Source organism: Nocardioides ferulae (assembly GCF_003660455.1).
Taxonomy (GTDB): Bacteria; Actinomycetota; Actinomycetes; order Propionibacteriales; family Nocardioidaceae; genus Nocardioides; species Nocardioides ferulae.
This window is the reverse complement of sequence record NZ_QZVR01000020.1, coordinates 57,672-112,650: the sequence shown is the minus strand read 5'-3', so window position 1 is coordinate 112,650 and position 54,979 is coordinate 57,672. Positions and strand designations below refer to the sequence as shown.

At 71.9% G+C, this 54,979-nt stretch carries 54 protein-coding genes (2 of these 54 only partly in view); 32 read left to right on the top strand and 22 right to left on the bottom strand.

All coding sequences use genetic code 11. The features are described 5' to 3' along the window. Together D6B71_RS18425 and D6B71_RS18420 are read left to right on the top strand one after the other, a co-directional pair. Window positions 1-1,912, top strand: partial view of a DEAD/DEAH box helicase gene (locus D6B71_RS18425; RefSeq protein WP_121257779.1) — the 3' portion only. 125 nt of this gene lie to the left of the window's left edge; the window shows 1,912 of its 2,037 coding nt (coding positions 126-2,037); its start codon lies beyond the left edge, outside the window; its stop codon occupies window positions 1,910-1,912. After that, on the top strand, window positions 1,909-2,583 hold the full coding sequence (locus tag D6B71_RS18420; protein WP_121257777.1) for a hypothetical protein: 675 nt from the start codon (window positions 1,909-1,911) through the stop codon (window positions 2,581-2,583). Before D6B71_RS18425 ends, D6B71_RS18420 begins: the two co-directional genes overlap by 4 nt. A gap of 106 nt (window positions 2,584-2,689) precedes the next feature. On the opposite strand, the gene D6B71_RS18415 is transcribed toward D6B71_RS18420, so the two are convergent. Then, a complete protein-coding gene (locus D6B71_RS18415) occupies window positions 2,690-3,253 on the bottom strand; it encodes a hypothetical protein (RefSeq protein WP_121257775.1) in 564 nt (187 codons plus the stop codon). Window positions 3,254-3,820: 567 nt separating this feature from the next. On the opposite strand from D6B71_RS18415, the gene D6B71_RS18410 reads away from it, so the two are divergent. From D6B71_RS18410 to D6B71_RS18390, 5 genes are all read left to right on the top strand, one after another. Further along, window positions 3,821-4,027 (top strand): helix-turn-helix transcriptional regulator, encoded by a 207-nt coding sequence (locus D6B71_RS18410; protein ID WP_121257824.1) that lies wholly within the window; start codon window positions 3,821-3,823, stop codon window positions 4,025-4,027. Continuing rightward, a complete protein-coding gene (locus D6B71_RS18405; RefSeq protein WP_121257773.1) occupies window positions 4,020-5,219 on the top strand; it encodes a tyrosine-type recombinase/integrase in 1,200 nt (399 codons plus the stop codon). The genes D6B71_RS18410 and D6B71_RS18405 overlap by 8 nt, the downstream gene beginning before the upstream one ends. Window positions 5,220-5,260: 41 nt before the next feature. Continuing rightward, window positions 5,261-5,830 (top strand): type IV toxin-antitoxin system AbiEi family antitoxin domain-containing protein, encoded by a 570-nt coding sequence (locus D6B71_RS18400; RefSeq protein WP_121257771.1) that lies wholly within the window; start codon window positions 5,261-5,263, stop codon window positions 5,828-5,830. 97 nt (window positions 5,831-5,927) lie between these two features. Beyond that, window positions 5,928-6,608: a DUF433 domain-containing protein gene (locus D6B71_RS18395; RefSeq protein WP_164519735.1), complete on the top strand. Its 681-nt coding sequence runs from the start codon at window positions 5,928-5,930 to the stop codon at window positions 6,606-6,608. A 20-nt stretch (window positions 6,609-6,628) separates the two neighbouring features. Next, window positions 6,629-7,030: a PIN-like domain-containing protein gene (locus D6B71_RS18390; protein WP_126688316.1), complete on the top strand. Its 402-nt coding sequence runs from the start codon at window positions 6,629-6,631 to the stop codon at window positions 7,028-7,030. Between the two features lie 13 nt (window positions 7,031-7,043). Here D6B71_RS18390 and D6B71_RS18385 read toward each other — a convergent pair whose 3' ends face one another. Beyond that, on the bottom strand, window positions 7,044-8,279 hold the full coding sequence (locus D6B71_RS18385) for a DUF6880 family protein (protein ID WP_121257765.1): 1,236 nt from the start codon (window positions 8,277-8,279) through the stop codon (window positions 7,044-7,046). Between the two features lie 426 nt (window positions 8,280-8,705). Between D6B71_RS18385 and D6B71_RS18380 the strand changes: the two genes are divergently transcribed. From D6B71_RS18380 to D6B71_RS18370, 3 genes are all read left to right on the top strand, one after another. Next, window positions 8,706-9,074 (top strand): DUF1801 domain-containing protein, encoded by a 369-nt coding sequence (locus tag D6B71_RS18380; RefSeq protein WP_121257763.1) that lies wholly within the window; start codon window positions 8,706-8,708, stop codon window positions 9,072-9,074. A gap of 116 nt (window positions 9,075-9,190) precedes the next feature. Next, window positions 9,191-9,829, top strand: coding sequence for a cation efflux transmembrane domain-containing protein (locus tag D6B71_RS18375; RefSeq protein WP_121257761.1), 639 nt, complete (start codon window positions 9,191-9,193; stop codon window positions 9,827-9,829). Window positions 9,830-9,917: 88 nt separating this feature from the next. Then, on the top strand, window positions 9,918-10,487 hold the full coding sequence (locus D6B71_RS18370) for an NADPH-dependent FMN reductase (RefSeq protein WP_121257759.1): 570 nt from the start codon (window positions 9,918-9,920) through the stop codon (window positions 10,485-10,487). 35 nt (window positions 10,488-10,522) lie between these two features. Here the strand turns inward: D6B71_RS18370 and D6B71_RS18365 are convergent, their stop codons facing one another. Next, on the bottom strand, window positions 10,523-10,921 hold the full coding sequence (locus D6B71_RS18365) for a hypothetical protein (RefSeq protein ID WP_121257757.1): 399 nt from the start codon (window positions 10,919-10,921) through the stop codon (window positions 10,523-10,525). 62 nt (window positions 10,922-10,983) lie between these two features. Next, a complete protein-coding gene (locus tag D6B71_RS18360; protein ID WP_121257755.1) occupies window positions 10,984-12,489 on the bottom strand; it encodes a carbohydrate-binding domain-containing protein in 1,506 nt (501 codons plus the stop codon). A gap of 236 nt (window positions 12,490-12,725) precedes the next feature. Here D6B71_RS18360 and D6B71_RS18355 point away from each other — a divergent pair, with 236 nt between their 5' ends. Genes D6B71_RS18355 through D6B71_RS18345 form a run of 3 tightly spaced genes read left to right on the top strand, consistent with a single transcriptional unit; the run spans window position 12,726 to window position 15,486 of the window. Further along, window positions 12,726-13,328: a DUF4956 domain-containing protein gene (locus D6B71_RS18355; RefSeq protein ID WP_121257753.1), complete on the top strand. Its 603-nt coding sequence runs from the start codon at window positions 12,726-12,728 to the stop codon at window positions 13,326-13,328. Continuing rightward, window positions 13,325-14,125: a polyphosphate polymerase domain-containing protein gene (locus D6B71_RS18350; RefSeq protein ID WP_206051846.1), complete on the top strand. Its 801-nt coding sequence runs from the start codon at window positions 13,325-13,327 to the stop codon at window positions 14,123-14,125. The genes D6B71_RS18355 and D6B71_RS18350 overlap by 4 nt, the downstream gene beginning before the upstream one ends. Beyond that, window positions 14,122-15,486, top strand: coding sequence for a CotH kinase family protein (locus D6B71_RS18345; protein ID WP_121257751.1), 1,365 nt, complete (start codon window positions 14,122-14,124; stop codon window positions 15,484-15,486). Before D6B71_RS18350 ends, D6B71_RS18345 begins: the two co-directional genes overlap by 4 nt. On the opposite strand, the gene D6B71_RS18340 is transcribed toward D6B71_RS18345, so the two are convergent. Together D6B71_RS18340 and D6B71_RS18335 are read right to left on the bottom strand one after the other, a co-directional pair. Next, the gene (locus D6B71_RS18340; RefSeq protein ID WP_121257749.1) at window positions 15,461-16,894 is read right to left on the bottom strand and encodes a sensor histidine kinase; all 1,434 of its coding nucleotides are present in this window, start codon (window positions 16,892-16,894) and stop codon (window positions 15,461-15,463) included. The genes D6B71_RS18345 and D6B71_RS18340 overlap by 26 nt on opposite strands. Beyond that, a complete protein-coding gene (locus D6B71_RS18335) occupies window positions 16,894-17,616 on the bottom strand; it encodes a response regulator transcription factor (protein ID WP_121257747.1) in 723 nt (240 codons plus the stop codon). Before D6B71_RS18335 ends, D6B71_RS18340 begins: the two co-directional genes overlap by 1 nt. A 148-nt stretch (window positions 17,617-17,764) precedes the next feature. Between D6B71_RS18335 and D6B71_RS18330 the strand changes: the two genes are divergently transcribed. The 3 genes from D6B71_RS18330 (at window position 17,765) to D6B71_RS18320 (ending at window position 19,913) form a co-directional block, all read left to right on the top strand. Then, window positions 17,765-18,373 carry a VOC family protein gene (locus tag D6B71_RS18330; protein WP_121257820.1) on the top strand — a complete coding sequence of 203 codons (609 nt, stop codon included), beginning with the start codon at window positions 17,765-17,767 and terminating at the stop codon, window positions 18,371-18,373. A gap of 71 nt (window positions 18,374-18,444) precedes the next feature. Then, entirely contained in the window at window positions 18,445-19,029 is a 585-nt protein-coding gene (locus D6B71_RS18325) for a carboxymuconolactone decarboxylase family protein (protein WP_121257744.1), read from the top strand. A gap of 2 nt (window positions 19,030-19,031) precedes the next feature. Next, the gene (locus D6B71_RS18320) at window positions 19,032-19,913 is read left to right on the top strand and encodes an RNA polymerase sigma-70 factor (protein WP_121257818.1); all 882 of its coding nucleotides are present in this window, start codon (window positions 19,032-19,034) and stop codon (window positions 19,911-19,913) included. Here the strand turns inward: D6B71_RS18320 and D6B71_RS18315 are convergent. Further along, window positions 19,903-20,547, bottom strand: a complete 645-nt coding sequence (locus D6B71_RS18315; protein WP_121257742.1) for a hypothetical protein — start codon at window positions 20,545-20,547, stop codon at window positions 19,903-19,905. The genes D6B71_RS18320 and D6B71_RS18315 overlap by 11 nt on opposite strands. Window positions 20,548-20,659: 112 nt before the next feature. Further along, window positions 20,660-21,469, bottom strand: coding sequence for a hypothetical protein (locus D6B71_RS18310; RefSeq protein ID WP_121257741.1), 810 nt, complete (start codon window positions 21,467-21,469; stop codon window positions 20,660-20,662). A gap of 498 nt (window positions 21,470-21,967) precedes the next feature. Between D6B71_RS18310 and D6B71_RS18305 the strand changes: the two genes are divergently transcribed. Continuing rightward, window positions 21,968-22,618 (top strand): TetR/AcrR family transcriptional regulator, encoded by a 651-nt coding sequence (locus tag D6B71_RS18305; protein WP_121257739.1) that lies wholly within the window; start codon window positions 21,968-21,970, stop codon window positions 22,616-22,618. A gap of 38 nt (window positions 22,619-22,656) precedes the next feature. After that, on the top strand, window positions 22,657-24,351 hold the full coding sequence (locus tag D6B71_RS18300; RefSeq protein WP_121257737.1) for a phytoene desaturase family protein: 1,695 nt from the start codon (window positions 22,657-22,659) through the stop codon (window positions 24,349-24,351). On the opposite strand, the gene D6B71_RS18295 is transcribed toward D6B71_RS18300, so the two are convergent. Next, window positions 24,338-25,576, bottom strand: coding sequence for an aminotransferase class III-fold pyridoxal phosphate-dependent enzyme (locus tag D6B71_RS18295; RefSeq protein ID WP_121257735.1), 1,239 nt, complete (start codon window positions 25,574-25,576; stop codon window positions 24,338-24,340). The genes D6B71_RS18300 and D6B71_RS18295 overlap by 14 nt on opposite strands. 147 nt (window positions 25,577-25,723) lie before the next feature. On the opposite strand from D6B71_RS18295, the gene D6B71_RS18290 reads away from it, so the two are divergent. Further along, entirely contained in the window at window positions 25,724-26,335 is a 612-nt protein-coding gene (locus tag D6B71_RS18290) for a TetR/AcrR family transcriptional regulator (RefSeq protein WP_121257733.1), read from the top strand. A gap of 99 nt (window positions 26,336-26,434) precedes the next feature. Beyond that, entirely contained in the window at window positions 26,435-27,622 is a 1,188-nt protein-coding gene (locus tag D6B71_RS18285) for a hypothetical protein (RefSeq protein ID WP_126688315.1), read from the top strand. Window positions 27,623-27,644: 22 nt separating this feature from the next. On the opposite strand, the gene D6B71_RS18280 is transcribed toward D6B71_RS18285, so the two are convergent. Further along, window positions 27,645-29,414, bottom strand: coding sequence for an SLC13 family permease (locus D6B71_RS18280; protein ID WP_164519734.1), 1,770 nt, complete (start codon window positions 29,412-29,414; stop codon window positions 27,645-27,647). A 321-nt stretch (window positions 29,415-29,735) separates the two neighbouring features. On the opposite strand from D6B71_RS18280, the gene D6B71_RS18275 reads away from it, so the two are divergent. Beyond that, a complete protein-coding gene (locus D6B71_RS18275) occupies window positions 29,736-30,413 on the top strand; it encodes a response regulator transcription factor (protein ID WP_121257727.1) in 678 nt (225 codons plus the stop codon). Further along, on the top strand, window positions 30,406-31,806 hold the full coding sequence (locus D6B71_RS18270) for a sensor histidine kinase (protein ID WP_206051845.1): 1,401 nt from the start codon (window positions 30,406-30,408) through the stop codon (window positions 31,804-31,806). The genes D6B71_RS18275 and D6B71_RS18270 overlap by 8 nt, the downstream gene beginning before the upstream one ends. On the opposite strand, the gene D6B71_RS18265 is transcribed toward D6B71_RS18270, so the two are convergent. Next, window positions 31,754-32,539, bottom strand: coding sequence for an alpha/beta fold hydrolase (locus D6B71_RS18265; protein WP_164519733.1), 786 nt, complete (start codon window positions 32,537-32,539; stop codon window positions 31,754-31,756). The genes D6B71_RS18270 and D6B71_RS18265 overlap by 53 nt on opposite strands. Before the next feature lie 152 nt (window positions 32,540-32,691). Between D6B71_RS18265 and D6B71_RS18260 the strand changes: the two genes are divergently transcribed. Beyond that, complete coding sequence (locus tag D6B71_RS18260) at window positions 32,692-33,309, top strand: PepSY domain-containing protein (RefSeq protein WP_121257721.1); 618 nt, start codon at window positions 32,692-32,694, stop codon at window positions 33,307-33,309. Here D6B71_RS18260 and D6B71_RS18255 read toward each other — a convergent pair. The 7 genes from D6B71_RS18255 to D6B71_RS18225 form a co-directional block, all read right to left on the bottom strand. Continuing rightward, a complete protein-coding gene (locus D6B71_RS18255) occupies window positions 33,276-34,649 on the bottom strand; it encodes an FAD-dependent oxidoreductase (protein ID WP_240641545.1) in 1,374 nt (457 codons plus the stop codon). The two genes, D6B71_RS18260 and D6B71_RS18255, sit on opposite strands and share 34 nt — an antisense overlap. Next, a complete protein-coding gene (locus D6B71_RS18250) occupies window positions 34,646-35,449 on the bottom strand; it encodes an aspartate/glutamate racemase family protein (RefSeq protein ID WP_121257719.1) in 804 nt (267 codons plus the stop codon). The genes D6B71_RS18255 and D6B71_RS18250 overlap by 4 nt, the downstream gene beginning before the upstream one ends. Further along, complete coding sequence (locus D6B71_RS18245; protein WP_240641544.1) at window positions 35,446-36,930, bottom strand: FAD-dependent oxidoreductase; 1,485 nt, start codon at window positions 36,928-36,930, stop codon at window positions 35,446-35,448. The genes D6B71_RS18250 and D6B71_RS18245 overlap by 4 nt, the downstream gene beginning before the upstream one ends. Then, window positions 36,927-37,523: a cysteine hydrolase family protein gene (locus D6B71_RS18240; protein WP_121257715.1), complete on the bottom strand. Its 597-nt coding sequence runs from the start codon at window positions 37,521-37,523 to the stop codon at window positions 36,927-36,929. The genes D6B71_RS18245 and D6B71_RS18240 overlap by 4 nt, the downstream gene beginning before the upstream one ends. 64 nt (window positions 37,524-37,587) lie before the next feature. Continuing rightward, window positions 37,588-38,313: an SDR family NAD(P)-dependent oxidoreductase gene (locus D6B71_RS18235; protein ID WP_240641543.1), complete on the bottom strand. Its 726-nt coding sequence runs from the start codon at window positions 38,311-38,313 to the stop codon at window positions 37,588-37,590. Beyond that, window positions 38,310-39,719, bottom strand: coding sequence for an FAD-dependent oxidoreductase (locus D6B71_RS18230; protein ID WP_121257814.1), 1,410 nt, complete (start codon window positions 39,717-39,719; stop codon window positions 38,310-38,312). Before D6B71_RS18230 ends, D6B71_RS18235 begins: the two co-directional genes overlap by 4 nt. Next, window positions 39,716-40,696, bottom strand: a complete 981-nt coding sequence (locus D6B71_RS18225) for an isocitrate lyase/PEP mutase family protein (protein WP_121257712.1) — start codon at window positions 40,694-40,696, stop codon at window positions 39,716-39,718. Before D6B71_RS18225 ends, D6B71_RS18230 begins: the two co-directional genes overlap by 4 nt. A 200-nt stretch (window positions 40,697-40,896) precedes the next feature. Between D6B71_RS18225 and D6B71_RS18220 the strand changes: the two genes are divergently transcribed. From D6B71_RS18220 to D6B71_RS18210, 3 genes are read left to right on the top strand one after another with little or no spacing between them, the layout of a single operon-like run. Continuing rightward, window positions 40,897-41,751, top strand: a complete 855-nt coding sequence (locus D6B71_RS18220; RefSeq protein WP_121257710.1) for an alpha/beta fold hydrolase — start codon at window positions 40,897-40,899, stop codon at window positions 41,749-41,751. A gap of 13 nt (window positions 41,752-41,764) precedes the next feature. Further along, complete coding sequence (locus D6B71_RS18215; RefSeq protein WP_121257708.1) at window positions 41,765-42,943, top strand: acyl-CoA dehydrogenase family protein; 1,179 nt, start codon at window positions 41,765-41,767, stop codon at window positions 42,941-42,943. A 17-nt stretch (window positions 42,944-42,960) separates the two neighbouring features. Continuing rightward, window positions 42,961-43,689, top strand: coding sequence for an MFS transporter (locus D6B71_RS18210; protein ID WP_126688314.1), 729 nt, complete (start codon window positions 42,961-42,963; stop codon window positions 43,687-43,689). Here the strand turns inward: D6B71_RS18210 and D6B71_RS18205 are convergent. The 3 genes from D6B71_RS18205 to D6B71_RS18195 all read right to left on the bottom strand — a co-directional run bounded on the left by D6B71_RS18205 (window position 43,677) and on the right by D6B71_RS18195 (window position 47,282). Next, window positions 43,677-44,462 (bottom strand): IclR family transcriptional regulator, encoded by a 786-nt coding sequence (locus D6B71_RS18205; RefSeq protein ID WP_121257704.1) that lies wholly within the window; start codon window positions 44,460-44,462, stop codon window positions 43,677-43,679. The genes D6B71_RS18210 and D6B71_RS18205 overlap by 13 nt on opposite strands. A gap of 197 nt (window positions 44,463-44,659) precedes the next feature. Then, on the bottom strand, window positions 44,660-45,949 hold the full coding sequence (locus D6B71_RS18200) for a TetR/AcrR family transcriptional regulator (protein WP_121257703.1): 1,290 nt from the start codon (window positions 45,947-45,949) through the stop codon (window positions 44,660-44,662). Between the two features lie 46 nt (window positions 45,950-45,995). After that, window positions 45,996-47,282 carry a multidrug effflux MFS transporter gene (locus tag D6B71_RS18195; protein WP_121257701.1) on the bottom strand — a complete coding sequence of 429 codons (1,287 nt, stop codon included), beginning with the start codon at window positions 47,280-47,282 and terminating at the stop codon, window positions 45,996-45,998. 204 nt (window positions 47,283-47,486) lie between these two features. On the opposite strand from D6B71_RS18195, the gene D6B71_RS18190 reads away from it, so the two are divergent. The 5 genes from D6B71_RS18190 (at window position 47,487) to D6B71_RS18170 (ending at window position 53,561) form a co-directional block, all read left to right on the top strand. Further along, window positions 47,487-48,686, top strand: coding sequence for a sugar ABC transporter substrate-binding protein (locus D6B71_RS18190; RefSeq protein WP_121257699.1), 1,200 nt, complete (start codon window positions 47,487-47,489; stop codon window positions 48,684-48,686). Between the two features lie 2 nt (window positions 48,687-48,688). Further along, window positions 48,689-50,227 carry a sugar ABC transporter ATP-binding protein gene (locus tag D6B71_RS18185; RefSeq protein ID WP_121257697.1) on the top strand — a complete coding sequence of 513 codons (1,539 nt, stop codon included), beginning with the start codon at window positions 48,689-48,691 and terminating at the stop codon, window positions 50,225-50,227. Further along, complete coding sequence (locus tag D6B71_RS18180) at window positions 50,220-51,293, top strand: ABC transporter permease (RefSeq protein ID WP_121257695.1); 1,074 nt, start codon at window positions 50,220-50,222, stop codon at window positions 51,291-51,293. The genes D6B71_RS18185 and D6B71_RS18180 overlap by 8 nt, the downstream gene beginning before the upstream one ends. Before the next feature lie 122 nt (window positions 51,294-51,415). After that, window positions 51,416-52,597 carry an acyl-CoA dehydrogenase family protein gene (locus tag D6B71_RS18175; RefSeq protein ID WP_206051844.1) on the top strand — a complete coding sequence of 394 codons (1,182 nt, stop codon included), beginning with the start codon at window positions 51,416-51,418 and terminating at the stop codon, window positions 52,595-52,597. A gap of 55 nt (window positions 52,598-52,652) precedes the next feature. Then, window positions 52,653-53,561, top strand: coding sequence for a VOC family protein (locus D6B71_RS18170; protein ID WP_121257691.1), 909 nt, complete (start codon window positions 52,653-52,655; stop codon window positions 53,559-53,561). 102 nt (window positions 53,562-53,663) lie between these two features. On the opposite strand, the gene D6B71_RS18165 is transcribed toward D6B71_RS18170, so the two are convergent. Beyond that, the gene (locus tag D6B71_RS18165) at window positions 53,664-54,455 is read right to left on the bottom strand and encodes an SDR family NAD(P)-dependent oxidoreductase (protein WP_121257689.1); all 792 of its coding nucleotides are present in this window, start codon (window positions 54,453-54,455) and stop codon (window positions 53,664-53,666) included. 112 nt (window positions 54,456-54,567) lie between these two features. Here D6B71_RS18165 and D6B71_RS18160 point away from each other — a divergent pair, with 112 nt between their 5' ends. Continuing rightward, a protein-coding gene (locus D6B71_RS18160; protein ID WP_121257687.1) for a MarR family winged helix-turn-helix transcriptional regulator crosses the window boundary here: on the top strand, window positions 54,568-54,979 show its 5' portion. 95 nt of this gene lie beyond the right edge of the window; the window shows 412 of its 507 coding nt (coding positions 1-412); it begins with the start codon at window positions 54,568-54,570; the stop codon falls past the right edge of the window.

Genomic DNA, 54,979 nt, shown 5'->3' with positions numbered 1-54,979 from the left:
GACCCTCATCGCGCTGACCTGCATGGCCAGGGTCGCTGCGGTCGAGCCGGCGGCACGCTTCGCGATCGTCGTACCGACGCAGGCGCTCGCGCGGCAGTGGCGAGAGGTGCTCGTTGATCGGACATCGCTCCAGCGTTCCGAGATAGGGCTGCTCGGCGCTGGGCAGAAGGAGGGGCTGTTCGGCCACCGGGTGCTGATCGCCGTGCTCAACAGTGCCGCCAAGAGCCTCCCTGAGCTTGCGCGCGAGGTGAAGCCGCTGATGCTGATCGTTGATGAGTGCCACAGGGCGGGGGCGCCTGTTTTCAGCAAGGTGCTCGACACGCCCGCATCCTTCAGGCTCGGCCTCTCGGCGACGCCAGACCGCGAAGAGGTCGACGAGCACGGCGAGCCGATCGCGTTCGACGAGCAGGTTGTGGGACGCAAGCTAGGCAAGGTCGTCTTCCGGTTCGGGCTCAAGGAGGCGCGGGCGGAAGGTTGGCTGCCCGAGTACACGCTGCATCATCACGCGGTTGCTCTCACGCCCGAGGAGCAGGCCCGTTACGACAAGCTGAGCCGGGAGGTCGACGACGCAGCGGACGAGCTGCAGGGCCTCGGCGGTGATCAGAACCGTGCCCGTATCTTGAGCCGGCGCACTGACGAACTCGGATCCGCGGCCAAGCGGTGGGTCACAATCACGGGGCGGCGCAAGGATCTCCTTTACCGGGCATCAGAACGGGAACGGGTGACCGCCCGACTTGTGTCCGACCTCTTCGCCGGCAGGGCGACGCATCCTCGGGCGATCCTCTTCCATGAGCGAGTCGCCGAAGCGGCTGAGCTTCGCGACGGGCTCGCCCGCGCGCTTCCGGGCATCCGTGTCGCGCTGGAGCATTCCAAGCTGAGCGAGTCCTCTCGCCGTCGCGCATTGGCCGATTTTGCGTCCGGCGAGGCCCCAGTCCTGGTCTCCGTGAAGTCGCTCATCGAGGGGATCGACGTGCCTGCTGCCGATACGGGCATCTCGGTCGCGTCCACGGCATCCGTGCGCCAGCGTGTCCAGGCGCTCGGTCGGGTTCTCAGACGGTCGGTCGACCACGAGGGCGTCGCGAAGAGATCCGAGATGCACCTGATCTACGTCGGCGACACCGTGGATGACCTCATCTACGCAAAGACCGACTGGTCCGACCTGACCGGCGCGGACGCCAATCGCTACTACGCCTGGGAGCTCGGGTCCACCACGCCCAAGGAGCTCCCAGACCCGCCCCGAACGCCGCTTCCGACCGAGTCCCAGGCTTGGCAGCTGCTGGGCGAGCACCTCGACGGACCCGTCGAGTGGCCTGGCGCCTTCATCGGCCAGGAGTACTCCGTCTCCACCGAGGGCGTCGTCCACAATGCCTTCCGCCGTCTGATTGCGAACCCCCAAGGCGTGGGGGAGATGGTTGCCTCCGTGCGGGAGAAGCCAGGCGGGCGCTTCCGGGTGACGCCCGAGCACCGGCTCGTTCTCGTGTGGCAGACCGGCAAGGACGCACGAGGAAAGCCGTGGCTCGTCGGGCAGCTAGAGGAACCGTTCGAGGTTGCCGCCGAGGTAACAGCCGACGAGGCTCCCCGCGGTGAGGACCTTGAGCTTCGGCCCGGAGCTGCATATCTAGGTCCTTCGGACCGCGACGGCGGCACGTTCCGGTTGTCTCAGAAGGGCGGAGGTCAGATCGAACGGACGGTCAAGGGAGGCAAGGAGTTCGCGCTGATGACAGGCGGGTCGACCAAGACAGAGGCAGCGCAACGCGTCGTGGAGGAGTGGAAGCGGCTCGGGCTCCCGACTTCGCGGTTTTACGTCAACTCGCGCGGCCACGCGTGGTACGAATCCGGCGGTGAACGCCGGTTCTTGGCTGATGTCGGCCCAGGATTCGACTGGCCGACCGACGAAGGAGAACGCCCATGACCGCCGATGAGCTGCGCCGATACACCGGCAACTCGCCACTGCGTGTCAGCAAGGACGCCAAGTACACCGTCACCGTCGGGGGTGCCATCCGACTCGAGTACCAGGAAAGCCAGCGGGTCAGGTGGATGCTCACCTCCGACGACCACCCCGACCTGGCGGAGATGGTCAACGTCGTGAAGGAGCAGGTCAACGACGGACGTCGGGGCGGCGCCTTCTACATCAACGAGTTCAAGCACGTGCTGGTGCCCGATGGCAAGGGCGGAAGCTGCTACTGGGCGGGTCGTTACGACGACAAGCCGCTCGTCTTCGAAGAGGGATCGCTGACGGTCACCCCCGCCGCGCCGCCCGATCTCACCCCGGGTGACCTCTGGCCAGGTCCGCACGTGGGCATCCCCTATGTGCTGAACGCAGGTGCCACCGACATCCGATACGAGAAGGTCGACGGCCGGCGACGCGAGACGGTCTACCTCTCCGATGACGTCGGTGCTTCCGCTGCGCGAGACATCGCCGGGCGCCTCGGCAAGGTCAAGGGCACCCAGGGCGGCCGGATCTTCATCAACGAGGAGTACGAGATCTTCGCGCCGGTCGGAGTGGCCGGTGACTGGCAGTACATCTACCTCGGTCCGCTCGGGGAGAGCCCGTGGTTCCTCCCGCCGGAGGAGTTCGAGTAGCTCCGGGTCGCTGGCCCGTCAGAGGTCGTCGGTCGGCTCGGATGTCCGGACGGTGAAGCCACCGTCCGGCCAGCCCTCCCACAAGACGTCTACCTCGGCGCCGCAGTCATCGCACTCGTCGGGGTAGTCCTGGGTGCAGGAGATCGACCCGACGCCGCCCCACTCCGGGCACTACCAGTCGATCCGCGTTGAGCAGAGCGTCGTCGATGCCGATTTCCTCGTTGGAGGTCAACTCCTCGATGCGCTTGGCGATCTCGGCGAAGACCTCGTCGTCGATGTCTACGATCGTGTTGCGCTCGGTCTCGAACCGACGTCGCCTGCGCAGTTCGCCGACCGCTTCCTGCGCTCCGAGCGCCCACAGGCGCGAGACGAACTCGAGCTGCCAGTTGACGACCAGGCGCTCCCCGTCGTCGCCGGCGATTCCTCGATAGCCGATGTAGAAGGTCTCGTCATCGTCTTCGAGGTCCAGGCGGCCGAAGGCGACCGGGTCGTCCGCAGCCCCGAGCTGATCGAGCTGCGCCTGGGCGCCCTTGCGCACGCCGCGCACAGCTGCCTTCGGGCCGGCGGCGTACTTCGGTGCGTCCTTCAGTGCCTGCCGCGATCGCTCGCGCGCATCCTGCGCGATGTCAAAGTACTTCTGCTCCTCGGCGATCTCCAGCGTCCGGTCCATGCCCATACCTCTCTTGGTGCGGTTGGCGACGCTATCTGTGGCGCCCGCCACATCGCTTCAGAATGTCTGAGGATTCGAGAGATCTGCCGACTTGGAAGGTGTCGCTCCAAGGCCTCTTCGACGAAGTAGAGGCGGCGCTCGACGGAGCCGAGTGAGGCCGCGACCGGCGCGGGGCCGAGATTCGAGTCGCGTCGCGTCTAGGCACCGAAAACCGCAGCAAGAATCGCCTCGTCGGGTCACATCCCAGCAAGAGGTGCGGGCCAGCGTCAACGTCGCGAGCGGTGTTCGCGCAGGTCAGCGCTCGAATGCTCAAAGAGCAGCAAGAGCTGGGCCAACGACGCTCGCTCGCGCCGGATGTCCAGAGGTCGCAGGTTCAAATCCTGCCCCCGCTACGAAGAAAGTCCAGGTCAGCCCATGGTTGACCTGGACTTTCGCTTTGGGGGCGAGATGCGATCCCATCGTTTACCCATCACATTGACAGGTGCGCAGCGCGTCCCAGTCGGACGCCGGCGCCGTCGGTTCCGGTCGCTTCGGGCTCGCTCGGCAGCGGTCGCACACCTGATGGGCATGAACACTCAGGAACTGGGGCTGGAGCCCTTGATCGGGGTCGAGGAACTCGCTGAGTACCTCGGTGTCCCCGTGCAGACGATCTACGACTGGCGGCTGTCCGGCCGGGCGCCGCGAGCCTTCAAGCTCGGCAAGCACCTGCGATTCGCGGCCAGTGACATCGCGGAGTGGCTGGAGGAGCGGCACGAGGGTGGCTCTCATGAGTAGGCCTCGCATCCCCATCGGCGGCTACGGCGAGATCGCCTTCATCCAGAGGGAGAAGTACAAGGTCGAGGCCCGCACCCGCTTCCGCGACTGGGATGGGCAGACGCGACTCGTGCAGGCCACCGCGCCTTCGAGGCCGGCCGCCGAGGTTGCATTGAAGCGGCGATTGGCGGAGCGCAACGCGTTCCAACCGGTCGACACGACGTTGACGCCGGACAGCCCGTTCCCGGCGCTGGTGGAGTACTGGCTGGCCGACCTCGACCTGGAGAACAGGATCGCCCCGGCAACCCGGTTCAACTACGAGCGCGACATGAACCGGCTCGTGCTCCCGGCCTTCCGCGGCTACGCGCTGCGCGAGATCGGGGTCGCCCGCTGCGATGCACTGCTCAAGGAGCTCGGCAAGCAGTCGTACGCCCGCTCCAAGCGGGCCAAGACCGTGCTCCGCCTCGCGTTCGGACTCGCGGTCCGCCACGAGGTGATCCACCGCAACCCGATCGACGGCGTCGCGCGGCTACACAAGCCGAAGCGCACACCGACCGCGCTGACTGCGACCGAGGTCAATGCGATCCGTGCCGTGATCAAGGTGTGGGAGCAGTCTCGTGGCACGTCCGGTCCGAACCCGGACGGGCAGCTCGGCCAGATTGTCGAGGTCATGCTCGGCACCTCGGCCCGGATCGGCGAGGTGCTCGCGATCCGTCGCCGCGACCTGGACCTGACGACGACTCCGGCGACGCTGCGGATCTGCGGCACGGTGATCTCCGAGCGCGGTGTCGGGACCTACCGTCAGGAGCATCCGAAGACCGACCGCTCCAATCGGGTGATCGCGCTGCCTACCTTCACCGCCGAGGCGCTGCGCCGGCGAATGGCGGTCATGCGGGACCACTCGCTCGACGGGCTGGTGTTCTGCAGCCGTGAGCGAACACCGCTGACAACCGCGAACGTGCGCCGTCAGCTCCGCAAGGTTCTGGGCGACGCCGGCATCGAAGGCGTCACGCCGCACACGTTCCGCCGCACGGTCGCCACCGTGGTGAACGAACAGGCGAGCCTCAACCTCGCGTCGGAGCTGCTAGGCCACACCGACCCGAAGGTGACGATCGAGCACTACATCCGGCGCAACGAGCACGTGAACCCGCTGACCGCCGAGCTCCTGGACGCGGCCTTCGCCCGCCCGGACGACGGGAGCGCCACGCCATGACAACTGCGGCAGTAGTATCACGGTTTCGTTACACTTCTTCCATGCCCAGGAGAGCGTTGGCACGTGACGAGCTGTGGGACATCGCGACCGCGCAGCACGGATTCGTGACCGCTCAGCAGGCCACTGAGATCGGGATCGACAAGCACGCGCTCCAAATGCTCGTCCACCGAGGCACGCTCGAGCGGGCCGCCCACGGCGTCTACCGGTTCCCGCGGTATCCGCTCGCCGAGCACGACAACCTGATGCTGGCGGTCCTGTGGACCAGGGTGCCCGAAGCCGCGTTGTCGCACGAGACAGCTCTGGACGTGTACGGCATCAGCGACGTGAACCCGAACCGCATCCATGTCGCCGTCGGTAAGCAGCGTCGCTTCCGCCGAACGGGCGGCGACGACTACCTCGTGCACTACGAGGACCTTGCTCCGGCGCAGATCGGCTGGTGGCAGGAGATCCCTACCGTCACTCCGGCGACCGCCGTCGCCCAATGCCTGGCGTACGGGACGCCGACGTACCTGCTGCGCCAGGCGATCGAACGCGGCTACGCGCAGGGCTACCTCACGGCGACCGAGCGGGACGAGCTCACCAATACGCTGGAGGCACGCCATGAGCGATGAGAGCCGCGCTTCGCGGCCCGCGGCGCGGGACGTACTCCGCCTCGACACGGCAGAACGAACTCGTCGGTTGTCGCCGATCGGTGAGAGGATCCTGTGCATGGCCGACTCGATGCTCGATCGCGCGATCTACTCCTACCCGGACGTAGATCGTCTTGTCGGCCTGCACTCGGGCACCGCGAAGCGCTGGCTTGAGGGCTATGAGCGAGGTGGCAGGTTCTATGACCCCGTCCTGCGCCCCGAGCCGACCGGTGGCGACGTCGTCACCTGGGGCGAGATGGTCGAGGCTCGGCTGCTCGCCGAGTTCCGTAGCCGCTCGGTGCCAGTCCAGCGGCTCCGGCCGGCGATCGTGCAGCTCCGTCAGGAGTTCGGTCGCTATCCGCTCGCCCACGCGCGCCCGCTTCTCGACGTTGACGGCAGGGAGCTCGTCCGGGTCGTCCAGGAGCAGGTCGGTCTCGAGCGCCAGCTTCAGCTCGTAGTTGTCCGCAATGGCCAGCTCGTGCTTGCCGAGTCGGCGGAGCGCTTCAGCTCGGCAGTGGAGTACATCGACGATGTCGTCGGGCGCATCAAGCCAGACATACGAACCCCAGACGTGGTCATGGACCCAAGTCGCGCGTTCGGCCAGCCGGCCGTGCGTAACGTGCGCACTGAGTCTCTCGCCGAGGACTATCGAGCTGGCACCAGTCGTGAGGAGCTCGCGGACCTCTACGACCTCACTCCGGATCAGGTCGATGAGGCGATTCGCTTCGAGTTGATCGCCGGGAGCGAGCGCGCGGCCTGATGGCGGAGAGCCCCGGGCCGGTGTACTTCACCGACGAGAACACCCTGGGCCTCGGCAAGCTTCTCCGGCGAAGTGGCCGGGACGACGTGCTCTACCCGGGGCATGAGCATCTTCCGGAAGTGCCCCTCGGAACGCTGGACCTCGACTGGATGCCGATCGTGGCTGAGCGCGACCTGATCGTGGTCACGCGAGACAGGCGCATCCGGACGCGACCGGCCGAGCTCCGCGCCTACCGTGAGCACGGGATCCGATCGGTCTGGATCGGGGCCAAGCAGGATCTGGGGCCGCCCGCACAGGTTGAGTTGTTCCTCAAGCACGAGTCCCGGTTGCAGCGAGAGATCACCAAGCGCGGGCAGGGACCATGGGCTCTGGCGATGAGCCCTTCGGGAGTACGGCCGCTCAAGCTCCGCGGGATTTATTAGCGAGCGGCGCAGCTCAGGGCAGTCCCGCCCGGTCGAACTCCTGCTGCAACCGCGGGCGACGCCGATGGATCTCGCGCAGGTCCGCGATCAGGTCGTTGACCTCCGCCGACTTCTCGGACCCGGCACTGAGCTTCCGCATCTTGGCCAGTCTCCGCGCTGCCAGCCGGTAGTGCTGGGCGCCGGCCTCGACCAGCTCGTTCTCGACGAGCCGCTGGTGGATCGGCAGCGTGGCGATCGGGTCGATCCTCTCGTACGCCTTCACCAGCTCGCTCCACGTGTGGTCGCTGTCGAGCGCCAGCGAGTGCGCGAGGTTCCACGCGAACTCCGGCTCCTTCAAGGTGAGCAGTGCGAACAGGACCGCGTCCCGCGGACTCGCTGCGAGAGTCGCCACGACCTCGTCGCGATAGGCCGGCCAGGACTTGCCCGCCGCCTTGTGCAGCCGCGCCGCCGAGGTCGACGAGGGCCACTTGCGGAACACCGAGAGCCGCGCGTCGAGCGCCTCGGCCGGCCGATGCGCCTCCAGCAGCCCGCACCAATAGTCCGCCGCCTTGAGCGACTGGTGCCCACGGTCGAAGTCGGTCGCCTGCTTCGCCCAGTCGATGGCGAGATCGATCTCACCGATCTCCTCGAGCGCCTCGGCGGTGTCCTCCAGCCACGCCGCGACCTTCCTGTCCTTGGCATGGGTGCGGATGATGGCGTCGATGTCGTGGTCGAAGACCGCGAGCCTCTGGGCATTCCAGTCCAGGGTGAACCATTCATGGGAGTGGCCGGACTGCCACCGATCGGCGGGCCGCGGGCCGAGCTTCGCCTCGACTTCGGCCAGCCGCTTCCGGTACGACGCCATGCCGACCTCGCCGAGGGCCGGCGCGTACGCCATCGGGTCGAGCTCGAAGTAGTCGACCTCGTCGTCATCGAACTGGAACTTCATCATCCAGTCGATCAGCTTCCCGACCGGCGTCCCGGCCGCGGCAGCCGCCCGCGGGTGCAGTTCCAACAACCGACGACAGGCGTCTCCGATGATGCCCGCGGAATCGTCCGCACGCGCGATCACCTTCAGCGACGACGCGAGCGCCTTGTGAGTAACCGCGTAGATCTCGGCCGGATCTGTCGTCGGGATCGCGGCCTCCAGGATGTCGACAGCCTCGTGCATGTCTCGGCCGTGCGCGTTGGCGGCGCTGTATCGGTAGAGGTCGGACCGCGTGCGGATCAGCGGCAGTACGGCGTCGGCCAGGGTGCTCACGCCCACCATTCTCTCGTCCGCCCGTCGTCCACCCTCGCCTCCCGCATCTTCATGCTCAACCTCGTCCTGCTCGTCTCCTCCCTCATCGTCTTCTTCCTGACTCCCATGACCTCCGCCCGTCCCGTTCCCGCCGCCTCCTGATTTCCTTCCACATACAGACCGCGTAACGAGACGTGTCTCAGCCTGCTTGACATCTTCCGAGGTCCGCGGGGAGGGCCCGCGACCAACTGAGGGTGCCTTGTCGATGGCCCGATCGGGCCGACTCCGTTAGTCTGACCGCGGTGGTTCGCCACCAACGCGCTTCCACGTGGAGAGCCACGTGAATCATCGCGGAGAGGCCTGACAGCTCAGGACATGTCCGGATGGGGTGCGGCGCACCGATGCGCCGACTTCATCGCACCGGTGCACCGACATCGGCTGACGAGAGGACATGACATGTCGTCGAAGGACGAGAAGAACCTGACGCAGGTGACCGACAAGATCGCCAAGATGGACGAGCCGGCGCGCTCGACGATGCAGCGCGTGCACGAGGTCATCATGGCCGCGGCGCCTTCGCTCAAGCCACGCATCTGGTACGGGATGCCGGCCTATGCGAAGTCGGCGAGCACGCCCGCGTTGATCACGCTGCGCAACAACGAGCGGTTGAACCTGGCGATCACCGAGAAGGCCGCGTTCCGGGCCGCAGGCGGAGCGGACGGCCAGCTGATGCCGGCCGCGTGGTACTTCGAGTCGGTGGACGACGTCACCGAGAGCCGCATCGCGGAGATCGTCCGCTCGGTGGTCGACGACGCTGAACCCAGCTGACGTCCACGCGCCCCGGTCAGGGAGTGCCCGAGCGGGGGAGCCGTGCGTTGTCCAACGCGGCCTCGCCGATGCCGGGCCCCAGAGGCAGGCCCGGCACGGCCCGGCAGGATGGCCGCATGACGCGTGAGGATCTTCCGGGGAGTCTCGAGCGCGATCCGCGACGGCTGCGTCGCGTCGTCGCGATCGTCGCGCTGCTGAACTTCGGCTACTTCTTCGTGGAGTTCGCGGTCGCCCTCGTCGCCGGCTCGGTGGCCCTGCTGGCCGACAGCGTCGACTTCCTGGAGGACACCGCCGTCAACCTGTTGATCCTGGTCGCCCTGGGCTGGCCACTGGCCAAGCGGGCCATGATCGGCAAGGCGATGGCGCTGGTGATCCTGGGGCCCGCCACGTTGGCGGCCGTCGAGGCGGTGCAGCGATTCACCGACCCCACCGCCCCCGACGTAGCACCGATCGTCTGGGCCTCGCTCGGCGCGATCGCGGTCAACGGCACGAGCGCGTGGCTGCTGGTCCGGGTGCGCCACCACGGGGGATCGCTGAGCCGGGCGGCGTTCCTCTCCGCCCGCAACGACGTGCTCGTCAACGTGGCGATCATCGTCATGGCGCTGGTCACCGCGGCCACCGGATCGGGGTGGCCCGACCTGGTCCTGGGCACCCTGATCATCCTGCTCGCGCTGCACGCGGCCCGGGAGGTCTGGGAGGTGAGCGAGGAGGAGCGGCTCGCGGCCAAGGCTCTCGCCGGCGAGTCGATCGACTGAGCGCAGCCTCCCGGCGCGGGACCCGGTTCAGACTCCGGCGCATCGGGCACCGGCCAGAGACCGGAACCACGAGAGACGAGGAGCCACCATGAGCACCTATCGCGTCGGATACTTCGTCGGCAGCCTGTCGTCGACCTCCATCAACCGCACCCTCAGCAAGGCGCTGATCAAGCTCGCCCCCGACGATCTCGAGTTCACCGAGCTCCCGATCGGGAACCTGCCGCTCTACAGCCCCGACCACGACAGCGCCTACCCGCCCGAGGCGCAGGCGCTCAAGGACACGCTGGCATCCTGTGACGCGGTCCTCTTCGTCACCCCGGAGTACAACCGGTCGATCCCCGGCGCACTGAAGAACGCGATCGACTGGGCCTCACGACCGTGGGGGCAGAACTCCTTCGACCACATGCCCGCCGCGGTGATCGGTGCCTCGATCGGGCAGATCGGCACCGCCGTGGCGCAGCAGAGCCTGCGGGCGGTGCTGAGCTTCTGCAACGCGCGGCAGATGACCGCGCCCGAGGCCTACATCCACTTCCGTCCCGAGGTCTTCGCCGAGTCCGGCGACGTCACCGACGACGAGACCGCGACGTTCCTGCGCGGCTTCATGCAGGAGTTCCGCACCCACGTCGAGCGGGTGCTCACGGTCATCCCGCGCAACTGACCGGCCGAGGAGCAGGTCAGCCGGGGGCCCGCGAGTCAGCCCTGCTGGGCCGAGCTCTCTCCGGTCTCGGAGCCGGTGTCGTCGGGCTGGCCGTCGCCGTCGTAGTCGGGCGCCTGGCCCGAGGACCCGTCGTCCTCGCCCTGCCCGTCCATCTGCCCGCCCATCGGCCCACCCCGCTCGCCGGGTGCGCCGAAGCGGTCGAAGGGCGGCGTCTGCTGGGTCGGGTCCGCCTGGCCGGCGTCCCGGTCGGCGACGGCGTACCCGGCCCCGAAGCCCAGGCCGCCGATCGCCAGGCTGCCGGCCACGATGCCGGCGGCGATCGCCCGCCGCCCGCGCAGGGCCAACCGTCGCCAGCCACGCGGCCGATCGGCGGAGCTAGGGGTGGTCTCTGCGCCGGTCTCGGTGGCGGTCGTCTCGTCGTGGTGCGTGCTCATGCTCGTTCCTTCGTGGTGGAGGTTGCGGGTGGATGCAGGTACAGGCGGGTGGTGCGGCAGGGTCAGCCGCCCATCGGTCCTCGGCCGCCGGCCGGAGGCTCGCCCGCGATGACCGAGGTCTCGCTGTCGCCGACGGAGATGGTGTAGGTCTCTCCCGACTCGATGTCGGGGGAGGAGAAGACGACCGAGGCGAAGTCCTTCTCGATCGAGTACGCCGCCAGCTCGTCGCCGCCGGCGTCGGAGACGACGACCTCCGAGTCGGCCGCGGCGACCGCCGTGAGAGCGGTGGCGATCCACCCCTGGGCGGAGTCACCGGACGGAGCGACCAGCATCCCGGCGCTGCCGGACGCCAGCAGCGTCCCGCCGGTGATCTCGAGGACCCCGTTGACGTCGAGGGCGCCGTTGCCGTCGGTGGTGGGGCCGAAGACGGTGATGTCGCCACCGGTGATGGTGGCGTTGCCGTTGGAGTCCAGCCCGTCACCGCTCGCCCACACCTCGAGGGTGCCGCCGTTGACGACCAGGCTGAGGGAGGCGTCGGCCGCCATCGAACCGCCGCCGGGTCGGCCGCCGGCGACGCCGTCGGTGGCGGCGCTGTCGTCGGACGACGCCACGTTGACGCCGTCGTCGGCGGAGTGCAGCTCGAGGTCACCGCCGTCGATGACGATCAGCGACCCCTCCATCGCCTCGTTGGAGCCGGTGACGTCGACGGTCCCGCCGGAGACGAGCACCTGGACGCCCTTGATTGCGTCGTCGCGCGAGCTGACGGTGAGACTTCCGCCCGAGACGAGCACGAACCCGGCCCCCTCGTCGGCGGTGTTGTCCGACTTCAGCCCGTCGTCCGCGGCGTCGACCGTGACGTCCCCTCCGGAGACGGCGAGGTAGTCCTTGCCGACGATGCCGTCGTCGACCGAGGCGACCTCGATGGTTCCGCCGCTGATGACCAGGCCGTCCTTGCCGACGATGCCGTTGTTGGTGTTGCCGGTGACGGTCAGCGAGCCGGTGCCGCCGATGGTGAGGTCGGCGGTGGAGTAGAGCGCACCGGTGGGCGCCTCCTCGGAGGTGTCCTCGTAGGCCGACGCGTCGGTGAGCGCGTTGCTGCTGCCCTCGGCGAGCACGATCACCACCGACGCGGCGTCGACGACGTGGATCGCCGCGGTGGTCGTCGAGGTGATCGTCGCGTCGTCGAGGACCAGCCGCACCACGCCGTCGTCGGCGCTGTCCACGACGACCTGGCCGGACAGTTCGCCGCTGAGCCGGTAGCTGCCGGCGCCGGTGATGGTGACGGTGCCGTCCTCGCTGGTGACCGCGTCGCTCCCGGACGTGGCCGAGGCGCCCGAGAGGGTGACGTCGACGGCCGCGGACTCGTCGTACGCCGTGTCGCCGGCCTCCACCTCGAGGTTGTCGGCGAGCGCCTCGGTCACCGTCGTCGCGCCGGAGACACTCGCCACGCCGGTGTCCGTGGAGTCGCTGCCGCCGGCCAAGGAGGTGCCGCAGCCGGCGAGGAGGGCGGTGGCCAGGGCGCCGCCGAGGATCCGGCGGAGCCGGGCCCCACGGGTGGGGAGTCGCATGGTGCGGCCTTTCGTCGGGTTCGGGTGCCGCGGTCCGCGGCCGATGAGCCCGATGGTGGCGAGGTCACCTGTCGGCGACGTGGGCCCGGCTTGTGTGCCACCTGTGAGCGCTCTGTCTCCCGGGTGGGGCGACCTGCGCCGGGCTTCACAGGCTCGTCACAGCGATGCGGAAGCCGGGCGACAGACGCGGACGTGAACCTTCGGTGCACACCCTGCGAACCGGAGGAACCACTCGCATGACCACCTATCTGCTCGCCGGCGCGGACCTCGCCGCCGTCCTCGTTCTCGCCCTGGGCGTCTACTTCCCACGGCATCGCCGCAGCGATCTCGTTACCGCATTCGTCGCGGTCAACGTCGGGGTCCTCGCGGTCACCGTGGCGCTGTCCACCAGCGCCGCCACGATCGGTCTGGGGCTGGGCCTCTTCGGGGTCCTCTCGATCATCCGGCTGCGCTCGGCCGAGCTCGGCCAGCACGAGATCGCCTACTACTTCGCCTCGCTGGCCCTGGGGCTTCTCGGTGGCCTCGGCGCCGGCGACCCGCGGCTCGCGGTCTCGTTGATGGGCCTGCTCGTCGTGGTCGTCGCGGTCGCCGACAGCGGCGTGCTCCAGCGTGGCGCCCGGCAGCAGATCGTCGTCCTCGACTCGGCCATCACCGACGAGGCCGCCCTCCGCGAACGGCTCGAGGTGGTCCTGGCCGCCCGGGTCCACCGGGCCGTCCCGCTGCGCGTCGACCTGGTCAACGACTCCACCACCGTCGACGTCCGCTACGCCCGTGCCGCGCGACCTCCCGCCGTCTCCGCCTCCGAGTCTGGCGCCCCCGACGCCCTGGTGCTCCGGTGAGCGGGGCCGCCGAGATGGAGGCGCTGGCCGGCCTGCCCGGCGTCGACCTGCAGGCGCTGAACGATGCCGCCGCGCTGCTGACCCGCACCGACCGGAAGTACGTCGTCCCGGTCGAGACCCTGGCGCCGCTGGTCGCTGACATCCCGGGACTGCGGGTTCTGGAGATCGCGGGCCGCCGCGGCTCCCACTACGAGTCGACCTACTTCGACACCACCGACCTGGACAGCTGGGCCGCCACGGCGCACCCGCGCCGCCGCCGGTGGAAGGTCCGCACCCGGCTCTACGCCGACTCCGGCGAGTGCTGGCTGGAGGTCAAGACCCGCGGCGCGCGTGCCGTCACCGTCAAGGAGCGAGCTCTCTACGACGCGTCCCACCGTGACGAGGTCACCCCGGGCTCCGCCTGTGCCTGGGTGGGCGACCGGCTGGCCGCGGCCGGCGTGAGCGGCGTCGACCCGGGCGGCCTCGTCGCCACGCTGCGCACCGGCTACCTGCGGACCACGCTGCTGCTCCCCGGCGGCACCGGCCGCGCCACGATCGACACCGGCCTCACCTGGACGTCGGCGTCCGGCCGCGCGCGTGCTGGCGACGTCCTGGTGGTGGAGACCAAGTCGCCTCCCGGGTCGGCCGGTCCGCTGGACCGCCGGCTGTGGCAGCTCGGACACCGGCCGGTCCGGATCTCCAAGTACGGCACCGGGCTGGCGGTGCTCACCCCGGGCCTCCCGGCCAACCGGTGGCACCGGGTGACCAGCCGCCACCTCGCCGCCACCCTCCGCATCCACGAAGGAGCAGCCGCATGACCACCCGTCCTCCTCACCACCAGCGTCGCCACCCGCATCGTCACCCGCGGCGAGTCGCTGCCCTCGCGGCCGCGGCCGTGCTCGCCCTGGGCGCCTGCTCGACCGGCTCGTCGGGGGGCTCGACCTCGACCGGCGACGTCACGACAGCCGCGCGGCAGGTCGGCGACGGGACCGGCGTCTGGGACGCCGGCACCGTGCACGACCTGGCGGTGGACGTCGACGACGACGTCGTCGCCGCGATGATCGACACCTACCAGGAGTCGGGGGAGAAGGAGTGGATCGAGGCCACCGTCACCCTCGACGGGAGCACCTTCGAGCGTGCCGGGCTGCGGCTGAAGGGCAACTCGTCGCTGCGGGGCGTCGAGGAGGACGCCGACCCCGCGGACCTGCCCTGGCTGGTGCGGCTGGACGAGTTCGTCGACGGCCAGCAGCTCGACGGGTCGACCGACTTCGTGGTGCGCTCGAACACCACCGAGACCGCGCTCAACGAGGCGGTCGCGCTCGACCTGCTGGCCGAGGCCGGCCTCGCGAGCGAGCACGCGGTCGCCACGTCGTTCTCGGTCAACGGCGGCACGCCGCGGCTGCGGCTGCTCGTGCAGGCCCTGGACGAGGCCTGGGAGGCAGAGAACTTCAGCAGCGCCGGTCTCCTCTACAAGTCCGAGGCGGAGGGCGACTGGTCCTGGCGCGGCGACGACCCCGAGGCCTATACCGACGTCTTCGACCAGGAGACCGGCGAGGACGACCTCGAGCCGCTCATCGACTTCCTCGACTTCCTCAACAACAGCAGCGACGAGACGTTCCGCGACGACCTCCCTCAGCGGCTCGACGTCGCGGCGTTCGCCCGCTATCTCGCGTTCGAGGAGGTCATCGACAACTTCGACGACATCGACGGCCCGGGCAACAACTCCTACCTGCGGTACGACGCCGAGACGGGCGGCTTCACCGTCGTGGCGTGGGACCACAACCTGGCCTTCGGTGCCGGGCCCGGTGGAGGCGCCGGGATGGGAGGCCCACCGTCCGGTGAGCTGCCGGAGGGGATGCCCGAGCCGCCCGAAGGGATGCCGGAACCGGGATCCCGCGGGGAGCATCCGGGTGCCGGGGGCTTCGGTGGGCGGACCAACGTGCTGGTCGAACGGTTCACCGCCGTGGAGGAGTGGGCCGACCTCGTCGAGGAGGCCAAGAGCGACCTCGTCGAGAGGCTCTACGCCGGTGGCATCGCCGACGACGTGATCGACCGGTGGGTGGATCTGCTCACGAGCCAGGCCGACGACCTGGTGGACCCCGGGACCGTGAACGAGGAAGCCGAGGGCATCCGTGAGGTGGTCGCCGACGCTGTCACCGCGGCTGCAGACACACCGTGACCGTGGTGTCGCCCGGGCGGCTGTCCAGGCCGACCGTTCCGCCGAGGGCGCCGACGATCGCCTCCACCAGCGCGAGACCCAGCCCGGCACCTCCTTCGCGGTGCCGGGCTCGGTCACCGCGGGTGAACCGTTCGAAGGCCTGTCCGGCGAGCTCCGGGGCGAACCCGGGGCCGTCGTCGTGGACGCTGAAGCCGGAGGAGTCGGCCCTGACGGTGACCGTTGTGCCGGGCGGGGTGTGCTTGCGCGCGTTCGTGAGCAGGTTGGTGACCACCTGGTGCAGGCGCCGCTCGTCGCCGCGCACCTCCAGGGCGTGGTCGGGCAGGTCCAGTCGCCACCGGTGCTCCGGAGCCAGGACTCGGGCGTCCGCCACGGCTTCGAGCAGCAGGCTGGTCAGGTCGACCGTCTCCGCCGCGAGCGGGCGTCCGGCGTCGAGACGGGCCAGCAGCAGGAGGTCCTCGACCAGCGAGGTCATCCGGCTCGACTCCTCCTCGACCTTGGCCAGGGCGGTGCGCAGCGCGGCCTCGTCGTCGGGGTGGCGCCGAGCGAGCTCGGAGTAGCCCGCGATCGTCGCCAGCGGCGTACGCAGCTCGTGGGAGGCGTCGGCGACGAACTGCCGCACCTGCTGCTCGCTGCGGTGCCGGGCGGTCAGGGAGGACTCGACGTGGTCGAGGAGGGTGTTCAGGGCGTTGCCCACCTGACCCACCTCGGTGCGGTCGTCGGTGAGCCGGGCCGGCACCCGCTCGTCGAGGGCGATCTCCCCGGTGGCCAGGGGCAGCTCGGCGACCCGGTGCGCCGTCCCGGCCATGTCGCGCAGCGGGGCGAGCTGGCGGCGTACGACGAAGGCGCCGGCGGTGGCGGCCGCCAGGACGCCGACGATGGTGGCGAGGACCTCGAGCCAGACCAGGTCCGCGATCGTCTGCTCGACCTCGGTCCTCGGCAGGCCGGCGACGACCCGGCCCCCGTCGAGCTCGGTGACGAGCACGCGGTAGGAGCCCAGGCCCGGCACGTCGACGGTCTGCGGGTCGGTGGAGGCGCGCAGGTCGGCGAGGGCGTCGAGCTGGCGCTCGTCGAGGGCGGTCGAAGTGGAGCCGGCGCCGTCCTGCTCTTCGTCGAGCACCTGGCCCCCCGCGTCCCCGTCGTCGAGGAGCACGGCGCGCAGGGTGCCGAACGGCTCGCCCGGCCCGAAGTCGTCGGGCTCGCCGGGCGGGCGCAGCAGTCCGGGCCCGAGGGCGAACCGCATCGTGTCGTGGACGTCGGCGTCGAGCCGCTGGTCGAGGTTCTGCCGCATCGCCACGGTGGTCGCGACGCCGATGGCCGCGGCGGCGAAGACCACCAGCAGCACCACGACCGCGACCAGCCGCGCGGTGAGGGTGACCGGCCGGTGACGGAGGCGGTGGGTGAGCCCCATCAGGTGGCCGGCTTGAGCACGTAGCCGGCGCCACGCATGGTGTGGATCATCGGCTGGCGTCCTGCGTCGATCTTCTTGCGCAGGTAGGAGATGTAGAGCTCGACGACGTTGGCCTGTCCGCCGAAGTCGTAGTTCCACACCCGGTCCAGGATCTGCGCCTTGGAGAGCACCCGGCGGGGGTTGCGCATGAGGAACCGCAGCAGCTCGAACTCCGTCGCCGTCAGCGAGATCTCAGCGCCATCTCGGAACACCTCGTGGCTGTCCTCGTCGAGGGTGAGGTCGCCGACGGTGAGCACCGAGGACGATGCCTCCTGGTGGGCCCCTGCCCGGCGCATCAGCGCCCGTAGCCGGGCTACGACCTCCTCCAGCGAGAACGGCTTCGTGACGTAGTCGTCGCCACCTGCGGTCAGGCCGGCGATGCGGTCCTCGACCGCGTCCCGGGCGGTGAGGAACAGCACGGGGAGGTCGGGGTCGTTCGCGCGGATGCGACGCAGCACCTCCAGCCCGTCGAAGTCGGGGAGCATGATGTCGAGCACCACCGCGTCGGGACGCTGCTCCTTCGCGAGCGCGACCGCACGCGACCCGGTGTGGGCCATGGAGACCTGCCACCCCTCGTAGCGCAGCGCCATGGCGATCAGCTCGGCGAGATTGACCTCGTCGTCGACGACCAGCAACCGCAGGGGCGAGCCGTCGGCGCGGGTCAGCGCTGGAGCATGTGCCATGGGCGCCACCTTGCCGAGGCTACCTGTGAGCTTCCTGTGCGCCGGCCCTGCGGCGAGCAAGACTTCCCGGCGCCGGCGGGGCCCAGTCGCTCAGGACGGTCAGGAATCGAGAAGCGTCGGCGCCCGACTCCTCCCTAGCGTGGACGCCATGGACATCACCTCGGTCATCCTCGACACCACCGACCCGGCCACCGCCGAAGCCTTCTATGCCGCGCTCGGGCTCAGGGACCGGGTCCGGCTGCGACCCGCCGGCGCGCCAAGCAGCGGCTTCCGGGGCTTCACCCTGTCGCTGGTGGTGAGCCGGCCGGCCACCGTGGACGCCTTCGTCGCCGCCGCTGCGAAGGCCGGGGCCGAGGTGCTCAAGCAGCCCGCGAAGAGCCTGTGGGGCTACGGCGGCTCGTTCCGCGCACCGGACGGCAGCGCCTGGACCGTGGCGTCCTCGTCGAAGAAGAACAACGGGGAGCCGGACCTGGCCTTCGACGACCTGGTGCTGCTGCTCGGCGTCGACGACGTCAAGGCGAGCAAGCAGTTCTACACCGAGCACGGGCTCGAGGTCGGCAAGAGCTTCGGCGGCAAGTACGCCGAGTTCGAGACGGCGGGCATCAAGCTCGCCGTCCAGCCCCGGCGTGCGGCCGCCAAGAACGCCGGCGTCGACGCTGCGGGGAGTGGGTCGCACGGGATCACCATCGTCGGCGACGCCGGCGCGTTCACCGATCCCGACGGGTTCGTGTGGGAGACGACGGACGGCGTGGGCTAACTCGGCTTCGGCTGTCACAACTCGGCGCCGGCCGTCGTCTCGATGTCGTAGCCACGAGACAGGAGGACGACATGACCGGAACGCCACGCATCCCTGCCGCCGAGATCACCGGACTGAAGGGGATGCTGATCAAGCGGTTCGCCAAGCGGACGCTGGGCCAGGTGCCGAGCTCGCTCGGCGTCATGTGGCACAACCAGAAGGTGCTGATGAGCATGGCCGGAGTCGGGGGAAGGGTGAAGAAGTGGGACACCTGCGACGAGCAGCTCAAGTCCCTCGCGCACATGGCCGTCGCCGCCCAGGTCGGCTGCAGCTGGTGCCTGGACTTCAACTACTTCGAGGCGCACAACCGGAACCTCGACATGGACAAGGCGCGCGAGGTGCCGCGCTGGCGGGAGTCGCGCGTCTTCTCGCCGCTCGAGCGCGAGGTGTTGGCCTACTCCGAGGCGATGACGGCCACTCCGCCGACGGTGACCGACGAGATGGTGGCCTCGCTTCGGACCCACCTCGGTGAGGCGGCTCTGGTGGAGCTCACGGCGGTGATCGGCTTCGCGAACTTCACCACGCGCCCGAACGTGGCGCTCGGCATCGAGTCGGACGGCTTCGCCGCGGCCTGCGGCCTCAAGCCGCTGGCCGAGCCCACCGCCGTAGGGTCGTGACCGTGGCCGAGGACCCCTTCGTCGCCCACCGCAGGCTCCTCTTCACCGTCGCCTACGAGATGCTCGGCTCGGCCGCCGATGCCGAGGACGTCGTCCAGGACACCTGGCTGCGGTGGGACACGATCGGTGACGCCGCGCGCACCGAGGTGCGGGACCCGCGGGCGTTCCTGGTGCGGATGGTGACCCGCAAGGCGCTCGACCGGATCCGCGCGAACGCGCGTCGGCGGGAGGAGTACGTCGGTGAGTGGCTGCCCGAGCCACTGCTCACCGCTCCGGACGTCGCCGACGATGTCGAGCTCGCCGAGAGCGTGTCGATCGCGATGCTCACGGTGCTCGAGACGCTGAGCCCCACCGAGCGCGCGGTGTTCGTGTTGCGCGAGGTGTTCGATACGCCGTACGACGAGATCGCCGACGTGGTCGGCAAGTCTCCGGCCGCCGTCCGGCAGATCGGTCATCGGGCGCGGGCGCACGTCGCGGCGCGGCGCCCTCGGATGGAGGTCGGCCGTGGCGAGCAGCAGGCCGTCGTCGAGCGGTTCCTGGGGGCGGTGACCGAGGGGGATCTGCAGGGTCTGCTCGACGTGCTGGCCCCCGACGTCGTGCTCGTGGCCGACGGGGGAGGCATCGCGCAGGCGGTCCGGAACCCCGTGGTGGGTGCCAAGAAGGTCGCCAACCTGCTGCGCCCGTTCAGCCGCTTCGCCCCGACCGCCGAGATCCGGCCGGTGCTGCTCAACGGCGCACCCGGCGCCCGGGTCGTGGGCACCGACGACGGCTACGACACGGCGATCAGCTTCGTGATGGAGCAGGGTCGGATCAGCCGGATCTATGCCGTCCGCAACCCTGCCAAGCTCACGCGGATCGACGTCGAGGCGACGATCAGTCGCTGAGGCGATCAGGTGGCCAGTCGAGCCGCAGGTCGAGGTGGACGCCGGTGGTGGACTCGGGGTGGATGTCGAGGCCGACCGGTGCGGTGAGGATGAGGTCGGCCTCGGCGTCGGTGAGCGGGTGGGTGCCTTGGTCGTCGACGAGGAACGCCAGTCCGTGGGGGGTCTGCCAGAGGTAGCGGCCGGGGCCGGCGGCGCGGCCGCGGTAGCCGCCGTGGGTCTTCCAGCGATGATGTCTTCGCCGTAGCGGTGCGGCGTTGTGGGGGCCCGTCTGGCCTGGTGGGCCGCCTTGGTCGGGGGGCTGGTAGGCGACGATGTGGTCGGCGTCGGTCTGGTCACGGGTGGCGGCGGTGGCGTAGGGGAAGACGTCGCCGCCGGCCAGCAGCCAGGTGTGGTCCTTGAGCCTCTCGGGGTGCTCGTAGGCGTCGACCCTCGGGCGGGTGGCGAGGTCGAGGACCGGCTGGAGGCGCACGTCGGCGTGGCCGAGGAGTTCGACGAGGCACTGGGCGAGCATCGGGCCGAGGCCTTCGACGCGGGCGATCCCGGCCTGCCTCTGCAGGGCGGCTTGGTGGAGGTGGACGAACACCTTCCCCCGCGGCCGCAGCGAGGCCAGCTGCCGGGTGGACAGCTTCTTCAATCGGTCGAGGGTGGCGTCGAGGTGCGCTGGCGCGTAGGCGGGGCGGCCCGCGGGGCGAGAGGGCAGCGGGCGGTCGCAGAGCCCCCCGGTTGGTTACCGTCCGGCGGGTATCTCACCGGTTGCTGGGCGTGCCCTGACCCGTCAGTTTCGGTCTCCTCCGCTGCGCTCCCCCGACCGAAAGCGGACGGGTCAGCGCGGGTCGCGGATTGGTGGCCGCTGGGTTGTGGCCGTGCTCCAGCGCCAGGATGTCGGCGACCCGGTCGACGAGCGCGTCGACCCAGACGGCGTCGCCGGCGGTGACCTTGGCGATGATGTGGCGGAAGCCGTGCTCGTCGGTCTTGGAGAGCTTGACGTAGCGCTCGTGACGGGCGCGTTCACGCCGCTGGGTGTGGGCTTCGGGATCGGCCTCGATGATCTTGGCGGCGGTCAGGTCGAAGACCTTGCCGGGGGCCACCTTGCCGATCGCACGCGCGACGGCCTGGTCGACCAGCGACATCTTGTCCCGGTCGAGGTTGCGGGTCATGACCGCGGCCCGGCGGGCGACCCAGGGCTCGGCGGCCAGTCGCTCCACGACGGCCCAGGTGTTGGGGAGGCGGTGTTGGAGGTCGAGGGTGTCGGCGATCAACGCCCGAGCGGTGGCGGCGTGGGTGTGGCGGGCCATGCCGAGCTCGGCGATGCAGGCCTCGCGGACCTCAGGCGTGCCGTCGCCGCCGGGTTGGGTCATCGGGTCCACCAGCCCCGCGAGCTCACCGACCGCTTCGCGGACCGGCTCACCGTGCAGGGTGGCCCAGTGGGCGGCGAGTCGCATTTCGGTGACTTCGGCGGCGCGGCGGGCCATCATCGTCTCGGTGGTGGCGGCCAGCGTCGCCCGCGCGTCGAGATCGGTGATCTCGTGCGGTTCGGGGTGCTGGCTGGTGGGCATGGGGCTAGTTTAGTTCGAACACGTGTTCGGAACAAGGGTTGTTCGCAGAGATCGCGGCGGGCTTGAGGCCTGGCCGACTCGACCACCACGGCGGGCTTGATCGTCGAGTCCCGGGGCGGATCCACGGGAGTCGTCGACGGCCGACGTGGCGGCCCGGCTCGGGCGCAACAGGCATACATCGCCCAGTCTCGCCCCCGCCTGATCGTGGCCGGGAACATCGAGCCTGCGCGACGCGGGTACGTCCGGTTCACCATCCCCTACCTCGGCGCGCACGTCGCCGAACACCTCGACCGCCTCTAGAGGTCGTACTCAGGTGGTACGCGGCCCGCTCCTGCGAGCATGTGCTCGTCTGTGAGGCAGGCGACCTGACCGCGGCGTCCTCGAGTCGATCTCTTGAGCCGGTTCAGCCCCGGGGTGGGCCGGCCGGCCGGCGATGCTGTCGCGCGGCGGGCCCGCGGACTCCGGGCTCTGCCGGGCAGTCGGGCCTAGGGTGTCGGCGTGAGCGACCCCGAGGAGTCCGCCGCGCCGGCAGCCGGCCCCGCCGCCCGCGGCTCGCGCCGCAGGGAGCGCACCCGCGCGCTGCTGCTCGACGCGACGGAGCGGCTGCTGTCACAGCGCGCGCCCGAGGAGATCCGGATCGACGACGTCGCCGCCGAGGCGGGGGTCTCGCCCGCCTCGGTCTACGTGCACTTCGGCACCAAAGACGCACTGCTCGCGGCGGTCACCGAGCGGGTGCTCGCCGTGGCCACCGACGCGCTCCGGACGGCGTTCGCGGCGGAGACCTCTCCGTTGGAGCGGTTCGCCGGGGCGGGCGCGGCCTACCTGCGGCTCCTCCTGGACCACCCGGCGGTGGTGAAGTACCTGACCGTCACGGGGGAGCGCGGTCCCCGCGCGCCCGTCGAGGAAGAGGTCGTCGTCCGGTTCAGCCAGCTGCGAGGGGAGTTCGAGCAGAGCATCCGTGACGCCGTCGAGGCCGGCGCCATCCGGCCGGTCGACCCCGAGCTGATGTCCTACTTCCTCTTCGGCGCCTGGAACGGCGTCGCTGCACTGGCGTTGCGCCGCGACGCGCTCGCGGTGTCGCCGCAGGGCGTGGAGCAGGCGGTGATCGAGGCCGGGCTGACGCTTCTCGACGGCCTCATCGTGAACTAGAGTCCGACTCTAGATATCCCCGTCGAAAGCGACCCGCCATGACGCAGTCCACTGCTCCCGCGACCTCGAGCCCGTCCGTCGAGCCCGAGACCTGGGACGCCGTGGTGGTGGGTGCCGGCCCCGGCGGGCTCAGCTGCGCGGCGTACCTCGCGGCCAACGGCAAGCGGGTGCTGGTGCTCGAGGCGAACCAGGTGGTGGGCGGCAGCACCCAGGTCTTCCGGCGGGCCGGCAACAAGTTCGAGTTCGACGTCGGCACCCACTACGTCGGCGAGTGCGGCCCCGGCGGGCGGATGCAGACCGCGCTCTCCGGGCTGGCGCTGACCGAGCGCATCAAGTGGCTGCGGCAGAACCCGGACGGGCACTGCCGGATCATGATCCCGGGCACTACGTTCCACACGCCCACCGGCTGGGACACCTACCTCGAGCGGCTGATCGCGGCGTTCCCGGACGAGGAGGCGGGGATCCGTCGATGTGTGCGCATCCTGCGCATCGTCTCCGCGGGGGAGGAGCCCCGCCGCAAGCCGTGGATGCTGCTGCGCTGGGGTCTGCGCCCGATCACGAAGCTGATGGACGCGTGCGGTCTCAGCGCCGACGTCCAGGCGGTGATCCTCGCCGAGAACGGCGACTACACCTGGCCCCCGCACCGGACCCCTGCGGTGATGCACGGCGGCCTGCTGCACCACTACCTGCAGGACGGCGCGTACTACCCCCGCGGCGGCGGCCAGGTGATCGGAGCGCACCTGACCGACGTCGTCGTGTCGCACGGCGGCACGGTCCGCACCAAGGCCCGCGTCGAGAAGATCCTCATCGAGGACGGTCGAGCCGTCGGCGTGCGGCTGCGCAACGGCGAGGAGTTCCGCTCCGAGACCGTCGTGGCGGCCGGCGACTACAAGCTGACCTGGACCGACCTCGTCGGTGACGAGCACCTGACCCGGAGGCTGCGCCGCCGCCTGGCGAACCTCGAGATGACCCAGCCGATGTTCGCCGTCTACGTGGCGCTCGACGTCGACCTGCGCGAGCGCGACACCCCGCCGCTGGCGTGGGTCTGGCCCAACAACGACGTCGACGGCTACTACCGCGAGGTCGCGGCCGGCCGCTGCCCCGAGCAGATGCCGGTCGGCATCAGCTGTCCGACGGCGAAGGATCCGCACGGCACGCACTCCGCGCCGCCCGGCTACTCGACGCTCGAGCTGGTCAGCTGGGCGCCGAAGGAGCACGCGTTCTGGAACGTCGCCGGCGATCCGATGGAGGGCGCCGAGTACGGCCGGGACGAGGAGTACCGCCGGCTCAAGGACGAGCTCACCGATCGGGTGCTCGACACCGCCTCGCTGATGATCCCGGACCTGCGCGAGCGCATGGTGTTCTGCGAGGCGTCCACGCCGATGACCCAGGAGCGGTTCACGCTGACCAGCGACGGCTCCTGCTACGGCATCGCCCCGCTGGTCAAGAACCTCGGCCCGTTCCGGCCGCGCGTCACCACCCACATCCCGGGCCTCTTCCTCGCCGGCGCCAGCACCGAGCACATGTTCGGCATCAACGCCACCATCTGGGGAGGCATGAAGGCCGCGGGCACGATCCTGGGCCGCGACCTGGAGCAGGAGGTCAAGGACGGCGCGGTCTTCGTCGACGAGTCGAGGCTGACCGAGATCACCGACGACTGGGACCCGCTGCTGGCCTCGAAGCCGGGGTCCGCGATCCGCCGTCCGGTGCGCCGCCGCCCTACTCCACGCTGAGCTCGGCGAACGCCCGCTCCGTGCGGGCCAGCGCGTCGTCGACCACGTCGTCGGTGTGGGCCGTCGAGACGAACATGTTGTGCCACGGATGCAGCAGGACGCCGTGCCGGATGGCGGCGTCGGTGAAGGCGAACGCCTTCTTCAGCTCCGGGTCGTCGGCGAAGCTGAGGTGCGGCAGCTGGACGGGGCCGGTGAGCCGCAGCGGGAGGCCGGCCGCGACACCCTGGGCCTCCAGCCCGTCCTTGAACCGTCGCCCGGCCGAACCGATGACGCCGGGCGCGTCGATCTCCACGGCATGGGTCAACGTCGCGATCCCGGCGGCCATCGGCACCGCCGAGTACCAGAAGCTCCCGGTGACATAGATGTGGGAGGCCGCGTCGCGCAGGCCGTCGACGCCCACGAGCGCCGAGATCGGGTGCCCGTTCGCGAGCGCCTTCGAGTAGGCGGTCAGGTCCGGGCGGACCCCCAGCTGCTCCCAGGCGCCACGGACGTCGATGCGCAGTCCGCTGCGTACCTCGTCGAGGACCAGCGCGGCGCCCTCCTGCGTCGCGAGCTCGCGGGCCCGCCGGGCGAAGGCGGGGGTGACGCTCTCCTGCGGAATGAACGAGTCGTGCTGGAACGGGGTCACGAGGATCGCGGCGATGTCGCCCGCGTGGGCGCTGACGGCCTGCTCGAGCGAGGCGGGGTCGTTGTAGTCGAAGTAGACGATGTTGGCGCGCTCGCTCTCGACCACGCCGGTGGGGATGGGGGTGAACCAGTCGTTGGCCCCGTGGTACGCCGGGGTCGCCTTGAGGAACTTCGTCTTGCCGGTGGCCGCCCGGGCGACGCGCACCGCGGTGGAGGTGGCGTCGGTCCCGTTCTTGGCGAAGATCGCCCACTCGGCGTGCGGGATGGTCGCGACGAGCAGTTCGGCGAACTCGACCATCAGGGCCGACGGGCCGGTCATGGTGTCTCCGAGCTCGGCCTGCTTCCGGGCGGCCGCCTGCACGACCCGGTTGTGGTAGCCGAGCACCATCGGCCCGAAGGCGCACATGAAGTCGATGTAGCGGTTGTCGTCGACGTCCCACCCGTAGGCGCCGTCGACCCGCGACCAGAACTGCGGGTAGGCGGGCGGCACCAGCGCGTTGACCGCCATGTGGCCGTACATGCCGCCGGGGATGACCTTCTCCGCGCGAGCGCGGAGTGCCAGGTCGTTGCGGGTGGACGGCGTGGTGAGCGACGACATGGCGCCTCCTGCATGCTTTTATATCGGATGTCTGTCATAAAACAACGGCCCCACGGGACTGTCAACCGATCTCCGGAATCCGGTGCCCCGGGCAGGAGTCCCCGGAGAGCGCGGTAGCGTTCGCCGGAGCAGGACAGGAGCAGACCGATGCCGAAGATCGTCGACCACGACGAGCGACGACGCGAGGTGCTGGACGCCACCTGGAGGGTCATCGGCCGGGTCGGGCTCGAGGCCACCACCGTGCGCCGGATCGCCGAGGAGGCCGGCTACTCCTACGGGGTGTTGGCGCACTACTTCAAGGACAAGGACGACATCCTCGTCTCCGCCCACCGGCTCGCCTTCGCCCAGGCCCGGGACCGGATCATGGCCGCCACCGCGGACCGCACCGGCGTCGACGCGCTGCGCCGGGCGATGCTCGAGGCGCTCCCGCTCGACGCGGAGAGGTTCCTCGAGGCCCAGGTCGACGTCAGCTTCCTCGGCCGCGCGGTCGCCAGCGACCACCTGCGCGAGATCCGCAGCAAGTCCAACGCCGACGCCCGCTGGCTCTGGGCGGCCTTCGTCGAGCAGGCCCAGGAGGACGGGGAGATCGCACCCGACGAGGACCCCGAGCTGGTCGCCGACGAGGTGATGGCACTGATCGACTCCGTGTCGATCCAGGCGATCATCGACCCCGAGCGGGTCGGTCCCGAACATCAGTTGCTGCTGGTGGAGCGACTCCTGGGACGGCTCGGCGCGCGGGGAGCCGGACCGACCGGTTGAGGCGCCCGCGCCGCAGCGAACGGCGGCGCGGCTCGGAGGCCTTCTCGACCGCCCCGACCGTTGCTAGGGTGCTGAGCCGTTCTCGGAAGGGGTCTCGCGATGACGTGGATGGCGGATCGCTCAGGCTCGGCGCAGCGCACTCGCCGCCGGCCACGGATCGCGGTGGGAACGGCGGCCGTGCTCGCCGTGTCGGTCCTGCCCACGCTGGCCGGCGGTGCTCCGGCAACAGCAGCGGTGCTCGTCAAGCAGACGGCGACGCTGACCGAGAGCGTCGCCGGGATGCCCGCCGCGGGGACCCCGGCGTACCGGCAGATCGAACGGGCCCGGGTGGTGGTGACCCATCCGGCCGGCTCGTCGAGCGCCACGATCAAGGGCTCGATCACGCTCAAGGCCGAACCGGAGGAGGAGGGCGACCACCTGCAGATCGGCCTCGGGCAGCAGTCCGGAGCCAGCTGCGAGATCTCGGCCGTCCTGACCGAGACCACCAGCCCCGATGACGACGCGGTCTATGAGATGCAGGCCGTCGAGGAGCCGCCGAACGGCTCCTGGGACTGCGTGGTGGCCCGGGTCGGGCCGGCCTACCTGGGTGGGCCGGACGACTTCGACGTGATGATCGACCGACTGACCGACCACTACGCGAAGCCGAAGCTAGCCGTCGGAGCGGTGGAACTGCTCGGGAGCAAGCAGAAGCGGCTGCGACTGGTGCCCGGAGTGAGCACCAAGCACACGGTGACCGTACGGAACACCAGCGACGTGGAGGCGAAGGGAGTGGTGCTGCGCGTCACGGGCAAGCGGATCAAGGCCCCGCGCGTCAAGGTGGGCACCGTGCCGAAGGCGGACGAGGTGCGGGTCCAGGTGCCGATCACGCTCCAGGCCAAGCGCCGGTCCAAGGTCGCGGTGACGGTGTCCGGGTCGGGTGCGCGTGCCAGCAGGACGCTCGCGGTGGTCCCCGTGCGCCCGCCCGCCAAGCCCCGGGCCGGCCGCTACTCGAGCGACAACGACGTGACCTTCCGGGTGAGGAAGGGGCGCGTGGTCGGCTGGCGCGGCCAGGCACTGACCAGCTGCGGCGGCTACCCGGACCTGCCGACCACCTCGTGGAACATGTATGACTTCCCGAGCACGAAGATCCCCCGCAACGGCATCGTCGACGCACGTGACAAGGGCTCCAACTACGTGTCGACGCTGCGGTTCCGGATCGCCGGCGGCAAGGTCACCAAGGGCCACTTCAGCTACTCCGGCCCCGACCGCTGCTTCGCCGACCTGGACTTCACCGCCACCCGAGGGTGAGATGCGGGGCCCGCCTTTCGAATCAGGCAGGCCAGAGCATCGGGACCAGGGCCACCGTCAGCACCAGCACGGTGAGCGTCAGCACCCAGCCGAGCCGGGCGTAGTCGGTGAACCGGTAGCCACCGGGGCCGTAGACCATCATGTTCGTCTGGTAGCCGATCGGCGAGAGGAACGACGCCGAGGCGGCCACGGCGACCGCGATGGCGGCGCCGCGCGGGTCCAGCCCGGTCGCCTCCGCCGCGGAGACGGCGATCGGCAGCATCAGCAGCGCGGCGGCGTTGTTGGTCACCAGCTCGGTGAGCACGATCGTGGCGAGCACGAGTCCGAGCAGCACCCCGTGATCGCCGAAGTCGCCGAACAGGTCGACCAGTCCGGTGGCGACGCTGGAGGCCAGCCCGGACTCCTGCATCGCGGCCGCCAGCCCGAACGCGGAGGCGATGACGACGATGACCTCGATGTCGATCGCCCGGCGCGCCTCGATCGGCGAGAGCACCCGGAAGCCCACGAGCAGGATCGCTGCGACCAGGGAGCCCTCGAGGATCGGGACCAGGCCGGTCGCGGCCAGGACGACCACCGCGAGCAGCAGGGTGACCGGCACCCAGGCCCGCGACGTGGTCACCGGCGGAGTGCCGTCGAGCGGGGCGACCAGCAGGAAGTCGGCCCGGTCGCGCCACCGCTCCCGGAACCCGGAGTCGGAGACCAGGATCAGGGTGTCGCCCACGTGGATGGTCTCGGTGCCGATCCGGCCCTCCAGCAGATGTCCGGAGCGGTGGATGCCGAGCACGGCCGCCAGGTAGGCGGAGCGGAACCCGACGTCCTTCAGGTTCCTCCCGACCAACGGCGAGCGCGACCCGACGACGGCCTCGTAGTAGCTCACCGACGGGTCGTCGAGGTCGAGCACGTGCTCCAGCTCCGCCGACCGCAGGCCGCGCATCTCCTGCAGCTCGACCACCCGGTCGATCGGTCCGACGAAGTGCAGGCGGTTGCCGCCGCGCAGCACGGTCTCGGGACGCACCGGCGCGATCGTGGTGTCGCCGCGGTCCACCGAGGCGAGGAAGAGCCCGGACAGGTTGCGCAGCCTCGCCTCCTCCACGGTCCTGCCGTCGACGGGCCCGCCGGGCTCGACGATCATCTCGACGCTGAAGCGCCGGCCGGCCTCCTCCATCTCGGTGCGGGCCGAGCGGCGGTCGGGCAGCACCCGGGGGGCCAGGGCGATCACCGCCACCAGCCCGACCACGGCGATCGGGAGTCCGAGCAGGCCGATCTCGAAGAAGCCGATCTCGCGCAGGCCGAGGCTGTCCATCTGGCCGGAGACCACGAGGTTGGTCGAGGTGCCGATCACGGTGATCAGGCCGCCGAGCACGGCGGCGAACGACACCGGCATCAACAGCTTCGACACGGCCATGCCTCGGCGGTTGGCCCAGGTGGTCACCTGCGGGATCAGCATCGCCACGATGGGGGTGTTGTTCAGGAACGCCGAGGCCCCCGCGGTGGGCACCAGCGTGCGGAGCAGCGGCCGTCGGTAGAAGCCGCGCTCGCCGAGCGTGCTCTGCATCACCGGGGTGAGCGCCCCCGTCTTCTCGATGCCCGCGGCCAGCACGTAGAGGGCGGCGACCGTGATCGGCGCGGAGTTCGAGAACCCGGAGAACGCCTGGTCGGCCTCGATCACGCCGAGCACCAGCACGGCCACCGCGCCGCCGAACACGACGACGGCCGGGGCCACCCGCCCGCGGACCAACAGAGCGAGGACGGCGAGGATCACGCCGAGCGTGATCCAGGCATCGGCAGACACGATCGGACGCTCCAGAAGTTCGGGCTGGCGGCGGGGCACCTCCAGGACTGGCCGGGTCACGGTAGCGCGGCGCCGGCATGGAACCGTGCTCGGGCGGACACCGGGCGGTCATGAGTCCCGTCCGAGTCCGGCCGCTCGGCGGCGCCCCCGGCTGTCTGGCCATGATCCTGATCTCGGTGCTGGCGTCCGTGCTCCTCACCGTGCTTCTCAACGTGCTCGCTCGCTGACGCGGCTGCCCGGGGGCGGGGTCTCACCGGCGGGCGTTCAGCGGAGGTTCAGCACCCGTGGCGGAGAATGGTGCCCCGACCCCGGGAGGCCCCTATGCGTGTGCTCGTCGTCGACGACGAGGTGCGGCTCGCGCGCTCGCTGCGGGTCGGTCTCGAGGCCGAGGGGTTCGCGGTCGACGTCGCCAACGACGGCACCGACGGGCTGTGGCTGGCGCGGGAGAACGACTACGACGCGATCGTGCTCGACCTGATGCTGCCCGGGATCAACGGCTACAAGGTCTGCGAGACGCTCCGCGCCGAGCAGGACTGGACGCCGATCCTCATGCTCACTGCCAAGGACGGCGAATGGGACCAGGTCGAGGGCCTGGACACCGGCGCCGACGACTACCTCACCAAGCCGTTCTCGTTCCCGGTGCTCGTGGCCCGGCTGCGCGCGGTGGCGCGGCGCGGCGCCCGGGAGCGACCGACCGAGCTGCGGGTGGGCGACCTGCGCGTCGACCCGGCCGCCCGGCGGGTCTGGCGGGGTGAGACCGAGGTCGAGCTCACCGCGCGGGAGTTCTCCATGCTCGCGTTCCTGGCGCGCCACCCCGGAGACGTGGTCTCGAAGCGGCAGATCCTCGAGGCGGTCTGGGACGTCGACTTCGACGGCGACCCCAACATCGTGGAGGTCTACGTGCGCCACCTGCGCAACAAGATCGACCGGCCGTTCGGGCGCCAGGCGATCGAGACGCTGCGCGGCGCCGGCTACCGGCTGCGGAGCGACGGTGGCTGAGCGGCCGAGGACCGCGAGGGACCGGCGCGGGTGGGCCCCCGGCTCCGTGCGGCTGCGCACCACGGCCGCGGCCGTGCTGGTGGTGGCGGTCGTGCTCGCGGTCGCCGCCGTCGCCCTCGTGCTGCTGGTCCGTGGCTCGCTGCGCGACGGCGTGGAGGTGACGGCCGAGCAGCGGGCCGCCGACCTGGTGGCCCAGGTCGAGGGCGGCGGGGTGTCCGCGCTGCCCACCGGGGACCCCGACGAGGCCGACGAGGACCCCGACGAGCTGGTCTGGCAGGTCCTCGACGAGCGTGGCACGGTGCTGGCCGCCTCCCAGCCGGGGCTGGGGCGGCTGCCCGTCGACGGGGGCGACGAGGTCGACCTGTCGGATGCGGACGAGCCCTACCTGCTGGTGACCGACGACGCGGACGCCGGCGGCCGTGACCTCGAGATCGTGGTCGCCGCCTCGCTCGAGGACGTCGAGGAGTCGACCGACGCGCTGATCTCGCCGCTGGCGCTCGGCCTGCCGCTGGTGCTGCTCCTCGTGGGCGGAACCACGTGGATGGTGGCCGGCCGGGCGCTCGCGCCGGTCGAGCGGATCCGCCGCGAGGTCGAGCGGATCGGGGGCGACCGGCTCGACCGCCGGGTGCCCGAGCCGGGCACCCGCGACGAGGTCGGGCGACTGGCCCGGACCATGAACGCCATGCTCGGCCGGCTCCAGGACTCCCGCGACCGGCAACGCCAGTTCGTCGCCGACGCCTCCCACGAGCTGCGCTCCCCGCTGGCCAGCATCCGGCAGAGCGCCGAGGTCGCTCGCGCGCACCCCGCGGCCCTCCCCGACGGGGAGCTCGCCGACACGGTGCTGGAGGAGTCGCTGCGCATGCAGCGGCTGGTGGAGCAGTTGCTGCTGCTGACCCGGGCCGACGAGGGCGGGCTGGCCCGGATGCACCGCGAGGTCGACCTCGACGACCTGGTGCTGGCCGAGGCCCGGCGGGTGCGCCGCGACGGCCTCGCGGTCGACGCCTCCGGCGTCGGGGCGGCCCGGGTCGACGGCGATCCGCTCGCCCTGGCGCAGGTGGTGCGCAACCTGGTCGACAACGCCGCCCGGCACGCCCGGTCCACCCTCAGGCTCACCCTGGGCCCGGACCGGGCCGGTGCGGTCGAGCTGGTCGTCGAGGACGACGGCGCCGGCATCCCCGCCGACCAGCGGGAGCGGGTCTTCGAGCGGTTCGTCCGGCTGGACGAGGCGCGCGCCCGCGACGCCGGCGGCAGCGGTCTGGGGCTGGCGATCGTCCGCGAGATCGTCCTCGCCCACGGGGGCACGGTCGGGGTCACCGACTCGCCTGTCGGTGGAGCCCGGTTCAGCGTCCGGCTGCCGGCGCCCGGCCCCAGACCTCCCGCAGCAGGTCGTTGAACGGCGCGCCGGTGGCCTGCACCTCGTGCTCTGCCCCGGTGACCACCACCAGCTCCGCCCCGATCCCCGCGGCCAGGGCCTCGCAGGTGGCGTCGAAGGCAGCATGGTGCCCACCGGACACGACGACCTTCGGGAACCGGGCGGCCGCGAGCTCGGCCAGCGGCACCCGGGCCGCCCAGGGGGGACGACACCGGCGCAGCGGCCCGACGATCCGAGTCCAGTGCTCCACGAGATGCTCGGGCACCTCCGTCGGGTCCGTCAGCGTCGCCAGGAACCCCAGCACGAAGGCTCGGTCGGACAGACCGTCGCGGGCCCACAGGGCGACCGACTCGGCGACGATCGCGTCCACGGCAGGGTGGCCGGCCGCGACGGCGAAGGCCGGCGGCTCCACCACGACCAGCGACCGCACGGCGTCCGGCCGCAGGGCGGCCGCGAGCAGCGCCCCGATCCCGCCGTAGGAGTGACCGACCAGGTGCGCACCGCCCCGGACCGCCAGCAGGTCGACGATGTCGTGGGCGTCGACCTCGTAGTCCTCGCCGGCGGCCAGCGCGGCGCTGCGGCCGTAGCCGCGCCGGTCGGGCACGACCAGGGCGAACCCCTCGGCGGCCAGCGGCCGCTGCTGCTCCCAGGTCTCCGCTCCGGTCGCGATCGACCCGTGCACGAGCAAGACCGGCTCGCCCTCGCCCCAGATCTCGACTCGTGGCGCGTCCGGGGCGCCGGCCTGCTCGGTCATGGCCGCCATCCTGGCAGCCCGATTCGGGCGGGTGCAGCGCTTCGTCCGGTGTCGCGCGCCCCTGAACGCGGCTTCAGGTGCGTTCAGGGAGGGTTCAGCGACGCTGGCGCATCGTGGGACCACCGCAGCGATCCCGACCCGAAAGGCCCGACATGCCCACGCTCAAGCGCCCCCGCCTCTCCGCCCTCCGCCGCAAGCGCGTCGTCCTCCCGACGGTCGCCGCCGTTGCCGTGCTCGGCGTCGGCGGGACCGTGTGGACCGCCACCGCCGACGACGAGCTCGCCGGCAGTGACCGGGACCGCGTCGCCGCTGCGGCCGTCGAGGCCGTCGGCGGCGGCGAGGCCGTCGACGTCGAGACCAGCGACGACCCCGGCGAGGCCTACGAGGTCGAGGTCCGCCTGCCCGACGGCACCGAGGTCGACGTCGCGCTCGACGAGGACCTGACCGTCGTCGCCCGGGAGAACGACCCCGACGATGATGGCGACGACAACGACAACGACAACGACAACGACAACGACAACGACAACGACAACGACGAGCTTGTCACCGACGCAGACGACAGTGACGACCGTGCGCTCGACGCGACCGAGCGGGACGCCGCCGGCAAGGCCGCCCTCGACGCCGTCGGCGGCGGCACCGTGCTCGACGTCGAGCCCGGCGACGACCCCGGCGAGGCCTACGAGGTCGACGTCCGCGACCCCGACGGCGTCGAGTGGGACGTCGAGCTCGACGAGGCCTACGAGGTGCTGCGCAAGCGCGCCGACCGCTGACTCGCGGGCCCGGCGTCGACCCGCCCGGCGAGCCGGTCGCCGATGATCCAGCCGAAGCCGAACGCGGCGAGCAGCCCGTTGCCGGAGGAGTAGCCGTCCGACGACGGCCCGGCCAGGCCGCAGACGGTGCCCCCGCCGGCGTACAGCCCCGGCACCGGCTCCCCGTCGCCGCCGAGCACCCGGCCGGCGGTGTCGACAACGACGCCGCCCTGGGTGGCGAGCACGCCGTGGGTCACCCAGGCGAGGTGGTACGGCGCGGCGAGGCGCCGGCGGCCGGGGAGCGGCTCGAGGGCCGCGGCCAGCGTGTCCGCAGCGACCCCGAGCGCGGCCGCGAGCGCGGGCAGGTCCGGCAGGTCGCGGATCGCGCCCGCGGCCAGGCAGTCGCGCATCATCTCCGAGTGCCGGGTGGCGGCCATCGCCTCGGCGTCCCACACCATCGCGGCCCGCTCGCCGGGCTGGGCGCGAAGGACTCCGGCCATCGAGGAGTAGCCGTGGGCCTCCTCGTCGACGAACCGGCGGCCGTCGGCGTCGAGGAGCACCGCGCCGTTGAACTGGAGCGCGGGGGAGACCCGGGTGCCGTGGTCGACGACGACCAGGCCGCTGCGCAGGCACGCGCCCATGTTGCGGAACCTCGCGCCGAGGGCGTGCAGCCACGGCACGGCGGAGCCGGTGGCGGTGGCGACCCCGCCGTAGAACGGGTGGCCGAGGTCGCCGCAGTGCTCGGCCATCAGGGCCGGCGAGGCGGCGAACCCGTCGGTGGCCAGCACGACCGCGCCCGCGCGCACCCGCTGCCGGGCGCCGTTCTGCTCGACCACCAGGCCGGTCACCGTGCCGTCGTCGACGACCAGGTCGACCACCGGTGCTTCGTCGACGAACGCGACGTTCGGCAGCCCCTCGAGGGCGGCGCGCAGGTGCGCCATCAGCCGGCCGCCGCCGTGGCGTCCGACGTCGGTGTGCAGCCGCGGCACCGACATCCCGGCGCGCGGCATGTCGGCGCCGATCTCGACCGGGTAGCCGAGCTCGTCGGCGAGCCACTCGACCATCTCGGGGGCGACCGCGCACAGCGCGCGCACGATGTCGCCCCACTCGTGGTCGCCGCTGGCGGCGAGGATGTCGGTCGCGTGCTGCTCCGGGGAGTCGACGATGCCGGCCGCGCGCTGGAAGCGGGTGCCGCCGGCGGCGAGGCTGCCGCTGGAGATCGCGGCGTTGCAGCCCTCCCGTGTGGAGCGCTCGAAGACCGCCACCACCAGGTCGGGGTCCTGGGCGGCACGCAGCGCGGTCATCACCCCACAGGCGCCGCCGCCGGCGACGGCGACGTCGACCTCCAGGTCCCAGCTCACCCCAGCACCTCCGGCAGCCCGTAGAACGCCCGGGCAGCGTCGACGACCTCGCGGGCCGGCTGCGAGCCGTGGAAGCCGACCCGGTTCGGGTGCAGCCCGGTCGCCGCGTGCTGGGCGGCCCGCAGCTCGGCGACCCGCACGCAGGTGCCGAGCGAGTCGAGCACCGGCACGTCGTCGACCCGGGTGACGCCCTGGTCGGCGAGGAACACGTTGAGCGGCCCCTCGCCGGGCACGATCACGTTCGCGCCCTGGGCGATCGCCTGCCGCGCCGCGTCGGTGAACGCCGCCAGCAGCGGCTCCGGGTCGGCGTACGCCGCCATCACGTCGGTGAACCCCTTGGCCACCTGCACGATCGGGCCCACCAGCGCCTCGAGCCGGTAGTGCGCGACGTTGCGCCGCAGCTGCGGGGTGAGGGCGGCGATGAAGTTCACGATGCCGACGCGGTCGCCGAGCATCCCCGCCATCAGCAGCGAGGTGTGCCCGAACGCGACCACGGGGATGTCGACCAGCGAGCGGACCTCCTCGTAGCCGGTGTCGGGGATCGTGGCGATCAGGAACGCGTCGTAGCCCTCGTCCTGGGCGCGCAGCGCGGCGTGCACGAACTGCTCCTTGTGCAGCCCGGCCAGGTAGGCGTGGCCGATGTGGGTGCCCGGGTACGCCGAGGGGTAGGTGCCGGGCAACATGCCGTGCAGGTCGATCTTCGTTCCCGGCGCCGCCTGCGCGGACAGGTGCCGGGCCAGCGCGTCGCGATAGTGCGGCACGTCGTCGAGCACGGTGAAGCTCTGGTGCCAGATCCTCATGCGGGCGCCCCCACGACGGACCGGGCCGCCTCGCGCCCGGCGATCCGGCCGAACGTCGCACCGCGCAGCACCGAGGTCGAGCCGGTGTAGTTGGAGTAGTAGAGGCCGGTCAGCTCACCGGCCGCCCAGAGGCCGGCCACGGGGCGGCCGTCGCGATCGACGACCTCGGCCGCGGCGGTGGTCTTGAGCCCGCCGAAGGTGAACACGTTCGCGGCCATCACCGGGTAGGCCTCGAACGGTCCCTCGGCGAGCGGTCGGGCCCAGTTCGACTTCGGCGGCACCAGACCGTTCGTGGCCAGGCCGTCGGGTGAGCGGTGGTCGAAGCCGGCGGGGTCCGGGCAGGCGGCGTTGTACGCCGCGACCGTGCGCTCGAGCGCGTCGGCGGGCACGCCGATCCGGGCGGCCAGCTCGGCCAGCGTGGCCCCGCGCACCGGCGGCTGGTCGGTGCGGATGCCCGCGCGCAGGTTCGGCACCGCCAGGCTCTGCTGGTCGAGCACGACCCAGGCGACGCCGCGCTCCTGCGCCTGGATCTCACGGGTGGTGCGCTCGTACCACGCGTCGATCGGGCCGCGGGCCTCGTCGGTGAACCGCTCGCCGGCGGCGTTGACCAGCACGCCGTGCGGGAAGCAGAAGATCGCCGCCTCGGGCTCGCCGGAGCGCGGGTCGACCGGCTCGGCGTGGAACAGCGAGAAGCTGCCGGCGGTCGCCGCGCCCAGGGCGAGCGCCATCTCCAGGCCCTCGCCCTTGTTGTAGTTGCCGCCGCGGGCGACCGGGCGCGTGGTGAGCGCCCGCTCCCCGTGATAGCGGGCCATCAGCTCGGCGTTGCCCTGGTAGCCGCCGCTGGCGAGCACCACCCGGCCGCGCAGCTCGACCGGCCCGCCCGGGGTGCTGGCCGCGACGCCGACCACGCTGCCGTCGCCCGGGTCGGTGAGCAGCGCGCGGGCGGTGGTCTCGAAGTGGAAGGCCACGCCGAGTCCGCGGGCCGCCTTGCCCATCGTCTCCACGATCGCCAGGCCGCCGCCGACCGGCGCCATCCGGGTGGTGGAGGTGGTGAGGAACGGCGTGGGCAGCACGTCGAAGCGCATCCCGTGGCCGGTCATCCAGGCCAGCGTGCCCGGGGCCTCGGCGGCCAGCTCGGCGACGTAGTCGGGGTCGACGACGTGGTGGCTGCGGTAGAGCGCCGAGCGGCGCTCGACCGGCGCGGCGGCCTCGTGGACCACGCTCGGGTCGGGGTGGCCCATGAAGTCCTCGACCAGGGTGTCCTCGAGCCCGTCGGCGGTCTCCTCCAGCGAGGCCATCCGCAGGAACGCCTCGGTGTAGCGGGTGTTGCCGCCGGTCTCGGACTCGGTCGCCCGGTCGACCAGCGCGACCCGGGCGCCGTGCTCGGCCGCCGAGCAGGCCGCGGTCAGGCCGGCGACGCCGCCGCCGACCACCACGACGTCGTACTCGTGCACCTCCCGGTCGACCTCTCCGCGGGTCACGACAGCGACCCCAGCAGCTCGTCGGCGGTGGTGACGGTCGCGAACAGCGGCAGCATGTTCTGCACCGAGAACTCGTGGAAGTCCGGGCGGAACGAGGCGCACATGTCCTCGACGACGGTGACCTGCAGGCCGGCGTCGCTGGCGTGCCGGGCGGCGGACTCGACCACGAGGTTGGTGGCGACGCCGCCGAGCACCACCTCACGGACGCCCTCGGCGGCGAGCACGTCGCGCAGCGGCGTGCCGACGAACGGGTCGACGCAGCCCTTGTCGACCACCGGCTCGCCGGGCAGCGGGGCGACGGCCTTGACGATCTGCGCCTCGGGGGAGTCGGCCAGCATCGCCTGCTGGTCGGGGTAGGCGTCGAAGCGCGCCAGCCGGTTGGTGCGCAGCACGTAGGTCGGGTCGAAGGCGAGCCGCACGTGGACCACCAGCCACCCGGCGTCGCGGGCGGCGCCGAGCACCCGCTCGGCGGTGGCGAGGACGCCGCGCTCGGCGACCTGGGCGGCCAGCGGCGGCATCCGCAGGTGCGGGCCCTCCTCGCACAGCGCGACCTGGTAGTCGAGCAGCAGCAGGGCCTTGCGGGAGTCGGTCATCGGGGTTCCTCGTTCTGTGGGGAGTGGGCAGGTGGGAGAGGCAGGGCTGGGCAAGGGAGCCGGACTACCAGGCCGACCAGCCGCCGTCGACGTAGACGACCTGGCCGGTGACGTAGGAGGCGGCGGGGGAGGCGAGCAGCAGCAGCGGGCCGGCGAGGTCGGTGTCGGGGTCGCCGAGGCGGCCGAGCATGGTGCGCTTCGCGAACCAGTCGAGGCGCTCGGGGTCGGCGCCCAGCGGCGCGGTCATCTTGGTCGGGTAGAAGACGCCGGGCGCCAGGCAGTTGACGCTCACGCCGTGCGGACCGAGCTCGGCGGCCAGCGCGCGGGTCACGTTGGCGACGCCGGCCTTGGAGGCGTAGTACGCCGACTCCGGCACCGGCCCGACCCGCTCGGCGTAGACGGTGGTGAGGTTCACGATGCGGCCGCTCCCGGCGGCGGCCATCACCCGGCCGGCGGCCCGGTCGAGCAGCCAGGTGCCGGTCAGGTTGACCCGCACCACGCGCTCGAACTCCTCCAGCGTGGTCTCGTCGTAGGGCTTGCGGAGCATCAGCCCAGCGGCGTTGACGAGCACGTCGAGCCGGCCGTGGTCGGCCAGCACCCGGGCCACCAGCGCGTCCACCGCGGCCTCGTCGGTGACGTCGGCGGTGTGGTGCACGTCGGTCGGGTCGAGGTCGGCGGTGACCACGGTGGCGCCGGCCTCGGCCACTGTCCGGGCCGCGCGCTCGCCGAGCCCACCGGCCGCGGCGCCGACGACCAGGGCGACCTGGCCGGCGAGGTCGAAGGGGCTCACCACTCGAGCTCACTCTCCTCGGCCGCGGCCTCGCGACCGGCGAGCCGGCCGAAGATGCCGGCCTTGCCGATCGAGGTGCCGGTCATGTAGCCGGCGCCGTGGAAGCCCCCGATCACCTCGCCCGCGGCGTAGAGCCGCTCGATCGGCTCGCCGAACACGTCGAGCACGCGCATCCGGGTGTCGACGGTGAGGCCGCAGTAGGTGGCGAGCACGACGGTGCCGGAGGGGTGGGCGTAGAAGGGCGGCCGCTCCAGCGGGAGCAGGTCGCCGACGCTGCTGGACAGCGCCCGCCGGCCCAGCGGGTCCGGGTCGCCGTCGCGGATCCGGCGGTTGTAGTCGTCGACGGTGGCGACGAGCGAGCCGTCGGGCAGCCCGATCACGGCCTCGAGGTCGGCGACCGTGTCGCCGCGCAGCAGCATCCCGGCGCGGTCGCGGCCGGCGAACTCGTAGATCGGCACCTCGTCGTTGCTGGCCGCCATCACGGTCGCGTCGAAGACCTGCCAGGTGGTGACGCCGGGCTGGGCGAGCGCGGCGTCGCCGATCTCCTTGTAGGGCAGCGACTCGTCGACGAAGCGGCGGCCCTCGCGGTTGACCGCGATCGCGCCCTTGTAGACGGCGAGGATGCCGGTGCCGTCCTCGTCGGGGTGCGGGCGGTGGAAGATGCCGTAGGTGCCCTTGACGTACGGCGTGTCCACGACGCCGGCGCCCAACTGCCAGGCCATCAGCAGCCCGTCGCCGGTGCAGCCGGGTCCGCCGGCGCGCAGCGCGTGCTCCATCTGCGGGGCGAACCGGGCCAGCAGCTCGGGGCTCTGCGCGAACCCGCCCGTGGCGACGACGACCGCGTCGGCGGCGATCCGGTGCGGGCCGTCGGGCCCGTCGACCTCGACGCCGACGACCCGGCCCTCCTCGCGCAGCAGCCGCCGGGCGGGGGTGTCCATCAGCAGCCGCGCGCCGAGCCGGCCGGCCGCCTTGAGCAGGTGCACGAGCATGCCGGTGGTGTCGGTGGGGTGGGAGCGGGGCACGGACTGGCCGGACGCCGCGTGCACCTCGCCGTAGCGGACGCCGTGCTCCTTGAGCCACCGGTAGGTGTCGAGCTGGTGGTCGCAGTAGAGGTCGACCAGCGCCTCGTCGCCCACGTGCTTGCCGGTCTCGACGAGGTCCTTGCGGAGCAGCTCGACGGAGTCGGCGATGCCCTGGGCGGTCTGCTCGTCGGTGCCGGCGAAGGCCGAGAGGCCCGCGGAGCGCACCGTGGACCCGCCGATCGCGTCGGTCTTCTCCAGCAGCACCGCGTACTGCCCGGCCTCGGCGGCGGCGAGCAGGGCGGCGCAGCCGGCGAGGCCGGAGCCGAGGACGAGGACGCCGACCCGGTCGGGCAGCTCGGTCGCGTAGGGGAGGCCCGGGATCATGCCCGGCCCCCGGACCGGACCCACGGCCGGTCGTAGTGCGCCTCGGCGGCGGTGAACTCCGGCAGGTGGAACAGCTGCTGCCGCTCGGCCCAGGTGGCCATCGCGCCGGCGCGGGAGGCGGTCTCGCCGGTGGCGGCGAGGTGGGCCAGCGCGTCGCGGCCGGCGGCCATCATCGAGCGCATCAGGTAGTTGGCGAAGAGCACGACGTCGAACCCGAGGTCGGCGTACTCCTTCAGCTCCAGCTGGGGCGTCTTGCCGCCCTCGACGACGTTGACCACCAGCGGCACGCCGGCCAGCTCGCGGCCGACCCGGGCCAGCTCGTCGACGGTGCGCGGCGCCTCCACGAACAGCACGTCCGCGCCGGCCTCGACGTAGGCGTGGCCGCGCTCGATCGCGGCGTCCAGGCTCTCGGCGCTGCGCGCGTCGGTGCGGGCGACCAGCACGAGCGCGTCGTCGGTGCGTGCGTCGAGCACGGCCGCGATCTTGGCCTGCATGTGTGCGGTCGGGATCAGCCGGTGGTCGTCGAAGTGGCCGCAGCGCTTGGGCATCTCCTGGTCCTCCAGCTGCAGCGCGGCCGCCCCCGCCCGCTCGAGGAGACGCACCGTCCGCATCGCCGAGAGCGGGCCGCCGTAGCCGGTGTCGGCGTCGACGACGACCGGCAGCGCGGTGGCCTCGGTGAGCCGCTCGACGTGGTCGACGACCTCGCCGAGCGAGACCAGTCCGAGGTCGGGCACGCCGTACTGCGCGTTGGCCAGGCCGGCGCCGGTGGCGTAGGCGGCCGCGAAGCCGGTCTGCTCGACCAGGCGGGCGCCCAGGGCGTCGGTGACGCCGGGCAGCACCAGCGGGCCGCCGGCGGCGGTGCCGGCGAGCGCGGCACGCAGCGCGAGCCGGCGCTGGTGCGCGCTCGGCATCGGGCCGACGCCGGTGAGCGCGTCGGCCCAGGGCCGATCGGCCGGCGCGGGCGACGAGGCCGACATGGCGGATGTGGTGGGCGGAGCGGACAAGGCGGGACCTCCGTGGGTGCGGTGTCAGCAGGCTGGCACCGGGCACCGCCCCGAGGCCCGGGTCGTGGTCCGCCTGGCGGCACGGAGGGGGAGAGACCGGCGCCACATCGGGGGTTTGATCAGCGGACACCGCGGATCCCCGCTGAGACGACCCCGACCAGGGAGAGGCACACATGAGCGTCGAGCTGACCGAAGAGGGCACCAGCCGCTTCGCGCAGACCAAGTCCTGGAAGCTCCACTACAACGAGGCCGGCGAGGGCCACCCCGTGATCCTGCTGCACGGCAGCGGCGCGGGTGCCACCGGCTGGAGCAACTTCCGCCCGAACCTCGGCCCGCTCTCGGAGCGGTTCCGGGCGATCGCCTGGGACGCGCCGGGCTGGGGCAAGTCCGACTCCGCACCCTCCGACGAGTACGACCACCCCGAGGCCGTCGTCGAGCTGATGGACGAGCTCGGCATCGAGAAGGCAGCGCTGGTCGGCAACTCGATGGGCGGCATGATCGCGCTGGCCGTCGCCGCGCGGCACCCCGAGCGGGTCTCCCACCTGATCACGATGGGCCCCGGCAGCTTCCTCGACCTGCCGACGCTGTTCGGTCCCGGCGACGGCCCGAGCGAGGGCCTGAAGATCCTCTTCGAGGGCTACCGGAACCCCACCCCCGAGGTGATGAAGCGGCTGGTCGACATCATGGCGTTCTCGCCGGAGTTCGCCACCGACGAGCTGGCCCGGCTGCGCTCCGACGCGGCGCTGGCGCGCCCCGACCACCTGGAGAACTTCCTCAAGGGGGTGGCCGCCGGCCGCGGCCCGGTCTCGAAGCCGGCCACGCCGGCCGAGGTCCGCTCGATCACCCAGCCGTCGCTGCTGATCCACGGCCGCGACGACCGCGTCGTCCACTTCGAGCACTCGCTGCGCCTGGTGTCGATGATCGACAACGCGCGGCTGGTGCTGCTCAACCGCTGCGGCCACTGGGCCCAGATCGAGCACGCCGACGAGTTCAACCGGCTCGTCGCCGACTTCGTCGAGAACAACTGAGGGGAGCGGCGTCATGGCTGCCGTCAAGCACGAGGTGCTGAACCGGGTCGAGGAGGCCGCCGAGGTCTTCCGCGGCACCGCCGCCGAGAGCGAGGAGCTGGGCCGGCTGAGCGACCTCTCCGCCAAGCAGCTGCGCGACACCGGCGTGGTCCGGATGCTCCAGCCGAAGGAGTACGGCGGCTACGAGGCGCATCCGGTCGAGTTCTTCGAGACCGTGCTCAAGGTGGGGTCGCTGTGCGGCTCGGCCGGCTGGGTCGCCGGCGTCGTCGGCGTCCACCCCTGGCAGCTGGGCCAGTGGGACAAGCGGCTCCAGGAGGAGCTGTGGGGCGAGGACCCCGACACCTGGATCGCCTCGCCCTACGCGCCGATCGGGCGGGCCCGCAAGGTCGAGGGCGGCTACCGGTTCAGCGGCCGGTGGCCGTTCTCCTCCGGCACCGACCACTGCGACTGGATCATCCTGGGCGGGCTGATGGTCGACGACGACGGCAACGTCACCGACCCGACGCCGTGGAACTTCGTGCTCCCGCGGTCCGACTACGAGGTCCACCACGACTCGTGGGACGTGCTGGGCCTGCGCGGCTCGGGCAGCAAGGACGTCTCGGTGCCCGACGCGTTCGTGCCCGACTACCGGGTCAACAAGCCGGCGAACTTCGAGGACGGCTACCAGGCGGGCCTCGTCGGCCGTGACGCCGTGACCTACCAGGTGCCGTTCGGCACGATCTTCCCGGCGGCCATCAACGCGGCGACGCTCGCGATGGCCGAGGGCGCGCTGGCGGCGTTCGTCGACTACACGCGCAAGCGGGTGACCGGCCGGGGGCCCAAGGCGGTCTCGGACCCGGTCCAGCTGATCGCGCTGGGCGAGGCCGCGGCCGACATCCACGCCGGCCGGGTGCAGTTCCTCGACGACTGGTCGCGGCTCGTCGACACCGTCGAGCGCGGCGAGCGGATCCAGCGCGAGCAGCGGATCGCGCTGCGCCGCAACGGCGTCCGGGCGGTACGCCGCTCGGTCGACGCGGTGGACCGGCTGTTCATGAACGCCGGCGGGGGAGCGCTGCAGCGCGACCAGCCGCTGCAGCGGTTCTGGCGCGACCTGCACGCCGGGATGAACCACATGTGCAACGTCGCGCACCCGCTCTACCAGGCCTACGGCCACGACCTGTTCGGGCTCGAGGTCGACCCGTTCGGTTGGTGAGGTCTCCGGCGGGCACGGTGACCGCGGCGAGGGGACGAGAGCCCTCCCGGTCCGCGGACGACGTGCCCGCCGGCGCCTACCAGGTGCTCGCGGTCGTCTTCCTGGCGACCGTGGTCATCTCGCTCAGCTCGACGATGCTCACGATCGCGCTGCCGAGCATGGCGGCCGACCTCGACGCCACGGCGTCCGGGACGGGCTGGGCGCTGACGGCCTACCTGCTCACCAACACCGCCTCGATGATGCTGATGGGGCAGGTCGCGGACGCCGTCGACCGCCGGCAGATGCTCGTGGGCGGCCTCGCCCTGTTCACCGTCACCAGCGCCGGGCTGGCGCTCGCCGACGAGGTGGGCCAGGTGGTCGTGCTCCGGGCGGTGCAGGGGGTCGGCGCCGCGATGCTGCTGTGCAACGCGGTCGCGGTGCTGGTCACCGTGTTCCCGGGCCGGCTGCTCGGGCGGGCGATGGGGGTGCCCGCGGACCGCGCCGGCCGGGTGAACGCGGTGCGGGTGACCCTGCAGAGCACCAGCCTGGCGCTGGCGACCGCGATGTCGCTGGCGCTCGCGGTGGCGTTCGTGGGCCCGGCGGCGGCCGAGTCGTTCGTGTCCGGCGACGCGGCCGCGCTCACCGCCGCGGACGTCGACGGCATCGTGCTCGGCCACCGGCTGCTGTTCGGGGTGTTCGCGATGCTGGTCGTCGCCGGCGCGGCCGTCACTGCCGCGTCGCCCCGGCGGGCACGTCAGCCGCGGTAGTCGCGGGCGATCGCGTCGGCGGTACGGCGCACCTCGGCGGCCGCGGTGACGGGGTTGAACCGGGTGGCCGGACCGGACACGGACACCGCGGCCACCGCTCGACCGTCGGGCCCGAGGACCGGCGCGGCGGCGCACACCAGGCCGAGCTGGATCTCCTCGCGGTCGAAGGCGACGCCCTCGGCCCGGACCCGGGAGAGCTCTGCGAGGAAGCGAGCGGGGTCGGCCACCGAGTAGCGGGTGCGGCGCACCAGTCCGCCCTCGAGCACCGTGCGGATCGCCTCGCGGCCGCTGAAGGCCAACATCGCCTTGCCCAGGGCGGAGCAGCCCGCGGGCATCCGCCCGCCGACCGCACTGGCGACCTGCAGCTGGTCCTGGCCGTGGATCTTCTCCAGGTAGACCACCTCGGTGCCCTCGAGCACGGCGAGGTTGACCAGCCGCTGGGTGCGGACCAGCAGCTGGCCCAGGTGCGGGGCGGCGGTCTCGCGCAGCCCGTGCGGGCGGCACAGCGGGACGCTGTTGCCGAGCTCGAACAGGTGCCGGCCCAGGCAGTAGTCGCGGCCGATCCGCTCGACGTACCCGCCCTGCTCGAGGTGGGTGAGCAGCCGGAACGCCGTCGACTTGGGCACGCCCGCCCGACGGGCGATCTCGCTGACGCCGAGCGTCGGGCCGGAGCCGCGGAACGCGTCGAGCAGCTGCAGCGCCTTCATCACCGACGGCGTCGCCTGCTTGTCGGACTCGCGGGTGGGTGCCTCGGGGGCCAGCGTGCCGGTCATGGGTCCTCCTGCTCCGCGGTGGTGACCGCGATCACTCCCTGTGGTGTCAGTCACTGTAGCGATCAATACAGCGAAGGACCAGAGTGTCGGTGAACTTTCACCTTTCGGGCGCGGAGGGACCGTCCGGAGCGCGTAACGATCGCTCCACTGAAGTGGGGGCGTGGGGCCCGCTGCGGGCCCGGGCGACCAGCCGGGCGTCAGCCTGCGGGCGAGAGGGTCGGGGCCGTCGCGGCGGCGTCGAGCATGGTGACGAGCAGATCGGCGAAGACCTCCGAGTCCCAGTTCGGCTCGTCGAGCTGGTAGGAGAAGAACAGTCCGTCGGAGAGCGACATCGTCAGCAGCGACAGGGCGTCGGCCGTCACCGGGGTGGCCTCGGGCAGCACCGTGGCGAACCACTGCTCCTGCAGCAGCCGGGCCTGGCGGCGCACCCCGACGAAGCGGGCACGCGCCGCCGGCGGGTCGTCGCGGCGCAGCAGCAGCAGCATGTGGCCCAGTCGCAGGAACAGCGGCCGCTCGGCGAGGCTGCGCAGGCTCACCGCGAAGTGGTCGCGCAGGTCGTCCTGCCAGGCGGTGCCCGGTGACGGTGGCAGCCAGGCCGGCTGGGCGACGTACCACTCCTGGTAGGAGTGCTCGATCGCCGAGGCCATCAGGTCGTCCTTGTCCTTGAAGTGCCAGTAGAGCGAGCTGGCCGGGAGCCCCGCCTGCCGGCAGATGCGAGCGATCGACGCCCCGTCGTAGCCGCTCTCGGCGGCGACGTCCGCGGCGGCGCGCAGCAGCCGCTCCCGGCCGGAGTCGGGATCGTCGGGCACCAGGCGCGCCGGCGAGCCGCGACGGGTGCCCCGCCGCGGCGTCTGGCGATCGCCGAGCAGGTGCCGGGCCGCGGCGACCAGCCCGTGGGCCAGTGCGTGGATCAGGTGGGTGAGGTCCTCCTGGTCGTCCGACTGGTGGGCCAGGAAGAGACCGTCGGTGCCCGAGAGCGTCACCAGCGCGAGGGTGCGCGCGTGCGCGGGAGACGCGCCGGCCTCGTCGGCGAGCGCGCGGGTCCACCAGTCGGTGAGGCGGGTGAGGGCCTGGGCGCGCACCCCGAGGAATCGCTCGCGCGGCCCGCTGCCGACGGCGGGACCGGTCTCGAGGGCGAGCAGCAGCCCGGCCCGCCAGAACCCCGGCTCCTCGTCGAGCGCCCGGGCCGTGGCCTGGAGCTGGACCAGCAGCTCGTCGAGCAGCGGGCGGTCGGGGTCGAGGTCGACCCAGCGCGGGTGCTCCTCGGAGAAGCGCCGGTAGCCGTGGTCGAGCGCGTCGGCGAGCAGGTCGTCCTTGTTGCGGAAGTGCCAGTAGACCGAGCTGCCGGGCAGCCCGCTGGCCTTGGTCAGCTGCGCCATCGTGGTGCCGACGTAGCCGCGCTCACCGGCGATGCGCAGCGCGGCGTCGAGGATCGTTCGCCGCGACTCCTCGCCCTGTGCGTGGTGACGGGTCGTCTTGCGTGCCATGGCTCCGCTCCGAGGGGTGGGCGGCCGGTCGCGGCCGCGCCCAATGTTAGTGAGTCGGCTGGTGGGGATCGGGGACGGCGGACGCGTGCGCCGCGGCGGCGAGGACCAGGCGGGAGCCGATGCCGAGCCACAGCGTCAGCAGCGCGCCTACGCCGGCGACGGCCATGGTGGCGCCCATCAGCCCGCCCGACACGCCGCCCACCGACACCAGCGGCGGCACCGCGGCGCCGAGGAGGAACTGGCTCGCACCCAGCAGCGCCGCCGCGGAGCCGGCGTCCGCGCCGTGTGGTGTCAGCGCCAGTGCCGTGCTGTTGCCCAGGGAGAGGCCGAGGCCGGCCAGCACCAGCCACATCGGTCCGGCGGCGACCGCCAGCGGTGCCTCCCAGGCCAGGGCGGCCGCGAGCGCGACCGTGGCGGCGCCGACGAGGAGCAGGCCCCACCGCAGCAGCGTCGCCGGACCGAGACGGCCGACCAGCCGGGCGCTGACCTGACTGCCGACGATCATGCCGGCGGCGTTCGCGCCGAAGACCCACGCGTAGGCCACCGGCCCCAGCCCGTAGCCGTCCTGGAGCACGAACGAGCTCATCGAGATGTAGGCGAACAGGACGACGCCGAGGAGCGCACTCAGCACCAGGAAGCCGCGGAACCGCCGGTCGGCGACCAGCCGGCGCAGCGCCCGCGCTGGCACCGGGACCGCCTGCCGCGACGCCGCCGGACGGGTCTCTACGAGCACCAGCCGGGAGGCGGCCAGCAGGAGCAGGCCGACGAGGCCGAGGACCACGAAGATGCCGCGCCAGTCGGTGAGCGTCATCAGCTGCCCGCCCAGCAGCGGGCCCAGGATCGGCGCCAGCCCCATCACCAGCATCAGCTCGGAGAAGACCTTGGCGGCCCGGGCCCCGGAGTAGACGTCGCGCACGATCGCCCGGGCCACCACCATCGCCGCCGCTCCCGCCAGCCCCTGCGCCAGGCGCAGCAGCAGGAGCACCCACACGTCGGTCGCGACCGCGCACACGAACGAGGTGACGGTCAACACCAGCACGCCCCACCGCAGCGGGCGCATCCGGCCGATCCGGTCGCTGAGCGGGCCCGCCACCAGCTGCCCCAGCGCCAGGCCGACCAGGCAGACCGACATCGTCAGCTGCGCCATCGCATCCGACGTGCCCAGGGACCGGGCCAGGTCGGGCAGTCCCGGCAGGTAGAGGTCGGTGACCAGCGGCGCGACGGCGGTGAGCGCGCCGAGAGTGACCAGGACCCCACGGGAGAGCTCGGTGGGGACGCCGGTCGGTGCGGCGGTCGCTGCGTCGGTCGCTGCGTCGGGGGAGGTGGCGGTCACCGGCGCATCCTGGCGTCCCGCGGGGCGGCGGACGACATCGCCGTGCCTGTCCGTGGAACGCCGACCGGCCGGCCCGGCGTCGGTCCGCAGAGCGGCACGGGTCGCTGTGTGACCCGCGCCACGAGCCCCCAAGGTCGGCTCAGTCTCGGACACCACCGACCACTCCAGCGGCCCCCCGGCCCGCGGCACGGCAGAAGGACACCCATGACAACCATCCGGTCACTCGCTCGTCAGAACCGACGTCAGACCCTCCGGCGCCAGGGTGCGGCACTCGTCGCGACCGCGGCGCTCGTCGGCACCCTCGGCGCCTGCGCGCAGGACACCGTGCAGGCCGACTCCAGCGGCACCGCCGAGGACAGCGCGTCGGGCATCGAGAAGGCCGAGGAGGCGGTCGCCTCGTGGAGCGGCCCGGTCACCGACTACCCCGAGGAGCCGGCGCTCTCCGCCACCCCCGACATGGAGGGGAAGAAGATCACGGTCATCCCGCTCGGCGACAACATCCCCGTGATCCACGGCGTCGCGGTCGGCATCCAGGACGCGATGGAGGCGGTCGGGGCGACCACCACGATCTGCGACGGCAAGTTCACGCCCACCGCGGTCGCCGACTGCCTCAAGCAGGCCGGCGACCAGGGCGCGGACGCGGTCGTCTCCCTCTTCATCGACTACGCCATGGCCGGCACCGCGTTCGACGCGCTCGCCGAGCAGGGCGTGCCGGTCCTGGTGGGCGGCGTCGAGCCCACCGGCGGCCGCGAGTCGGACGAGACCCTCGCCTTCTACGACAACACCGGCCGGGTCGGCCAGCTCTACGACGCGATGTCGATGTCCGCGCTCGCCCAGGGCGGCGAGGACACCAACGTGCTGTGGTTGCGGCTGATGGACTCCACCACCACCCGGGACGCCAGCGACCAGGGCGTCGCGACCTTCAAGGAGCTCTGCCCGACCTGCGGCGTCGCCACCGCCGACTTCACCACCGCCAACCTCGACAAGCTGCCCTCGGCCGTCAGCGCCGCGATGGTCGCCAACCCCGAGACGAACGCGATGATCGTGCCGGTCGACAGCTTCGTGCCGCCGGCGATGCAGGGCCTGCAGAGCTCGGGCAAGGCCGACCAGGTGAAGGTCTTCTCCTCCAGCTCCGACCTGGCCGGGCTGCAGCGGGTGCGCGACGGCCAGCAGGCCTCCGACCTCGGCACCCCGGTGATCTACGAGGGCTGGAAGTACGCCAACGGCCTGATGCAGCTGCTCGCCGGCGACGAGGTGCAGCCGGCCGACGCGATGGTCACCCGCGACTTCACGGCCGAGAACGTCGGTGACCTCGAGCTGACCGACGACGCCTACTTCACCCCGGACTGGTTCGGCGACGACCGGTTCAAGGACCTGTTCCTCCAGGCCTGGGGCGTGAGCTGACCATGACCGCGACTCCCCGGCTGGAGGCCCGCGGCGCCAGCAAGACCTTCGGCCCCACCACGGTGCTGACCGACGCCCACCTGGTCGTCCAGCCCGGGGAGATCCACTCCCTCGTGGGTCAGAACGGCTCCGGCAAGTCGACGCTGGTCAAGATCCTCACCGGCTACCACCCGCCGGACGGCGGGATGACCCTCGAGGTGGACGGGCAGCCGATCGCGCTGCCCGTCCAGTGGCGGGCCGCCCAGGCGGCCGGAGTCTCCGTCGTGCACCAGGACATGGGCCTGCTCGACCACCTGACCGTCAGCGAGAACATCGGGATCGGCGGCTTCGCCCGGTCGCGGTTCACCGGCCGCATCGACTGGCGCCGGCAGGACGAGCTGGCCGCCGAGATCCTCGGCCGGCTCGAGATCCCCGTCCACCCCCGCACGCTCGTCGACGAGCTGCCGCCCGCGCACCGCGCCGGCGTCGCGATCGCCCGGGCGCTGCGCGGCACCGTGCCGGGGGAGGGGCTGATGATCCTCGACGAGGCGACCCGGGCCCTGCCCCGCGAGGACCTCGCCCGGATGCACGACCTGCTCGGCCGCGTGGTCGCCTCCGGCACCTCGGTGCTGATGGTCAGCCACAACCTCGAGGAGGTGCTGACGCTCAGCGACCGGGTGACGGTGCTGCGCGACGGCCGGGTGGCCGGCGCCGGGCTGCCCACGGCCGAGCTCGGCGAGGCGGACCTGGCCCGGCTCATGCTCGGCAAGACCGTGGACGCGGTCACCCGGGTGCCCGTCCCTGCGGGGCTGCCCGAGGACGCGGTCGCGGAGGTCGCCGGTCTCGAGGTCGACGGACGGTCGGTGTCGTTCACGGTCCGCCGCGGCGAGGTCGTCGGCCTCACCGGGCTGCCCGGCACCGGCTTCGAGAAGGTGCCCTACCTGCTCGCCGGGGCCGCCCGCGGGGCCGCCGGCACCGTCACCACCCCGACGGGCCGGATCGACCTGAGCCGCGCCGAGGTCTCCGACGCCCTGCGGGCCGGCATCGCGCTGGTGCCGGAGCGGCGGGTCCGCGACGGCCTCGCCGTCGACCTCAGCGTGCGCGACAACGTGGCGCTGCCGAGCCTGCGGCGCCGCGGCCGGCCGTGGCTGGTTCGGCGTCGTTGGCAGGACGAGGTCACCGGCGAGGCCGTGACCCGGCTCGGCATCAAGGCCCGCTCGGGCGCGGACCTGGTCAAGGAGCTCAGCGGCGGGAACCAGCAGAAGGTCCTGTTCGCCAAGTGGCTCTCCACTGGACCCGACCTGCTCGTGCTGCACGAGCCCACCCAGGCCGTCGACGTGGGCGCCCGGGCCGACCTCCTGCACGCCATCGGCGCCGCTGCGGCCGCCGGCCGCGGGGTGCTGCTGGTGAGCACCGAGCCCACCGACCTGGTCGAGATCTGCGACCGGGTCCTGGTGCTGCAGCCCGGCGCCGAGCCGCAGGAGCTGCGTACCGACGATCCCGACGCCCTGCTCGAGGCGATCTATGCCGTCCCCACGACCACCGGAGCCTCCCATGCCTGAGACCACCGTCGACCACCTCGTCAGCGACGACGAGACCGCCCGCCGGCTCGTCACCGACAGCGGCACCGACACCGCCATCCCCAACCACGGCGAGCGGGCCCGGCCCGGCCGCGCCGGGAACCTGCTGCGCACGGCCGCCTCGAAGTACGCCCTGATCGGCGTCTGGGCGGTGATGGCGCTCTACTTCTATCTCCAGGTGCCCGACACCTTCGGCACCAGCGGCACGTTCTCCTCGATCTTCGGCTCCCAGCAGGTGCTCGTCTTCCTGGCGATGTCGGCGTTGGTGACATTGGTCGTGGGGGAGTTCGACCTCTCCGTCGCGGCGATGATGGGCATCGCGGCGACCACGATCCCGGTGCTCGCCGGGATGCACGACGTGAACATCGTGCTGGCCTGCGCCATCGGGGTGGGGGCCGCGGTGCTGGCCGGCGCGATCAACGGCTTCTTCGTCGTCGTGCTCGACGTGTCGTCGTTCGTGGTCACGCTGGGCATGGCCACGCTGCTCACCGGCGTGGCCCAGCTGGTCTCGGGCTCCACCATCGTCTCGGTCAGCAGCCCCGGGCTGGCGAAGATCGCCATCGGCGACGTCCTCGGCATGCCGGTCTCGTTCTGGTACGGCATCGTGCTGGCGCTGCTCATCGCCTACGTGCTGGCGTGGACGCCGCTCGGGCGGGCGATGGTCTTCGTCGGCGCCAACGCCGAGGTCGCCCGGCTCGCCGGCATCCGGGTGAAGCGGGTCCGCTTCGGTGCCTACGTGACCGCCGGTCTGCTCGCCGGCCTGGCCGGGCTGATCCTGGTCGCCACCGTCGGCGGCTTCGACTCCTCGACCTCCAACAGCTACCTGCTGCCGGCGCTGGCCGCGGTCTTCCTCGGCACCTCCGTCGTGCAGCCCGGAGCGTTCAACCCGCTCGGCACGATGGTCGCGATCTACTTCCTGACCACCGGCATCTTCGGCCTGCAGCTGCTCGGCTACGCCGGCTGGATCCAGAACGTCTTCTACGGCGCCGGCCTGGTCGTCGCCGTCGCGCTCGCCAAGGTCGTCCGCGACCGATCCCGAGCGCGCTGACCGCTCGCCGACCGGGCCGGAGGGGCGTGCCGCGGAACGGCACGACCCGGTGGTGGCCCACGTCACACGAACCTAGCGTGGCTGTAGTGATCGCTACGGACTCCGCAGCCACACCACCAGAGATGAGGAAGCCCATGCACGAGGTGCTGGAGAAGGTCCACAAGGCCGCCGACGTCCTGCGGGAGGAGGCCGTCCCCAGCGACCAGCTGGGCCGCCTGACCGACCGCACCGTCGAGACGATGAAGGAGACCGGCCTGGTCCGGCTGCTCCAGCCCGTCGAGCACGGCGGCTACGAGGCGACCCTGGCGGACTTCCTGGAGGCCGGGATGGCGGTCGGCGCTGCCGCGCCGTCGGCCGGCTGGGTCGCCGGCGTCGTCGGCGTCCACCCGTGGGAGATCGCCATGATGGACCCGCGGCTGCAGCAGGAGATCTGGGGCGAGGACCAGGACACCTGGACCGCCTCGCCCTACGCGCCCTTCGGCCGCGCCCGCCGCGTCGACGGCGGCTTCCTGTTCACGGGCCGCTGGCCCTACTCGACCGGCACCGACCACTCCGAGTGGGTGATCCTCGGCGGCATCGTCGTCGGCGAGGACGGCCAGCCCGGCATGCCGCCGGACATCCGGCACTTCGTGATCCCGCGCAAGGACTACGAGATCGTCGAGGACTCCTGGAACGTCATGGGCCTGCTGGGCACCGGCTCCAAAGACGTCCAGATGACCGACGTCTTCATCCCCGACTACCGGGTCGTCGAGGCCTCGGTGATGCTCGCCGGCGGGTACGAGCACCGGCAGGAGGGCAAGCCGCTCTACCGGCTGAAGTTCCCGCTGGTGTTCTCGGCGGCGATCGGCGCCGCCACCCAGGGCATCGCCCAGGGCGCGCTCGCGGCGTACCGCGACTATCTGAGCACCCGGGTCTCCGCCGACGGCATCGTCGGCAAGACCGACCCGACCCAGCTCACGGTGTACGCCGAGGCGGCGGCCGACATCGCCGCCAGCCGGTCGCACCTGCTGACCTCGGCGGTGGAGCTGCAGGACTACGTCACCAAGGGCGGCGAGATCACCCGATCGCAGCGGCTGACCTTCCGCCGCGACCAGGTGCGCGCCACCCGCCGGGCCGCCGACGCGATCGACCGGCTCTACAAGATCAGCGGCGCCAGCGGCATCCGCACCGACTTCCCCAACGAGCGCTACTGGCGCGACCTGCAGGTCGGGCTCAGCCACATCTGCAACGTCGCGGAGAACGTCTACACCGGCTGGTCCACCGACGACCTCGGCGGCGACGCCAGCCCGGCCCTGTTCGTCTGAACCACTGCCAAGCCCCGTCCGACTCGCACCCCCACCACACACAGGAGACCCAGAGATGATCACTTCGCTCGCCTACCTCGGGGTGAACTCACCCCGATCGGAGGACTGGCGCGAGTTCGGGGCCGGGTTCCTCGGCGCCGAGATCGCCGAGGACGGACCCGACGGCTCGGTGCGGCTGCGCGTCGACGACGCCGCCTGGCGCATCCAGGTGCACCCCGCCGAGGCCGACTCGGTGGCCTACTTCGGCTGGGCCGTCGACCACGAGGAGGACCTCGACGTCGTCCTCGAGCGGCTGCGCGCCGCCGGGGTGGCCGCCGAGCGCGGCTCCGCCGAGCTGGCCGAGGCCCGCGCCGTGAACCAGCTGGTCACCTTCACCGACCCGTGGGGCTTCCCGCACGAGGTGAGCTGGGGCCAGCACTTCTACCCCGCGACGTTCCGGCCCGGCCGGGCGATCTCCGGCTTCGTGACCGGCACCCAGGGCCTGGGCCACGTGCTGCTGATGATGCCCGACATCGAGGCCGGCCACCGGTTCTTCCACGACGTGCTCGGCTTCAAGCTGTCGGACAAGATCATCGTGCCCGGCCAGCTGAACGCGCGGTTCTACCACGTCAACGAACGCCACCACACGCTCGCGCTGGGCCAGTGCCCGCCCGGCGTCGCGGTGTTCAACCACCTGATGCTGCAGATGCAGTCGATCGACGACGTCGGGTCGGCCTACGACATGCTCGACAAGTACGACGTGCCGCTCACGCTGAGCCTGGGCCGGCACACCAACGACAAGACGTTCAGCTTCTACTGCGCCACGCCGTCGCTGTTCAACGTCGAGGTCGGCTTCGACGGCATCGAGGTCAACCAGGACTGGGTGCCCTACACCTACGGCTCCGCCGCGATCTGGGGCCACAAGCTCGACCCGGAGGCGAAGAACCGCCCGCCGGGCATCGTGCACCCGCTCGCCGCGGACTGACCGCGTCGGGCCGCCATGCCCCCGACCGCCCCGGACGGATCTCCCGTCCGGGGCGGTCGGCTGTGCTGTCCGCCTTGTCCGCCATGTCTGCGTGCGGCGAGGTCACAGCAGGGTGGTGAGGGTGCCGCCGTCCGCGCGGAGTGCCGCGCCGTTGGTGGCCGCGGAGAGCGGGCTGGCGAGGTAGGTCGCGAGGGCGGCCAGTTCGGCCGGGTCGATGAAGCGCTGCAGCAGCGACGTCCGGTTCTGGGCGGCGACGGCGTCCTTCAGCGTGGCGGCCGGCATCGACTGCGCCTCGGCCAGCCGGGTGACCGCGGCGGCGACCCCGTCGGAGTAGGTCGGACCACCCAGGATCGTGTTGACGGTCACCGCGGTGCCGCGGGTGAGCTTGGCCAGGCCGTTGCCGAGCGCCAGCATCGCGGCCTTCGTGACGCCGTAGTGGACCATGTCGGCCGGCACGTTCACGCCCGACTCGCTGCCGATGAAGATGATCCGGCCCCAGCCCCGGTCGAGCATGGCGGGGAGCGCGTGGCGGGAGAGGCGGACGCCGCTCATCAGGTTGACCTGGAGATAGCGCTGCCAGTCGTCGTCGGTGATGTCGGCGAAGGGGGCGAGCTCGAAGACGCCGACGTTGTTGACCACGATGTCGGGTTGGTCGAGGGAGTCGAGCAGCCGGTCGACCTGCTCGGGCTGCGAGAAGTCGGCGGCCAGTCCGGAGACGTTCGCGCCGGGAACCGCCGCCTCGAGTCGGGCGACGGCCGCCGCCACCCGCTCGGCGCCCCGGCCGTTGACCGTGACGGCGACGCCCTCGCGCAGGAGCGCTTCGGCGACGGCGTACCCGATGCCCTGGGTGGAGCCGCTGACGAACGCGGTCTTGCCGGTGAGCTGCAGATCCATGCCGTCCTGCTTCCATTTGACTTGCCTGAGCAAGTGAAACGTAGGTGGTTTCACTTGCTCAGGCAAGTCAGCCGGTGCGTCGGCCAGCGGTCCGGTCGCGTAGGGTGCGGCCATGTCCGACCTCACCTCGTCCGCGCGACTGGAGGGCGACGAGCTCGAGACCTGGTCGGCCGTGGCGACCGTGCTGGAGTGGCTGCCGGCGGCACTCGACGCACAATTGCAGCGCGATGCCGGGCTGACGCACTTCGAGTACGGCGTCCTCTATGCGCTGGATGCGGCCGAGGGGCGGACCCTGCGGATGAGCGTGCTGGCGGGCTTCGCCAACAGCTCGCTGTCGCGGCTGTCGCGGGCTGCCGTGCGCCTGGAGAAGCGGGGGCTGCTGCGGCGGCGGCCGGACCCGGCGGACGGGCGCTACACGTTGGCGATCCTGACCGAGCTCGGGGTGCAGTTGGTCGAAGAGGTCACGCCGGGGCACGTCGCGACGGTCCGGAGGCTGGTGCTCGACCCGCTGACCCAGGCCCAGG

Coding starts and splice junctions, on each gene's coding strand:
- D6B71_RS18420 (WP_121257777.1), top strand. CDS start 1,909: ATGACCGCCGATGAGCTGCGCCGATACACCGGCAACTCGCCACTGCGT.
- D6B71_RS18415 (WP_121257775.1), bottom strand. CDS start 3,253: ATGGACCGGACGCTGGAGATCGCCGAGGAGCAGAAGTACTTTGACATC.
- D6B71_RS18410 (WP_121257824.1), top strand. CDS start 3,821: ATGAACACTCAGGAACTGGGGCTGGAGCCCTTGATCGGGGTCGAGGAA.
- D6B71_RS18405 (WP_121257773.1), top strand. CDS start 4,020: ATGAGTAGGCCTCGCATCCCCATCGGCGGCTACGGCGAGATCGCCTTC.
- D6B71_RS18400 (WP_121257771.1), top strand. CDS start 5,261: ATGCCCAGGAGAGCGTTGGCACGTGACGAGCTGTGGGACATCGCGACC.
- D6B71_RS18395 (WP_164519735.1), top strand. CDS start 5,928: ATGGCCGACTCGATGCTCGATCGCGCGATCTACTCCTACCCGGACGTA.
- D6B71_RS18385 (WP_121257765.1), bottom strand. CDS start 8,279: ATGGTGGGCGTGAGCACCCTGGCCGACGCCGTACTGCCGCTGATCCGC.
- D6B71_RS18380 (WP_121257763.1), top strand. CDS start 8,706: ATGTCGTCGAAGGACGAGAAGAACCTGACGCAGGTGACCGACAAGATC.
- D6B71_RS18375 (WP_121257761.1), top strand. CDS start 9,191: ATGACGCGTGAGGATCTTCCGGGGAGTCTCGAGCGCGATCCGCGACGG.
- D6B71_RS18370 (WP_121257759.1), top strand. CDS start 9,918: ATGAGCACCTATCGCGTCGGATACTTCGTCGGCAGCCTGTCGTCGACC.
- D6B71_RS18365 (WP_121257757.1), bottom strand. CDS start 10,921: ATGAGCACGCACCACGACGAGACGACCGCCACCGAGACCGGCGCAGAG.
- D6B71_RS18360 (WP_121257755.1), bottom strand. CDS start 12,489: ATGCGACTCCCCACCCGTGGGGCCCGGCTCCGCCGGATCCTCGGCGGC.
- D6B71_RS18355 (WP_121257753.1), top strand. CDS start 12,726: ATGACCACCTATCTGCTCGCCGGCGCGGACCTCGCCGCCGTCCTCGTT.
- D6B71_RS18345 (WP_121257751.1), top strand. CDS start 14,122: ATGACCACCCGTCCTCCTCACCACCAGCGTCGCCACCCGCATCGTCAC.
- D6B71_RS18340 (WP_121257749.1), bottom strand. CDS start 16,894: ATGGGGCTCACCCACCGCCTCCGTCACCGGCCGGTCACCCTCACCGCG.
- D6B71_RS18335 (WP_121257747.1), bottom strand. CDS start 17,616: ATGGCACATGCTCCAGCGCTGACCCGCGCCGACGGCTCGCCCCTGCGG.
- D6B71_RS18330 (WP_121257820.1), top strand. CDS start 17,765: ATGGACATCACCTCGGTCATCCTCGACACCACCGACCCGGCCACCGCC.
- D6B71_RS18325 (WP_121257744.1), top strand. CDS start 18,445: ATGACCGGAACGCCACGCATCCCTGCCGCCGAGATCACCGGACTGAAG.
- D6B71_RS18310 (WP_121257741.1), bottom strand. CDS start 21,469: ATGCCCACCAGCCAGCACCCCGAACCGCACGAGATCACCGATCTCGAC.
- D6B71_RS18300 (WP_121257737.1), top strand. CDS start 22,657: ATGACGCAGTCCACTGCTCCCGCGACCTCGAGCCCGTCCGTCGAGCCC.
- D6B71_RS18295 (WP_121257735.1), bottom strand. CDS start 25,576: ATGTCGTCGCTCACCACGCCGTCCACCCGCAACGACCTGGCACTCCGC.
- D6B71_RS18290 (WP_121257733.1), top strand. CDS start 25,724: ATGCCGAAGATCGTCGACCACGACGAGCGACGACGCGAGGTGCTGGAC.
- D6B71_RS18285 (WP_126688315.1), top strand. CDS start 26,435: ATGACGTGGATGGCGGATCGCTCAGGCTCGGCGCAGCGCACTCGCCGC.
- D6B71_RS18275 (WP_121257727.1), top strand. CDS start 29,736: ATGCGTGTGCTCGTCGTCGACGACGAGGTGCGGCTCGCGCGCTCGCTG.
- D6B71_RS18265 (WP_164519733.1), bottom strand. CDS start 32,539: ATGACCGAGCAGGCCGGCGCCCCGGACGCGCCACGAGTCGAGATCTGG.
- D6B71_RS18260 (WP_121257721.1), top strand. CDS start 32,692: ATGCCCACGCTCAAGCGCCCCCGCCTCTCCGCCCTCCGCCGCAAGCGC.
- D6B71_RS18250 (WP_121257719.1), bottom strand. CDS start 35,449: ATGAGGATCTGGCACCAGAGCTTCACCGTGCTCGACGACGTGCCGCAC.
- D6B71_RS18240 (WP_121257715.1), bottom strand. CDS start 37,523: ATGACCGACTCCCGCAAGGCCCTGCTGCTGCTCGACTACCAGGTCGCG.
- D6B71_RS18230 (WP_121257814.1), bottom strand. CDS start 39,719: ATGATCCCGGGCCTCCCCTACGCGACCGAGCTGCCCGACCGGGTCGGC.
- D6B71_RS18225 (WP_121257712.1), bottom strand. CDS start 40,696: ATGTCGGCCTCGTCGCCCGCGCCGGCCGATCGGCCCTGGGCCGACGCG.
- D6B71_RS18220 (WP_121257710.1), top strand. CDS start 40,897: ATGAGCGTCGAGCTGACCGAAGAGGGCACCAGCCGCTTCGCGCAGACC.
- D6B71_RS18215 (WP_121257708.1), top strand. CDS start 41,765: ATGGCTGCCGTCAAGCACGAGGTGCTGAACCGGGTCGAGGAGGCCGCC.
- D6B71_RS18205 (WP_121257704.1), bottom strand. CDS start 44,462: ATGACCGGCACGCTGGCCCCCGAGGCACCCACCCGCGAGTCCGACAAG.
- D6B71_RS18200 (WP_121257703.1), bottom strand. CDS start 45,949: ATGGCACGCAAGACGACCCGTCACCACGCACAGGGCGAGGAGTCGCGG.
- D6B71_RS18190 (WP_121257699.1), top strand. CDS start 47,487: ATGACAACCATCCGGTCACTCGCTCGTCAGAACCGACGTCAGACCCTC.
- D6B71_RS18185 (WP_121257697.1), top strand. CDS start 48,689: ATGACCGCGACTCCCCGGCTGGAGGCCCGCGGCGCCAGCAAGACCTTC.
- D6B71_RS18180 (WP_121257695.1), top strand. CDS start 50,220: ATGCCTGAGACCACCGTCGACCACCTCGTCAGCGACGACGAGACCGCC.
- D6B71_RS18175 (WP_206051844.1), top strand. CDS start 51,416: ATGAGGAAGCCCATGCACGAGGTGCTGGAGAAGGTCCACAAGGCCGCC.
- D6B71_RS18170 (WP_121257691.1), top strand. CDS start 52,653: ATGATCACTTCGCTCGCCTACCTCGGGGTGAACTCACCCCGATCGGAG.
- D6B71_RS18165 (WP_121257689.1), bottom strand. CDS start 54,455: ATGGATCTGCAGCTCACCGGCAAGACCGCGTTCGTCAGCGGCTCCACC.